Raw genomic sequence first — 55,448 nt, forward strand, 5'->3', positions numbered from 1 at the left:
CTCGCCAGTGGGGGATGCTCACCACCGCCCAGGCCGAGGCCGAGGGCATCACACGACTTCAGCTCGCCCGTCTCACCGAGGCGGGCGTGATCGTGCGCGTCGACCGGGGAATCTACGCGGTGCCATCAGCGGTAGACGAACGCACTGCCCTGCGCACGGCCTGGCTCTCTCTGGATCCTTCGGAGCTGGCGGAGAAGCGGCTTGCCGACCCTCTCGGATCGGGGGTGATCTCGCACACCTCAGCGGCGGCCCTCCACGGGATCGGGGATCTGCTGGACGACGAACCCGAGATCACGACCCCCGGCAGGAAGCAGAGCCGCCGAGGAATCCGCCTGCATCGCGGCACTCTCGATGCCGGTGAGGTGACGTTCGTGGAGGGACTCCCCGCGACGACGCCGGCACGCACCGTCGCGGATCTTCTCGCGGACGGGCGCGACCCCTCCCACGTCGCGGAGATCGCCGGCGACGTGCTCCGGCAGGGGCTCGCGTCACGGCAGGACATGGCGATCGCGCTCGAGCCGCTCGCCTCCAGGAACCAACAGCCGACGGGTACCGCGCTGCTGGAGCACCTTCTCGACCTGGTGGGGCTGAGCGGGGCGGCACTGGCGAAAGAGCTCGCTGCGAGCGACCTCGGGAAGGCTCTCGTCACCGCCGGTCAGCTCAGTGCGATCCGGAGCATCATCGAGGCCGTCTCAACTCTCGACGTCCCGAAGAACATCCTCGATTCCCTGAACCCTGCGGCACTCGCGGAGTTCACGAGAGACGCCGTGTTCCCTCGGCTTCCTGACGGCGTGCTCCCGAAGGTCGACGTAGCCGCGATCATCGCGGCCACGAAGCTCCCGATCCCCGTCGACACCGACGCATTCCGCACTGCGCTCAGCGAGAGCGTGCCCGCATGGCTCCCCGAAGTCATCCGTTACGTGCCGACCGACTCGCACCCTCCGTCAGCACAGCAGACGACCATCGGCGATGGGGAGCCATCCCCGTGACGGCCGACCTCCCCTATCGGGACGGCAACGCGCTCTGGGGGTCCGTCACTGCGCGCGCACGAGCAGAAGCCCAGGTATCAGGTGCTGCACCGGGAGCGATACTCAGGCGATTCGTTGTCGACCGCTTTCTCGCGCGAGTGTTCGCCCTCCCCGGCCAGGAGTGGGTCCTCAAGGGCGGCAATGCCGTACTGGCGCGCGTGCATGACGCGCGTGCGACGAAGGACGTCGATCTGCTCGCCGAGCTATCCGACCTCGACGCTGCAGTTGCGAACCTGCGCAAAGCCGTCGAGATCGATCTGCATGACCACTTCCGGTTTGTGGTCACCGGAACCCGCGCGGCTGGGGCTGGCACCGCGCAGCCCGCGGTGGACGGATCCAAGATCTCCATCGACGCGTACTGCGGCGTCCGACGCCGTGAGCATTTCAGCGTCGACCTGGTCACAGGCTCACTGATGACCGCAGAACCCGACATCCGGACCGGGCCTGGACTCGTTCCCGCCATTCCGCCGGCTCACGTGCGGCTGTACCCCGTGGTCGATCACATCGCCGACAAGCTCTGCGCCACCCAGAGCATGTATGGCGTGGCCGGCGACCGCCCCTCCAGCCGAGTGCGCGACCTCGTCGACCTCGTGGTGTTCGCTCGAACCCAGCACATCGACGGCGCCGCGCTCATCGAGGCCATCGCCGCGGAATGGGCGCACCGCGGCCTCCCCGGACAGCCGGTCTTCTCCCCACCCGCCGAGTGGGAACGCCTCTACCCGGCAGAGGCTCGCCGGGTCCCCGCGTGCGGCGACGTTCTCACGTTCAGCGGCGCCGTCGAACTGACGACTTCCCTCCTGGCCCCTGCGTGCGATCGGAGCGCGCTCAACCGCACGTGGTCGCCCGACGCCAGCGCCTGGACGGGGTCTGCACCGATCCGGTAGCCACGAAAGCCCGGCAGAGTCCCGAACCTGTCACACCCGCGGGCGGCATCCGGTCACAGCTGGGGAGCGCACCACCCGGTGCGCCGCAGAGAAAGGCTGGACATGGCAAAGATCGTCGTCATCGGCGGCACAGGACTCATCGGGTCCAAGGTCGTCTCGAAGCTCACCGCGCACGGCCACGAGGCGGTCGCCGCCTCGCCGGGCACCGGCGTCGACTCGATCACCGGCGAGGGGCTCGCCGAGGCGCTGGACGGCGCCGATGTGGTCGTCGACGTCACGAACTCCCCGTCGTTCGAGAAGGATGCGGTGCGGGAGTTCTTCACGACCTCGACGGCGAACCTCCTCGCCGCGGAGAAGACCGCGGAGGTCGGCCACCACGTCGCCCTGACCATCGTCGGCACCGACCGTCCGCAGGACATCGACTACTTCCACGCGAAGGCGGCGCAGGAGGCCCTCATCGCCGAATCGGGGGTCCCGTACTCGTTCGTGCACGCGACGCAGTTCTTCGAGTTCATCGGCAGCATCGCGGCCACCGTCGCGGCGGGTGCCGAGGTGCGGCTGCCCGGCGCGCTGATCCAGCCCATCGCGGCGGACGACGTCGCGACGGCCGTCGCCCGCACCGCCGTCGGAGCCCCGTTGAACGGCGGCATCGAGATCGCGGGTCCCGAGGTCTTCCCGATGGACGAGTTCATCCGTCGAGGGCTCGCGTTCCGCGGAGACGACCGCGTCGTCGTGCAGGATCCGGATGCGCAGTACTTCGGGGCGCACATCGAGGAGCGCACTCTGCTCCCCGTCGAAGGCGCGCAGATCTTCCCGACGACGCTCGCGGAGTGGCTGCCGGAGAACCCGCCGCGCTGATCGCGGCTCAGCGGTCGCCGAGCACCCGCTCGTCGACCGCTTCGTCGTAGCGGTCCTGCGCCGCGAGAACGTCGTCGACGTGCGACTCCGCCCACACCTGCAGCGCCTGCAGCGGCTCGTGGAGGGTCGCGCCCAGCCGGGTGAGCGCGTAGCGGACGTGGCCGTCGTCGTCGGTCGTCCGCTCGATCATCCCGTCGCGCTCCAGTGCCCGGAGCGTGTCGACGAGCACCTTCTTCGCGATGCCCTCGACCCGTCGATGAAGCTCGCCGAACCGCAGCGGCTGCTCGTGCAGGAGCACGACGATCATGGCCGTCCACTTGTTGGCGATGCGCGCGAGCGAGGTGCGAGAGGGGCATCGGGCCGAGAAGACGGTCCAGTCGGTGGGCATCCGCCGCTCCGTTCGGTGACGTTGAGGTGACCAGCCCTCGCTGGAGAAGCTGGATGCCCAGAGTAACGGGCCACAGGGAGGTTCATCATGTCGGCAATCGACGTCGTCGGACAGTACGGAGCGGCCATGTCCGCCGGAGACATGGAGGCGCTCGCGGCGACCTTCGGGGCGGATGCCGTGTGGCATCAGCCGGGGTCGAACCGGCTGTCGGGAGATCACGTCGGTCCCGCGGCCATCGTCGCCCACCTGGGCCGGTTCATGCAGCTCAGCGGCGGGACGTTCGCCCTGGAGCCGGAATCGGTGACGGAGAGCGGCGACCTCGTCTCCATGACCGTGCGGTTCCGCGCGCGACGCGACGGGCAGGACGACCTCGATCAGCACGGCGTCGACGTGTTCCGCGTCGCGGGCGACCGGATCGTCGAGGTGTGGTTGATCAGTGAGGACCAGGCGGCGGAGGACCGCTTCTGGGACGCAGCCTGACCGAGTCCGGGCGGCCGATCGGGCCGCCCGGACTCTCCCCCGCCACGGAACGACGCGAGAGGCTCTAGGCTCTCCTCATGTTCAGCGCCGAGACCCTCACGAGCTTCATCATCGCGGCGTTCATCATGGTCGTGATCCCGGGGCCCACGGTGCTGTTCACGATCGGACGCGCGATGGCGCTCGGCCGACTCGGCGGCTTCCTCAGCATCCTGGGCACCGCGCTCGGGTCGCTGCTCCTGGTCGGCGCCGTCGCTCTCGGAGTCGGGACGATCATCGCCCAGTCGGTCGTGCTGTTCACGATCGTCAAGGTGCTCGGCGCCGGCTACCTCGTGTTCCTCGGCATCCAGGCGATCAGGCATCGGAAGGATGCGGCGGGCGCCATCACCGGTGTGCAGCCGCGGAGGTCGGGGATCCGCGTGCTCGTCGAGGGCTTCGTGGTCGGCGTGAGCAACCCCAAGTCGATCGCGTTCTTCCTCGCGATCCTTCCGCAGTTCGTCGATCTGCACACGGGCTCGGTGCCTCTCCAGCTCTTCGTGCTCGGTGCGATCACCGTCGCGATCGGGGTCTCCTGCGATGCGATCTGGGTGCTGCTCGCGAGCGCGGCCCGCGACTGGTTCGGCCGCTCTCCGCGCCGACTCGAGGCGATGGGCGCCACGGGAGGCGGCCTCATGATCGCCCTCGGGGCCTTCCTCCTGGTGTGGAGCGAGAAGCCCGCGACCGCCTGAGCGCTCGCGTCCTCGTCGTCGCGGTCGGCGTGCGACGATTTATGACTGCGTCCATAAACTTCCTTATGTAGGATAGGCAATCCTAACTAAGGAGTCGATTCGTGCCTGAGCTGCTCACCTCATCCACCGCCGATGTCTACCGCTCGCTGATCGCCCGCACCACCTCGCGGGTCGCCGACAGATTCGCCGACACCGCGCAGCCCGCGTCCGGTGCATCCCGCGTCGAACTGCAACAGCTCGTGGATGCCGTCGACCTCGCCGGATCGGGCATCGGCACCCCCTCCGCGATCCGGGAGATCGACGAGCTGTTCCTCGCCCACGCGGTGTGGTTCCACCACCCGATGTACGCGGCCCACCTGAACTGCCCCGTCGCGCTCCCCGCCGTCGCGGCGGAGTCGGTCCTCGCGGCCGTGAACACCTCGGTCGACACCTACGACCAGTCCGCCGTCGGCACGCTGATGGAACGGCGCCTCATCGAGCTCGCGACCGGCTGGGCCGGGTTCTCCGCGGGCGACGGGGTCTTCACCTCCGGCGGCACCCAGTCGAACCTGCACGCCCTCTTCCTCGCGCGGGAGGCCGCGCTGGCCGTGCTCTCCTCCCCCCGCTCCGAGGCGATCCCGCGACTGGTCGTCCTCGCCACGGCATCCAGTCACTTCAGCGTCGGCAAGTCCGCACTGCTGCTCGGACTCGCGGAGGACGCGGTGATCGAGGTCGCCGACGACGGTGAGGGACGGATGCTGCCCTCGGCCCTCGACGCTGCCCTCACCGCGGCGAGCGCCGCCGGCCGCGTGCCGATGGCGGTCGTCGCGACGGCCGGGACCACCGACCGCGGCGTCATCGACCCGCTCGCGCTCCTCGCCGACGTCTGCGAGACCCACGGCGTGTGGATGCACGTGGATGCCGCGTACGGAGGCGGCCTGCTCGTCTCGCCGCGTCGCCGGCACCTGCTCGACGGCATCGAGCGGGCGCGGTCGGTGACCGTGGACTTCCACAAGAGCTTCTTCCAGCCGGTGTCGTCGAGCGCTATCCTCGTCCGCGAGCCGCGCGATCTCGCCGCCGGCGCATGGCACGCCGACTACCTGAACCCCGTCGAGAACGAGGAGCCCAACCAGGTCGACAAGTCCCTGCAGACGACGCGTCGCTTCGACGCGCTGAAGCTGTGGGTGACGCTCCGCGCGATGGGCGCCGATGGCGTCGGCGCCCTCTTCGACGAGGTGATCGACCTCGCGGCATCCGTCGGGGATCTCGTCGAGGCCGACCCCGACCTGGAGCTCGTCGGTCGCACGCAGCTGAGCACGGTGCTCTTCCGCGTCCGCCCGGACGGTGCCAGCCCGGCCGCGCAGGACGCGCTCGTCGCCGGTGTGCGCCGCGTGCTGTTCGAGTCCGGCCGCGCGCTCGTCGCGAAGACCGTGATCGACGGCCGCCCCTGCCTGAAGCTCACCCTGCTGAATCCCGAGACCACCCTCGACGACGTGCGGGCGATCCTCGGCATGGTGAAGGATGCCGCGGCGGCGCTCGCGGGGATGTCCGCCGATCTCGACGACGCCCTCGTCGGAGCGGAGGCATCGGCATGAGCGCGCACGTGCACGACATCGTCGGCGTCGGCATCGGCCCCTTCAATCTCGGCCTGGCGTGCCTGGCGGATCCGCTCGGGCTGGACGCCGTGTTCCTCGACCGCGCCGACGGCTTCCGGTGGCACCACGGCATGATGATCGAGGGCGCGACGATCCAGGTGCCGTTCCTCGCCGATCTCGTGACGATGGCCGACCCGACCTCGCCGTTCTCCTTCCTCAACTGGCTGAAGCAGTCGGGCAGGCTGTATCCCTTCTACATCCGCGAGAGCTTCTACGCACTGCGCGCCGAGTACGACGCCTACTGCCGCTGGGCTGCCGCACAGCTCCCACAGCTGCAGTGGAACAACGAGGTCGTCGCCGTCGAGCACGATGCGGCGGACGACGACTACGTCGTCCGTGCGATGCGCACCGACACGGGCGAGGAGCGCACGCTGCGCGCCAGGCACGTCGTCGTCGGCGTCGGCACCAGGCCCCGGGTGCCGCAGGCGCTGCGCGACGTCTCGGGTCATGCCGTGCACAGCTCGGAGTACCTGGAGAACCGCGACGCGCTCAGGGCCACCGACTCGATCACGGTCGTGGGCAGCGGCCAGTCCGCGGCCGAGATCTACCGCGACCTCCTGGAGGGTGCTCGCGACGGCGGATACCGGCTGGACTGGATCACCCGTTCGCCGCGGTTCTTCCCGATGGAGTACACGAAGCTCACGCTGGAGATGACCTCTCCCGAGTACACCGACCACTTCCACTCGCTCCCCATCGCCCTGCGTCAGCATCTGGGGCGCGAGCAGCGGAGCCTGTACAAGGGCATCTCCGCCGACCTCATCGACGACATCTACGACACCCTCTACCGGCTCAGCGCCGACGGGCCGGTGCCGACCACGCTGCTCACCGACACCGAGGTGACGGCGGCGTCGTGGGACGGCACCCGGCATCGCCTCACGCTGCAGCACGGACAGCTCGGCGAGGAGCACGAGCGGGAGACCGCGTCACTGGTGCTCGCGACCGGATACTCGGCCGAGACGCCGCCGTTCCTCTCCGGAATCGCCGACCGCCTCGACTGGGATGCACTGGGCAGGCTCGATGTCGCACGCGACTACAGCGTCGACGGCGGCCGCGGGCGCGTCTTCGTGCAGAACGGCGAGGAGCACACCCACGGCCTCACCGCGCCCGACCTCGGCTTCGGGGCATGGCGCAACTCGTCGATCCTCGCCTCGATCACGGGGCGCGAGGTCTACCCGATCGAGCGCCGCATCGCGTTCCAGGACTTCGGCATCCCCACGGATGCCGGACGCACGCCGGCGCTCCACGCGGGGGAGGTCGCACGATGAGCGTCGCGACGGACCTCGACATCGCCCTGATCCCCGCCGACCCGCGGCGCGACGCCGTCGTGCTGCAGAGCTGGCTGTCTGATCCGCACTCCGCGTTCTGGGGGATGACCGCTCTGGATGCCGCGCAGGTCGAGGAGTACCTCGCCTCCGTCACGACCGCGCCGGGACAGCGGGCCTGGCTGGGGCTGATCGACGGCGCCCCTGCCTTCTACGCCGAGACCTACGACCCCGCCCGCGTGCTGCTGACCGAGGTGCACGAGGCGGCGCCGGGAGACCTCGGCATGCACGTCCTCATCTCGCCGCCTGGAGCCGTCACACGGCACGGTCTGACCGACGCCGTGTTCGCCGCGGTCATGACGTGGTGCTTCGACGGGCTCGGCGCGACGCGGGTGGTGGTCGAGCCCGATGTCCGCAACGAGAGGATCCGCGCGAAGAACGTGCGGGCCGGCTTCCAGGAGCTCGGCGAGGTCGTCGTCGACGAGGGCGGTCACCTCAAGACCGCGATGCTGTCCACCTGCACGCGGGAGGCCTTCGCGGCATCCGCGCTCACCCGCCTCGACCGAGAGGAGCGCGCATGATCGCGCCCGCCGACCATCTGACCCCCGACGCCCTCGAGCGCGCGCAGCGCCACCTCGTCGCGAAGGCCATCGCGGAGTTCGCCCACGAGCGGCTCATCTCCCCGGAGCGCCGCGGCCACGGCGGCTGGCGCCTCACGGTTCCCCTGGGCGACGCCGAGTACCTGTTCGACGCCGTCCGCGCAGAGCTCGAGCACTGGATCGTGGATGAGGACAGCATCCGCCGTCTCGTCCGCGGGACGGCGACGGATCTCGACGCCCAGCAACTGATCCTGGAGCTGCAGCCGCAGCTGGGCCTCTCCGACGAGCTGCTGCCGCTCTACCTCGAGGAGATCGCCTCCACACTGGCCGGCTCGATGTTCAAGATCGCGCAGGGCGGGCCGACGGCGGATGCTCTGGCCGACGCCGACTTCCAGACCGTCGAGGCGGCGATGACCGAGGGCCACCCCGGATTCGTCGCCAACAACGGGCGCATCGGCTTCGGTGTCTCCGACCATGCGGCGTTCGCCCCGGAGGCAGGGCGCCCGTTCCGTCTCGTGTGGACGGCCGCGCGCCGCTCCTCCTCCCACCTCGCACTCGGCGCCGGGATCGACGAGGAGCAGCTGCTGTCCGGCGAGCTGAGCGCCGCGGAGCGCGACCGATTCGCAACGCGCCTGCGCGACCTCGGCGAGGACCCGGCGGACTTCCACCTGCTGCCGGTGCATCCGTGGCAGTGGGAGAACCGCGTCGCGATCACCTTCGCCCCCGACCTCGCCCGCCGCGATCTCGTGCTCATCGGAGAGAGCGACGACGAGTACCGCGCCCAGCAGTCCGTGCGGACGATGTTCAACACCTCCCACCCGCACCGTCACTACGTGAAGACCGCTCTCGCTGTGCAGAACATGGGCTTCCTCCGCGGCCTCTCCCCCGCCTACATGCGCGTCACTCCGGCGATCAACGACTGGGTCGCCGAGCTCGCAGCGGGCGACGACACCCTGCGGGACGCCGGCTTCCGGGTGCTGCGCGAGCGCGCGTCGATCGGATACACGGGCGACGTCTACCACCGCACGGCGGAGCCGTCGGCGCATCGGAAGATGCTCGCGGCCCTGTGGCGGGAGAGCCCCGTGCCCCTGGTCTCCGGTTCGCAGAGGCTGGCCACCCTTGCTTCGCTCCTGCACCGCGACGGAGAGGGCCGCTCGGTCGTCAGCGCACTCGTCCGCGCCTCCGGCATCCCCGCGGCGGAGTGGGTCCGCAGCGTGCTGCGCGCCTACCTGCGTCCGGTCGTGCACTGCCTGCTCGCGCACGACCTCGCCTTCATGCCCCACGGCGAGAACCTCATCCTGATCCTCGACGAACACGTGCCGACCGGGGTGTTCATGAAGGACATCGGCGAGGAGGTTGCGCTGCTCTCCGCGCGCACGCTGCCGGAGGACGTGCGGAGGATCGTCTCCCCCGTCGACGACGAGGAGAAGGCGCTCGCGATCTTCACCGATGTCTTCGACGGCGTGCTGCGCCATCTGGCCGGGATCCTCCACGTCGACGGGGTGCTCCCGGAGACCGAGTTCTGGCGGCTCGTCGCGGAGACGGTCGACGAGCACGCCGCCGACCATCCGCACCTGGACTCCTTGGTCGATCTGCGTGCGGACTCGTTCGCGCACTCCTGCCTGAACCGGCTGCAGCTGCGCAACACCCTGCGGATGGTGGACCTCGCCGACCAGTCCTCGTCGCTGATGTACGCGGGGCGGCTGGAGAACCCCATCGGCCGTGCGCGCATCCCGCAGCCCGCTGCACGGGAGACCGTGGGAGGCTGAGCGGATGGCAGAGGTGTTCCGGGACGACCTCGGCATCCCGCACATCCGGGCGACGGACGTGCGGGATCTCGCCGAGGCGCAGGGTGAGGTCACCGCGCGCGACCGCGGCTGGCAGATAGAGGTCGACCGTCTGCGAGCGGCGGGGCGTCTCTCCGAGCTCATCGGGGAGGCCGGCGTCGTGTGGGACGTGTTCGCCCGGCGAGCGCGGCTCGACGACACCGCGCGGCGCGCGTTCGACGCGCTCGGTGAGGAGGATCGCGCCTTCGTGAGCGCCTACGCCGGGGGCGTGCGCCGAGGGATGGATGCCGCAGGCTCCCGCGCGGCGGAGTTCCGCGTGCTCGACGAGACGTTCGGAGACACCCGGCCGCTCACCGCGTGGGACGACCATGATCCGCTCGGCGTGCTGCACGTCGCGCACGCGCTGTTCTCGACGTTCCCGCACGTGCTGTGGCGCGAGCGGGTCGCGCTGGCGCTCGGCGACGAGTGGGTCGACCTCTTCGCCGGAGACTCCGGTGAGGAGACGACCCCGACGGCGGGCAGCAACGCCTGGGCGCTGCACGGATCGCGCACCGCCAGCGGGATGCCCCTGCTCGCGGGCGACCCGCACCGGATCTTCGAGCTCCCCGGCGTGTATCAGCAGGTCAGGCTCGCGTGCGACGAGTTCGACGTGATCGGGCTCGCCTTCCCCGGCGTGCCCGGCGTGCCGCATTTCGGTCACACCGGCGACGCTGCCTGGGGCATCACGAACGCGATCGCGCACAGCGTGGACGTGTTCGAGGAGCGTCTGCGGACCGTGCAGGGCGGGTACGAGGCGCTCGGACCCCGCGGGTGGGAGCCCGTCGAGGTGCTCAGGTCGCTGATCGCGGTGCGCGGAGGCGACACGATCGAGGTCGAGTCGCTGGAGACGGCCCGCGGCTGCATCGTGACCGATCCGCATCCGCACGACGGCGGGCTGCGGGCCTGGAGCATCCGGCATCCCGCGCGGACGAACGCCGATCTCGGGGCCGGAGCGCTCCTGCCGCTGCTGCGGGCGCGCACGGCTCAGGACGTGATCTCGGCCTTCGGCCACTGGGTCGATCCCGTCAATCGCGTGCTCGCCGCCGACCGCGGAGGCGACGTGCTGTCGGCCACGGTCGGGACCGTTCCCCGTCGAGAAAGGGACGAACGCCGACGCGCGCACTCCGCCGCCTCCGTCGCTCCCGCCCCCGACCGCGACAGGGTCGGCGCCGTCGTCGTGCGCGATGTCGCCGTCGACGCGAACGAGCGCCCGTCCGCCGCGGCGATCGACCTCGGCTGGGCGTACCCGTCGTCTCATCGGGCGTCGCGCATCGCCCGTCTTCTCGCCGACCTCGCCCCGCGCACCCCCGCGGACTTCGAACCGGTCTGGGGCGACACCGCATCGGGGTCGACGGCGCCGCTGCGCGCCCTGCTCCCCTCTCCCGACGCGTCGCTCTCCCCCGCGGCCGTGCGAGTCCGCGACCTCATCACGGCATGGGACGGGCGGATGGATGCCGACTCCGAGGCGGCCGGCGCCTTCGGCGCCTGGCGCGACGCGCTGGTGCAGGAGACGGCCGCACATCCGGCCATGTCGCCGCTGCGGGAGCCGCACCCCTTCGGCGCGGTCTTCGACCCGTGGATGGGCGTCGAAGGACAGGTCGCCGCGGTGCTCCCCCGATTGCTCCAGCATCCGGCCCTGCGCGACGACGCCCCGGCTCTGGTGCGGCGGGCTCTGGAGAGGGCGGTGGACGCCGGCACCTGGGGATCGACGCATCGGATGCTGCCGACGCACGTCCTCGCGGATGTCCCCCGGGCCACGGCCCCGGTCGCGGGTCTCGACATCGAGCTGTCCGGAGACGGGGACGCCGTGCGCTGCACCGGATCGCCCCCCGGGCTCACCGACCGCGCCTGGCGGGGCTCCGTCGCCCGGTGGGCATGGGACCTCGCCGACCGCGAGCAGAGCCTGTGGAGCGTGCCGTTCGGCGCCGCGGGCGCCCCCGACTCCCCGCACTTCTCCGACCAGCTCCGCGACTGGGCCGCCGTCCACCCCACGAGGGTCGTCACCGACTGGGCGGCGCTGCACGCCGACACCCCGACAGGAGCATCATGACCGTCATCCGCACCTCCCGCCTGGCGAGCGGTCCGGCGGGCGCCGTCGTGCACACGACGGACTCGCCCGCTCTCGGGCGCCTGGAGTTCACGGTGCTCGATCCCGTGACCGAGCTCGACCTGCTGCACGACTGGGTCACCCGCCCCGCCTCCCACTTCTGGGGGCTCTCCGAACTTCCGCGAGAGGAGTTGCGCGACCTCTACCTCTTCGTCGACGGGCTGCCGAGCCACCACGCGTTCCTCGTGCGCCGCGACGGGCTTCCGATCGTGCTCCTCCAGACGTACGAGCCCGAGAACGATCCCCTCGGCGAGGTCTACGACGCCCTCCCCGGAGACGCCGGCCTCCACTTCCTGCTCGGCGACCGCGGCGCGCCCGTCGCGGGGTTCACCTCGCTCGTCGCCGAAGCGATGGCGGAGTTCCTGTTCGCCGGCCCCGACGTCGACCGCCTCGTGATCGAGCCCGACGTGCGCAACGCGCGCGCCGTCGCACGGGCGGTGAAGTCCGGCTTTGAGCTCGGCCCGCACGTGGACCTGCCGGCCAAGACCGGACAGCTCGCCTTCCTCACCCGCGAGCGCTGGGAGAGACTGCACGCGGAGCGCGCGGCGATCAGCTGACCGCCGTCACTCCGGTTCGACGGCCAGCCACAGCTCGCAGGTGGCGTGCGTCCCGGTGAACTCCAGGTAGCGGACGATCGAGGGACCGGGGCGCAGCCGCCACGGGTGGGACGGGAACCACTCGGTCGCCGTCGCCGCCCACAGGCGCTGCAGGGTCTCGGGGAACGGACCGGTCGCCGAGAAGACGGCCCAGCCTCCGCCCTGGACGCGCACGACGTCGAGACCGTCCGGCACCGCGGTGGTCGGCGCCAGGGACACTCCGTGCAGGTAGGTCAGCGTCGTCCCCTCGGGGGCGTCCGGCTCGATGTCGCCGGTCACCGCGAGGATGCCGGAGGGCTCGGCGTCGTTCAGCCCCTTGAGTCGCACGTGCTCCTCGGGTGCGATGGCGGCGATGTGCTGCTGGATGTGCGGGTTGACGCCCTCGTGGATGAGCGGCACGCGTGCGGCGTGGCCGACGAGCACGAGTTCGGGCAGGGTGATGACGGTGACGGCCATGGGGACGCTCCCTTCTACGCTCAGGCGGAACCGGAGCATGGGTTGTGTGCGGAGAGGACCCCCGTCTCGTCGCGCCTCCGCCGGGCCGATGCCGTGCACGGCACGGAACGCCCGGCCGAACGCCTCGACCGAGCCGTAGCCGTGTCGAACCGCGACGTCCAGCACGTTCGGCGCCCCGCCGACGAGTTCCGCGGCGGCGAGCGTCATGCGCCGGCGCCGGACGTACTCCGACAGGGGCATTCCGGCGAGAGCCGAGAACATCCGGCGCAGGTGGTACTCGGTGGTTCCCTGCGCGCGGGCGAACCCGGCGACGTCGACCTCGGCCGCGGCATCCCGCTCCACGAGATCGACCAGTGCGTTGAGCGCTCCGATCATGGGGTCCTCCTTTCCTGTCCAGCATCCCGTCCGGCAGCGGGCTCGCACCCGATCGTTCCGGTCCGATCCGATCATGCCCGCACCGGGCCCCGTGCGCGATGTGCTTTCCTGGTGAGGGAGGCGCCATGAAGATCCTTGTCCCGAACACCATCGAGCTGCAGCTGCGATCCGATGGGGAGGTCGTGGTCTACGACGTGTCCGCGGACATCCCCGCAGAGCACAGGGATGCCGAGGTGCTGGTCACCTGGCAGAACCCGGGGCGCCAGCTCGACCACGCCGTGCGGGATCTGCCGGAGCTGCGGCTCGTGCAGACGCTGGCCGCGGGGCCGGATGCCGTGCTCGCCGCCGGATTCGCGGCGGACGTGCGGATCTGCTCCGGGCGCTCCCTGCACGACGGCCCCGTCGCCGAGCACGCTCTCGCGCTGATCCTCGGGGCGGTGCGCCGACTCGACCTTCTCCACGACGCGCAGCGCCGACGGCGGTGGGACGCGGACTTCATCTCCGCCCAGAGCGCCGCGGAGACACGCTCCGCGTACACCCTCGCCGGATCCCGCGTGACGATCTGGGGCTTCGGCTCGATCGCCGCACGACTCGCCCCCATGCTCGGCCTGCTCGGCGCCGACGTGCGCGGCATCGCCCGCAGCTCCGGCATCCGGTCCGGGATCGAGGTGCGCGCGGAGGCGGACGCCGCCGAGGTGCTGGCCGAGACCGACGTCCTCGTCTCCCTCGTTCCCGCCTCTCCCGAGACCGCCGACCTCTTCGACGCCGCGGTGTTCGGGATGCTGCGGCCGGGGGCCGTGTTCGTGAACGTCGGCCGCGGCACCACCGTCGACGAGGGCGCCCTGATCGACGCTCTGGCGACGGGTCGGCTCCGCACCGCCGCGATCGACGTGATGAAGACCGAGCCCCTCGCCGCGGAGTCCCCGCTGTGGACGACGCCGAACCTCGTGATCACCCCGCACGTCGCAGGCAACAGGCCCGTCGGCGCGAGCGCGCTCATCGACGAGAACGTCGCACGGCTCATGGCGGGCGAGGAGCTGAGGAACCAGGTCCGCCCCTGACGGGCGCGTCCGCTACAGCTCGACGGGCGGGGCCTCCGGCTCGCTCTCCGCGACCTCGGGGTGGCGGGCGAGGTTCACGATCGCGGCGATGAGGCCGCCCCAGACCGTGACCATGGCGACGATCATCATGACGACGGCTGCGGCGCTCATGCGACCGCTCCCCTCTGCTCGGGCTGCGCGTGCACGGCGGTCTCCTGATCGGGGTCGTAGTGCTCGGCCGCGAGGAACTCGTCGTAGTCGGGGTCGTCCTTCGCGTGCGAGCGCCTGCCCCACGGCAGCAGTGCGAGACCGAAGGCGAGCACCACCAGGGCGATCACCATGCCCCACCCGAAGATGCCGAGGAACCACGCGGGGTACCCGCTGTAGGGGTTCGCGATCTTGTCGATCAGCCCCGTGACGAAGAGGTATCCGAGCACGACCGGTGCGAGCACGCCGACGAGCAGCATCCACACCCGTCCGACGGGGAAGCTCGACCGCCGGTTCAGGTGGTCCTTGAGCGCGGGGAGCCTGTGCAGCATCCACGCGACGACGATCACGGCGACGAGGGCCACCGCCATGATCCCGAAGGCGTTGACGAAGGCATCCGTCGTGTCCAGGACCGAGAGCGCGGTCGTCGTCGAGAAGAGGGCCATCGAGATGACCGCCAGCGGGATCGACACGGTGAGCGTCGTGCGGATGCGGCTCCACCCCAGCTTGTCCTGCAGGGCGGCGACGATCACCTCCAGGATCGAGATCAGCGACGTCACACCGGCGAAGACGAGGGCACCGAAGAACAGCACTCCGATGATCGATCCGCCGGCCGCCTGCGAGACGATCGTGGGGAACGCGATGAACGCCAGTCCGATGCCCGACGAGGCGACGCCGGACACATCGGTGCCCTGCGCCTGCGCCATGAAGCCGAGCGCCGCGAACACGCCGATGCCGGCGAGGATCTCGAAGCCCGAGTTCGCGAAGGCGACCACCAGCCCCGACCCGGTGAGGTCGGTCTTGCGCTTCAGGTACGACGCGTAGGTCACCATGATGCCGAACGCCACCGAGAGCGAGAAGAAGATATGGCCATACGCCGAGGCCCACACCGCGGGATCGGCGAGCGCCTCCCAGTCGGGTGTGAAGAACGCGTTCAGCCCGTCGAGGGCGCCGGGCAGGAAGAGCGATTGCACCACCAGCACCGCGAACATCACGGTCAGCAGCGGCATGAGGATCATGTTCGCGCGCCCGATGCCCTTCTTGACGCCGAGGCACATGATCACGATCACGGCCAGCCAGACCACGACGAGGGGAAGACCGACCTGCGGCACGAACTCGGTGGAGACGCCCGTCTTCGCGACGTCCGCCGACTGCAGGAACTCGGAGAAGAAGAAGTCGTTCTCGTTGCCCGGGCCCCAGGTGAGCTGTGCGGAGAACCACGTGTACATCGCCGACCACGCGATGATGACGGCGTAGTAGACGGAGATCACGACGCAGATCAGGACCTGCCACCAGCCGAGCGTCTCGGCGGAGCGGTGCAGGCGCCGGAAGGCGAGCGGCGCCGACCCGCGGAAGCGGTGGCCGATCGCGTAGTCGAAGAACAGCAGGGGAATGCCGGCGGTCAGCAGGGCGCACAGATAGGGGATGAGGAACGCGCCTCCGCCGCCCTCGTACGCGACGTAGGGGAAGCGCCAGATGTTGCCGAGGCCGACGGCCGATCCGATCGCGGAGAGGATGAAGACGTTCCGCGAGCCGAACGCCTCGCGCTTGTGGGTCTGCGTGGCTGCGGTGGGCATGCGGGCGAGACTACCCGAGATGAGGGACGGATGCCGGGGGCGAGCCGGGTCCTCGACGAACCGGTGCGGCGCGGGTTCAGGCGGCCAGCCGCGCGCGCAGCGAGTCGAGCAGCACCGAGACGCCGAGCTCGAAGGTGCGGTCGGAGCGGGCCTCACCGCGCTCTGCTCCGTCGAGGAGACGCCCGAGGGTGCGCGTCTCCCCCTCCGGCTGCCAGACGTCATCCGGAGAGGCGAGGTCGAGCCCGAAGCCGATCGCGAAGGCGTCGATGAGGGCGATGATCGCGAGGATCTCGTCCTCGGGGAATCCTCCGTCGACGAGCACCGTCGCGAGCTCGTCGTAGGCGGCGATCACCGAGGGGTGGGTGATGGTCTTGCCGATGAGCAGGGGCACGAGCTGCGGGTGGTCGGCGTACATGCGGCGCTGCGCGCGGAGCAGGTCGAGGAGGTAGTCGTCCCATCCGTCGCCCGACGGCTCGACCCGGTATCCGATGATGAGGCGACCGCGCATGAGCTCCACGATGCCGTCCATGCCGTCGACGTGGTTGTAGAGCGACGACGGCCGCACGCCGAGGCTCCGGGCGATGGCGTTGACGCCGAACGGCTCCCCCGCACGTGAGAGGGCGAGTCCGGCATCGCCGATGATCTCGGCCGACAGCAGCGGCGTGGTCGGTCTCGGCATGGTTCCTCACTCCCAGGAGATCGTCACGTGCTCGCAACACAGGGTCTTCCCTGCGACATCTCCTCTGTGCATAATAATGAACACCATTCGTTTACGAACACCATTCGTTTATGCGTGGCATGCCCCACCCGCGCATCCCGCCTCACCCGACACCCGCGCACACCGCCGTGCGCCCGCCCTTGGAGTCCTCCATGACCGTTCCCGATCTCCGCACTCGAGTCCCCCTCCGCCTGCCGACCGCCACAGCCACCTTCGCCATCGGCATCGCCGGCTACCTCGGCGTCAACCTCTCCCCGTACATGATCACCGCGGCGCAGACCGCCCTCGGCATCGACGTGCTCGCGGCCAGCTGGCTCGTGACGGCGACCCTGCTGCTCACCGCCGTCTCCGGGCTCTCTATCGCACCGCTGTGCGCCGGCGTCCACCGCCGCACGGTCGCGCGCACCGGCCTCGCCCTCGCCGTCCTCGGTTTCGGCGCGGCGGCGTTCCTGCCGGGCCTCGTGCTTCCGGGGCTCCTCGCCGGCGGCATCGGCGCCGGCGGTGCGGTCGCCGCATCCGGTGCGGCGCTGGCCGCGTTCCGCAACCCCGACCGCGTCGCCGGGTTCAACGGCCTCGCGAACCGCGGAGTCATCACCGTCGTGCTCGCCGTCATCCCGCTGATCGGTCTCGCCCCCATCGACGTGTTCGGCGCCCTGGCGCTGTTCAGCCTGATCGGCCTGCTCGTGTCGGTGTGGCTGCCCGCGGCGCCCGTCATCGCACCGCAGGCCGCGGCGGCCGTGGCGGAGGCCATGCCGATCGACATCCCCGAGACCGGCGCGGTCAGGGTGTCTCCTGCACGGTCGCGCCTCGTGACGATCGCGGGCTTCGGCCTGCTCGTGACGTTCGCGCTCTGGGCCGCCAGCGAGGACTCGCTGTGGGCCATGGCCGGGGTCATGGGTGCCGAGCAGACCGGCCTCACCCCCGAGGGGCTCGGCATCGCCCTCAGCGGCGCGACCGCCGGGGGACTCCTCGGCTCCCTGCTGCTCATGATCGTCGGCGACAAGCTCGGCCGGGCGGTGCCGCTCGTGATCCTGCTCGTCCTCGGCGGGGCGCTGAAGATCGTCGAGGGCTTCACCACCGATCCGACGGCGTTCATCGTCGTCTTCATCGCCTGGAACACCGTGTACGCGGTCGCGTTCATGTACTTCGTCTCGACGTCTGCCGCCCTCGACGCCGACGGCCGCTGGTCCGGACCGCTCCTCGCGGTCTATCTCGTCGGCTCCGCCCTGACCCCGGTGATCGGCGCCGCGCTGGTCAGCGTGCTCGGCTACGAGGGCTTCGCGATCGCGCTCGGCATCGCGAGCTTCGTCCTCGCCGTTCCCGCCGGGGCGATCGCCCTGTTGTCCACGCGCCTCGAGCGCACCGCCACCGCCGTCGTCCACGAGGAGATCCCCGCATGACCCGCACGCTGTACCGCAACGCCCGCTTCTTCACCGCCGCCGCCGCTGCCGACCCGCAATGGGCCGACGCCGTCGTCGTGGAGGACGGCACGTTCGTCTTCGTGGGCGCGGAGGCGGATGCTCCGGCATCCGATGCGGTCGTCGATCTCGACGGCCGGGCGGTGGTGCCCGGGTTCACCGACGCGCACACCCACCTGCTCATGATGGGCAGCGCGCTCGGACAGGTCGGCCTCACCGACGCGCGCACTCTCGAGGAGATCCAGGAGCGCCTGCGGGCCGCACGCGCGCAGGCTGAGGGCGAGTTGTACGGTCGCGGCTGGCTGTTCGACGCGATCGAGGGCGGCCAGCCGACCGCCGCGATGATCGACGCCGCCGTCTCCGACATCCCCGTCTTCCTCGACGCCAACGACTACCACTCGTGCTGGGTGAACAGCGCCGCGCTGGCGAGGCTCGGCATCACGCGTGACACCCCCGACCCCATCGGCGGGCGTATCGAGAGGGATGCCGCGGGCGACGCCACCGGGATGCTGTACGAGACCGCGGCCCAGCAGTTCGCCTGGACGCACCGCGACGCCACGACCACCGACGCGCAGCGCGACGCCGACGTCGAGCGGGTCGTCGCCGCCTACCTGGAGTCCGGCGTCACCGGAGCCGTCGACATGGCGTTCGACGAACTCGGTCTCGCCGCACTCGGCCGCGCGGCTGCGCGGGGGGCGCTTCCGCTGCGGATCGACGCGCACTGGTTCGTCGCCAACACGGGAGACGACGCCGCGAACCTCGCCCAGGTCGCCCGGGCGGCCGAGCTCGCCGCCGCGCCGCAGGCCGGGGTGCGGGTGCGGGGTATCAAGCTCGTGCTCGACGGCACGATCGACGCGTGCACGGCCGCCATGAAGAACCCGTACGCCGACGGGTCGAACGCCGACGCGATCTGGCCGGCCGAGCGGCTGCTCCCCGTCGTCGCGGCGGCGGATGCGGCCGGCCTGCAGATCGCGATGCACGCGATCGGCGACGCCGCGAGCACGCTCGCACTCGACGCGATCGAGCACGCCGTCGCGCAGAACGGAGACCGCCCCCGGCGTCATCGCATCGAGCACCTGGAGTATGCGGCCCCCGGCACGGCCGAACGCATGGCGAGGCTCGGAGTGACCGCGTCGATGCAGCCGGTGCACGCCGACCCCGCGATCTTCGCGAACTGGGCCGCCCAGCTCGGCGATGATCGCGTCGACCGCGCGTTCGCCTGGCCCGAGTACGAGGATGCCGGCGCGCTCCTCGCCTTCTCGACGGATGCGCCCACCGCGCCGCACGAGGCCCTCGCGAACATGTACGTCGCGGCGACCAGGGCGTCGGCGCTGGACCCGTCGGCGCCCGCGGTGCATCCGCAGTTCGCGCTGCCCCTGGAGCGGGCGATCGCGCATGCGACGCGGGATGCCGCGGCATCCGTGGGCGACGGCGCCTGGCGCGGAACGATCGCGGTCGGGCAGGCCGCCGACTTCGCGGTGATCGACGTCGATCCGTTCGCCGAGGGGGCGGCCTCGCTGCTCGAGGCTCACGTCGTGCTCACCGTGATCGCCGGCGTGGAGGCGTACTCCGCGCCGGAGTGATCGGCGATGCCCGTCGGCCGGCCTCTGGACAGGCCGCGCCGACGGGCGCATGCTGAACGCATGACCGCCTTCCAGACCACGCACGCGTTCAGCGGGTTCAGCGTCGACGACATCGACGCGGCCCGCTCCTTCTACGGCGAGACCCTGGGATTCGACGTGTCGACGAACGCCATGGGGTTCCTCGACATCCGTCTGCCCCAGGGCGGCTCGATCCTCGTGTACGCCAAGCCGAACCACACGCCCGCGAGCTTCACGATCCTCAACTTCCCGGTCGACGACGTCGAGGCCGCGGTCGACGAGCTCAACACCCGCGGTGTCGTGACGAAGATCTACGTCGACCCCGACTTCGGCACCGACGCGAAGGGCATCGCGCACGGCGGGCCCGGCCGCGGACCCGACATCGCGTGGTTCACCGACCCCGCAGGGAACGTGCTCTCGGTGCTCGCCGCGAGCTGAGCCCCGCGCCTACGCGTTCAGCCTCGCGAGCCGCAGCCAGGTCTCGACCACGGTGTCGGGGTTGAGCGACATCGACTCGATCCCCTCGCCGACGAGCCAGTCGGCGAGGTCGGGGTGGTCGCTCGGACCCTGCCCGCAGATGCCGACGTACTTGCCCGCCCTGCGACACGCCTCGATCGCCATCGACAGCATCTTCAGCACCGCAGGGTCGCGCTCGTCGAAGGTCGCGGCGACGAGTCCGGAGTCGCGGTCGAGGCCGAGCGTGAGCTGGGTCATGTCGTTCGAGCCGATCGAGAAGCCGTCGAAGAACTCGAGGAACTCGTCGGCGAGCACGGCGTTCGACGGCAGCTCGCACATCATGATGACGCGCAGTCCGTTCTCGCCTCGGCGCAGGCCGTTCTCGGCGAGCAGCTCGGTGACGGCCGCCGCCTCGCCCAGCGTGCGCACGAAGGGCACCATGATCTCGACGTTCGTGAGCCCCATCTCGTCGCGCACGAATCGCAGCGCCTCGCACTCCATGTCGAAGCACTCGCGGAAGTCCGCCGAGATGTAGCGGGATGCGCCGCGGTAGCCGATCATCGGGTTCTCCTCGTGCGGCTCGTAGATCTCGCCGCCGATGAGGTTCGCGTACTCGTTGGACTTGAAGTCGCTCAGTCGCACGATCACGGGTTCGGGCGCGAAGGCCGCGGCGAGCATCGAGACGCCCTCCGCGACGCGCTTCACGAAGTACTCCCGCGGCGAGTCGTAGGCCGCGATGCGCTCGGCGATGTCGGCCTTCAGCTCGGCGGGGAGCGTGTCGTGATCGAGCAGCGCCCGCGGGTGGATGCCGATCTGCCGGTTGATCACGAACTCGAGACGGGCCAGCCCCACGCCCTTGTTGGGCAGCTTCGAGAAGGCGAAGGCCTGGTCCGGGGTGCCGACGTTGAGCATGATCTTGACGGGGCTCGCGGGCATCTCGTCGAGGTGCGTGACGACCTCCTCGAAACCGAGGATGCCGGAGTAGACGAAGCCCTCGTCCCCCTCGGCGCAGGAGACGGTGACCTCCTGCCCGTCGCGCAGCGCGGCGGTGGCGTCCCCCGTGCCGACGACGGCGGGGATGCCGAGCTCGCGCGCGATGATCGCCGCGTGACAGGTGCGGCCGCCGCGGTTGGTGACGATCGCGGAGGCGCGCTTCATGATCGGCTCCCAGTCGGGATCGGTCATGTCGGCGACGAGGACGTCGCCGGGGCGGAACTCGTCCATCTGATCCAGCGAGGTCATCACCCGCACGGGACCCGCGCCGATCTTCTGCCCGATGGCGCGCCCCACCGTGATCGCGGTGCCGGGGGCGTCGAGCACGAAGCGCCGCGTCACGTTGCCGTCGGTGCGGCTCACGACCGTCTCCGGCCGTGCCTGCAGGATGTAGAGCTTTCCGTCGATGCCGTCCTTGCCCCACTCGATGTCCATCGGGCGGCCGTAGTGCTCCTCGATGACGAGCGCCTGGCGCCCGAGCTCCTCGACCTCGGCATCCGTGATGCTGAACCGCGCGCGCTCCGCGACCGGCACGTCGGTGAAGACGGTGCTCGCGCCCACCTGGGTCGCATCGGCGTAGACCATCTTCACGGCCTTCTCCCCCACCGATCGCTTCAGGATCGCCGGGCGCCCGTCGCGCAGGGCCGGCTTGTAGGCGTAGAACTCGTCCGGGTTCACCGCGCCCTGCACGACGGCCTCGCCGAGCCCGTACGAGCTGGTGATGAACACGGCACGGTCGAAGCCCGACTCGGTGTCGACGGTGAAGAGCACGCCGGATGCGCCCACGTCGCTTCGCACCATCCGCTGGATGCCGGCGGACAGCGCCACGTCGAGGTGGTCGAATCCGTGGTGCACCCGGTACGCGATCGCGCGGTCGTTGTAGAGGGAGGCGAAGACGCTGCGGATGGCGGCGAGGATGTTGTCGATGCCGCTGATGTTGAGGAACGTCTCCTGCTGACCGGCGAACGACGCGTCGGGCAGGTCCTCCGCGGTGGCGCTGGAGCGCACAGCCCAGGAGACGGAGTCGGGCTGCGGGTCGGACGCCACGAGGGTCGTGTACGCCTTGCGGATGTCGGACTCGAACGCCGCGGGGAGCGGCTGGCTCTCGATCCACTCGCGCACGTTCGCGCCGACGCGCGCGAGCTCGGCGACGTCGTCGACGTCGAGGGACTCGACCGTCGAGCGGATGCGGTCGTACAGCCCGTCCGCCGCGAGGAAGTCCCGGTAGGCATCGGCGGTGGTCGCGAAGCCGCCGGGGACGCTCACGCCCGCGCCCGACAGGTTCGAGACCATCTCGCCCAGCGAGGCGTTCTTGCCGCCGACCTGAGCGACGTCGTTCATGCCGATCTGCGTGAACCAGAGGATGGTGGTCATGGTGTTCTCCAGGGTCTAGTGCGTCGTGCGCGGTTCAGGAGGGCGATCAGCTGCGCAGCCGCATGGACTGCATGATCACGGCGGACATCTCCTCCACGGACTTCGTGGAGGAGTTCAGGAAGGGCACGCGGTTGCGGCGGTAGAGATCCTCGGCCCGGCGGATCTCGAGCGTGCACTGGGCGAGGCTCGAGTACGTGCTGTCGGGGCGGCGCTCATGCCGGACCTGGCTGAGCCGGAGGGGCGTCGTTGTGAGGCCGAAGCATTTCGACGCGTACTTCGCGACGGTGCGCGGAAGACCGTCTGCGGGGTAGTCGTCGTCCGTCAGCGGATAGTTCGCGACGAGGAGCCCGTACTGCAGTGCCAGGTACATCGTCGTGGGCGTCTTGCCGCAGCGCGACGGCGCGATGATGATGACGTCGGCGATGTCGAGGGCGCGCATGCTCTGTCCGTCGTCGTGCTCGATCGCGTACTCGACGGCGCGCATCCTGGCGAAGTAGCGCTCCATGTCGCCCACCCCGTGGAACTGGCCGAGCTGCTCGGATGCCGTGCTCCCGAGGCTCGTCTCCAGCTCGCGCAGGTGCCCGCCGAGGAGGTCGATCATCACTCCGCCCGCATCGGCGAGCGCGGCGAGGATCTGCGCGGACTTCACGGTGGTGAAGATGATCGGCTCCTCGCCGTCTCCGCGCTTCGCCCTGATGTCGGCGGCGACGTTGTCCGCGCCGTCGACGGAGTCGACGAACGGCACGGTGTGGCGCCGGAAGGTCACCGCGGGGAAGTTCGCCAGCAGCGCGTTTCCCAGCGTCTCCGCGGTGATGCCCGTGCTGTCCGAGACGAAGTACGCGTCGCGGGAAGAGGTGCCGTCGCCGTGCAGCGCAAGACCGGGCCGCGGAGTGGTCATCGGGCGCACCTCACTGTGATCGGATCGGGATGCCACAACCGTATGAAAGAAGTGCACCCCGCGATCACCGATCCGCGGGTTAAGAACAGCAGAAATTGCCGCCACGGCATGTGCCGCTCCGCCCGCGCCGCTCGCACGCTCCGCAGCCCGCCGCAGACGCCGGGCGCGCGGAAGTTCGCGCCGACGTCAGGTCCGAGGCTGAGAGGCGGGTGCGACAGCCGCATCATCCGCCCTCGAGGGCAGGAGGGATGCAGCGAACGTGACGATCACCGCCGCCCCGGCGATGACGAAGTGCGCGCTCGACGCCGGGTTCGCCGAAGCCTCGGTCAGGAAGCCGACGACCGTGACTCCCGTCGACGCGAACAGCTGCAGCATGATGAACAGCGCGGCTGTCCCCTGCGCGATCGACGCCTTCGGCAGCACACGGTACAGGCTCGCGAAGGTGGGCGAGGCGATCGCCCCGAAGCCGAGTCCGAGGAGTGCGACGAGCCCGAGGACGACGCCCAGGGGCCAGCGATCATGCCCGAACGCGATGAGCAGGGCCGTCACCGCGGTCACCGCGGCACCGGATCTGACGAGGATGCGCGGCCCGATGTCGTCGCTGAAGCGGCCAGCGAGCGTCATGGACACGAGCAGGCCTGAGCCGAGCACCGCGACCGGCAGCGCCTGCCAGATCGGCGCGAGAGCGAGACTGCGCTCCGCGAGGATCGGGAGGACGGCCAGTTGCGTGTACATCACGAGTCCGACGACGCTCATGATGCCGAGCGCCGCCGCGAACGACGGGATGCGCAACAGGCGGATGTCGACGAGCGGCTCCTCGACGCGCAGCGCGTGCCGCACATAGGCCACGAGCAGGGCGACGCCTGCGAGCACGAGGGCGCCGACGATCACCGGAGCCGCACCCGCGCCCCAGCGATTCACGCCGAGCAGGACGAGCACGAAACCAGGGGGCAGAAGCAGGAGCCCGAGCACGTCCACCGTCGCACCCGAATCGCCGCGCTGCTCGTCCGACGGCAGCAGACGCCACGCAGCGATGCCGACGAGGACGGCGAGCGGCACGTTCATCCAGAAGATCCACGCCCACGCGCCGACGCTCACCAGGAATCCGCCGAGCAGCGGCCCGACGACGGGCCCGAGGTTGATGACGAGCGAGACGAAGCCCATGACGCGGCCCATCAGCGACACCGGCGTGAGCACGCCGATGACGGCGAGCGCCGCGGGTTCGAGCATGCCGCCCGCGAGGCCCTGCAGCACGCGGAACACGAGCATGCTCGGCAGATCCCAGGCGAAGCCGCTCAGGAGCGAGCCCAGCGCGAAGCCGACGAGTGCGAGTTGCAGCACTCGCGCGCTGCCGATGCGCGCGGTCAACCAGCCGATCAGCGGCACCGAAGCCGAGGCCGCGACGAGATAGACGGTCGTGATCCAGACGACACCGGAGATCGTCGTGTCGAGCGCCGGCGCCATCGCCTCCAGCGATGCGGTCACCGTCGTGCCATTGAGCACCGCCATGAGCGCCGCCAGGGCCATCGCAGCAATGGCCCAGCGAGTGCTGTTCGTGAGCCGCTCACCCACCTTGTTTACTGTCATGGATCCAGACTTTACTGAGTAGTAAAGAAGATTGCAAGAGTGGGTGTAGTACCGGGTGTAATCTGGTGTCATGTCCACGACCACGTCTGCGAAGCCGACTCCGCGCACCGACAAACGGCGCGCCATCCTCGACGCCGCCGGGCCGGTGTTCGGCGACTCCGGCTACGAGCGGGCGAGTGTCGACGCGATCGCCGCGGCAGCCGGCATCTCGAAGCCGACCATCTACTCCTACTTCGACGGCAAGGAAGGCCTCTTCCGCGAGACCATGGCCGACATCGCTCGACAGGTCAACGAGGCGTCCTATGACATCGTGACCTCACTCGACCTCCGCCCGGAGCACTGGCGGGCGAGCCTGCACGAGCTCGCCATCGCTCTCACCGCATGTCAGCGGCAGGGCTGCGCGGCCGCGCTCTCGCGCCTCGTCCTCGCGGAGAGCCGCCGCGACCCCGGAGTCTTCGACGAGGTGCGCCGCGCCGGTATCGAACCGATCCGCGAAGCCCTCGCAGGCCGACTCGCGATGCTCGGCAACGCGGGCCTGCTCGACGTTCCCGATCCGGCCATAGCCGCCCAGCATTTCATCGTGCTCACCCAGGCGCACCTGCCCGAACTCACCGCCGGCGGAACCCGCGCGGGCGATCCTCAGCAGATCGAGGATGCGGTGCAGCAGGGAGTCGAGGCCTTCCTGCGCGCGTACGCCGTCGCGTAGTCCGACCTCGTCGCGAGAGCGGATGCCGGCGTCACGCCGCGAATCCGATGCAGGATGCCCGCGGCATCCGCCACCCGCGCCGTCCGCTCAGGGGACGAGCGGTTCCAGGGTCTTCGCGAGCTGGTGGTCGGCGTAGGGCGACAGGGAGAAGCGCTCGACGGTCTCGTACCCGAGTCGACGGTAGAGGCGATGCGCCTCGGCGAGGTCGTCGCGCACCGTCAGTCGCAGCGTGCGGATGCCGCGACGAGCGCTGATCGACTCGATCTCGGCGAGCAGCGCCTGTCCGACGCCGCGTACTCGTGCGGTGCCGTCGACGAACACCCGCGTGAGCTCCCCGACTCCCTGCTCGATCACCCTCATGCCACCGCAGCCGACCGTGCGGTCGCCGTCGCGGGCGACGAGCAGGAACCCCTCGTCGCCACAGAGGTCGTCGCTCGGTTCGTCGAGCATCGCCGCCGTCACCTCAGCGGCGGTCGCCGGCCGCCCCCAGTACCGGCCGACGATGTCGATGAAGAACCGCTCCAGAATCGCGCGCCCGTCCGGAGACCGGGGATCCACGAGAGCCAGGGTCAGCGGCGCATCCGAGTATCCAGAAGTCATGATGGTCCTCTCGGCGATCAACGCCTGCCCGGCCGTGCGCCGTGCACAGCCCTCGCTCGCTCCTGTCGCACACCCCGGAGCAGGCATCGACACACGGATCATCGGAGCGAGGAACGTCGACAACGTCTCGAAAGCCGGGGTCTGACCAGGGAATCTACTGCGGAGACGAGGGGATTTGAACCCCTGGTCCCCGTGAGGGGACTCCACCTTAGCAGGGTGGTGCACTCGGCCGGACTATGCGACGTCTCCAGGCATCCGAGCCGAAGACACGGATGCACCCTGCAATCATAACGGGTCGGACGTGCAGTCACGAATCGGGTCTCCGTGGCCGTGGAACGACCCGGATGCCGTCGCCGATGTATCACCGACGGTCCAGCGCGCTCCTTCCCTGGGAGAGATCTTTCGCCGACGAAGGAGAAGACGATGAACGTCGCACCGTGGAGCACGATCGGATCTGGCGCTGACTGGGCGCCGGTGCGGAGCATCCAGTACTTCCTGCGCGTCCACGGGCATGCCGTGGACGTGGACGGCGTCTACGGGCCGCAGACCGCGGCGGCCGTGTCCGCCCGGCAGGCCGCCGTCGGGCTGCCCTCCGACGGCGTGGTCGGGCCGCAGACCTGGCCCCACCTCTACGTCGCCAGCCAGCAGGGCGATCACGGAGACGCGGTGCGCGCCGTGCAGCAGTTCGGGCTCGTGCCCTCCCCCGGACTCGACCCGCTGGTGGTCGACGGCGACTTCGGGCCGCTCACCGCCGACCGCGTGCGCCAGTTCCAATGGGCGTGGGGGCTCGGGCAGGACGGCGCCGCCGGCTACGAGACCTGGTCGTTCCTGAGCGCGCTCGTCCCGGGTGCCGATCTCTGGCCGCTCGTGAAGGTGGGGGCGACGCAGGACTCGAACTGGCGGGTGCTGGCCGCCCAGCATCTGCTGCGGCATCGCGGAGCGACGATCGCCGCCGACGGCGCCTTCGGACCCCTCAGCGGTGCAGCGATCCAGGCGTTCCAGCAGACGCTGCGGGCCACCTTCATCAGCACGACGGTCGGCCTCCTCGACTGGCCGGCACTGATCGACACCGTCTCGCTCGGCGCGACCGGGGAGGCGGTGCGCGCCGTGCAGACTCTGCTCCCTGCGCCGCTCGCCGTCGACGGCTCGTTCGGTCCGCAGACGGACGCCGCGGTGCGCAGTTTCCAGACGATGTTCGCTCCACCAGCGGACGGCGTCGTGGGCCCGGAGACCTGGCAGGCGCTGACGCTGCCGAAGTTCGACTGACACGGGGTCGATGCCGGCATCCACCGTCCGCCCTCCGCACATGCCGGCGCCCCTCCTCTGCAGATGCACAGGAGGGGCGCCGGTGGGGCAGCGACGGTGGGCCGGTCAGCCCTGCGGCACTGCGCCCGCGTTCGCCGCGGCGAGCAGCTGCTCGACCTGCTCGTAGGTCACGTCGATGCCGGGGAAGCCGACCAGGCGACCGATCGGGAACGACGCCATCATCTTCTGCATCGCCTCGTCATTGGGCATCATCGACGCGGCCGAGGAGTCGGCGCCGGTCAGCTCGCCCATGAAGCCGCCCAGCGCGCCCATCACGATGGGACCTGCGACCGGGTGCGCCACGACGTCGCCGATCGACGAGTTCATCGTGAGAGGCAGCACGACGGCGTCGCCCTCCACCACCACGGCGACCGTGGAGCGGATGTCGCGGCTGGATGCCGCCACCTCGACCGTGTACTCGCCGCCCTCGACGACGAAGCGGTCGACGCGGATGTCCCAGTACGCGAGGTCCTCTCGGCGCACGACGACCTCGACGGTGCGGGTCTCACCCGCAGCGAGCTCGACGGAGGAGAACGCCTTGAGCTCGCGCGGCGCACGCTGCGCGATCGACCCCGCCAGCGACACGTACACCTGCGCGACCTCGCGGCCATCGCGGTCACCCGTGTTCGTCAGCGCGAACGACACGGCGATGTCGCCGCCCTCGGTGACGGATGCCGTCGCCTCTCCGTACGCGAACGTCGTGTACGACAGGCCGAAGCCGAACGGGAAGGTCACCTCGAGCCCCTTGGCGTCGTACCAGCGGTACCCGACGAGCAGCCCCTCGCCGTAGCGGACGTGGCCGAACTCGCCGGGGAAGTTGCCGTAGGAGGGGTTGTCCTCGAGACGCACGGGCACCGTCTCGGTGAGCTTGCCCGAGGGGTTCACGGTTCCGTAGAGGACATCGGCGACAGCGGTGCCTCCGGCCTGTCCGAGCAGCCAGCTCTCGACGATCGCGGGCACCCGGTCGGCGAAGGGCAGCGCCACGACACCGCCGTTGGAGAGCACGACGACCGTGTTCGCGTTCACCTCGAGCACGGCATCCAGCAGAGCGAGCTGCGCGGCCGGGAGATCGATGTGCTCACGGTCGAAGCCCTCCGACTCCTCCGCGGCGGGCAGCCCGAGGAAGACGACCGCGACCTCGGCCGACGACGCGGCGGACACGGCCTCGGCGCGCAGTGCCTCAGCCGAGCGCCCTGACGCCGCGATCGCACCGCCCTCGACCGCGAAACCGGGAGCGTACGACACGGCATCGCCGGCGACCGCGCAAAGAGCGTCGAGAGCGGCATCCACCCGAGTGGGGTTGATGAGCGAGGAGCCCGCGCCCTGGAAGCGGGGCTCGGCGGCGAACGCGCCGATGACGGCGACCTTCTGCGACGGGGCCAGCGGCAGCACGCCGTCGTCGTTCTTGAGCAGCACGATCGAGCGACCAGCGGCCTCACGGGCGAGCGCGTGGTGGGCGTCGACGTCCAGCGGACCAGCGACGACCGGGCGCCGCTCCGACTTGCGCACCAGATCGATCGCACGGGATGCCGCGGTGTCGAGCACGCTCTCCGCGAGCTCCCCCGCGCGCACGGCGGCGACGAGCTGGGCATCCGTGCGCCCGCCCGATGCGGGCATCTCCAGGTCGAGGCCGGCGGCGACACCGGCGACACGGTCGTTCACGGCGCCCCAGTCGGAGACGACGAGTCCGTCGAAGCCCCACTCGTCGCGGAGCACGCTGGTGAGGAGCCACGGGTCCTCAGAGGTCCACACGCCGTTGAGGCGGTTGTACGAGCACATCACGGTCCACGGCGCTGCGTCCTTGACCACGCGCTCGAAGCCGCGCAGGTAGATCTCGCGCAGGGGGCGGGGGTCGACGTCGGAGCTCGACCGCATCCGGTCGAACTCCTGGTTGTTGGCGGCGAAGTGCTTGAGCGACGTGCCGACGCCCTGCGACTGCACACCGCGCACCGAGGCCGCACCGAGCACGCCGGAGACGATCGGATCCTCGGAGAAGTACTCGAAGTTGCGTCCGCACAGCGGAGAGCGCTTGATGTTGATGCCGGGGCCGAGCACGACCGCGACGTCCTCGATCGCGGCCTCGACGCCGATCGCCGCACCGACGCGCTCGATGAGCTCAGGGTCCCACGACGAGCCGATGCCCACCGCTGGGGGGAAGCAGGTCGCGGGGACGCTGCTCGCGAGACCGAGGTGATCCGTGCCGCCCGCCTGCTTGCGGAGCCCGTGGGGGCCGTCCGTCATCATGATCGACGGGATGCCCGCGCGATCGATGGCCTTGGTTGTCCAGAAGTCCGCGCCGCTGGTGAGCGACGCCTTCTCCTCGAGGGTGAGGTCGGATGCCGGGTTATCGGTCATGAGGGTTCCTTTCACAGGCGACGGCGATGTCCTGCGAAAACCATACGACAGTCAGGATTCGATATCAAACGTTGTTCAGGTTTACCCTCGGATGCATGGCACGACGAGGTTCATACGCGAAGGGCGTGGCGCGCCGCGAGGAGATCCTGGAGAGCGCCCTCGAGGTGATCGGCCGCAGGGGGTATCAGAACGCCTCCCTCAAGCAGATCGCGGAGGTGGTCGGGGTGACCCCCGCCGCGCTCCTGCACTACTTCGGGTCGAAGGAGGAGCTCTTCACCGCCGTCCTCCGCAAACGCGACGAGCACGACGGCATGGATCCGCGCTTCGCCGACGACGCCGACCCCCGAGACGGACTCATCGACGTCATCCGCCACAACACCGAGGTGCCCGGCCTCGTCGAGCTCTTCTCACGGCTCGCGGTGGATGCCGTCGACCCCGAGCATCCCGCCCACGCGTACTTCCTCGACCGGAGCGAGCGGCTGCGGGAGGCGGTCGCCGCCGGGTTCCACCGCGACACCACGCGCGAGCCGGCCCTCGACCCCGACACCATGGCACGGGTGCTGCAGGCGGTCGCCGACGGCCTGCAGCTGCAGTGGATGATCGATCCGAGTGTCGACATGGCCGACATCGTCGAACGTCTCATCGACGCCCTCGCGCCGCAGCGCTGAGCGGCCCGTCGCAGATTCAGCTGCGCTTCGTCCTCATGAAGGAGACGCCTTCGGCCACCGCCCCGCGGAGGGACGATGGCCGATACGAGCACTACGAGCGGAGCTTCACCACAGCGTGTTCGAGATCTGGGACCCCGGCGAGCACGCCAGGTTGATGCTGTTCTTGAACTTCATCTTGCTGTAGGTCTGGGGACCGTAGATGCCGTCGGCGACGAGACCGAGCGAGCTCTGCACCTGTGCCAGTGCGGTCCGCGTCGCCGGACCGAAGTCACCGTCGACCGTGATGTTCTTGCCATGACAGGCCACCAGAGAATTCTGGAGTTCCCTCACCGCGGAGCTCACATTGCCTGCACGAAGCGTGCAGTTCTTTGAGGTGCCGATGGTGGGCACACGAGCGTGCTCCTGGCTGTTCGTGGTGAGCTTGAACACGGCTGTTCCGGTGCAATCGGCGGCCTTCACCACGACGGCGGGCCGGCTCTCGGCAGCAGACGCCGGGGCTGCGGCGAAGAGGCCGCCGACGATGACGCCGAGGGCCGCGAGCAGGCTCAGGGTGATCTTCTTCACAAGAGACAAGTGTCTTCCTAACGGTGGGTGAATCACCGAGCGTACTGAGCACGCCGCCCCGCGTCTGTAGGGCATCTGGGGGACAGCGGCGAAGCAACGACCCCGCACATGTCAGGCCAATCGCACCGTTCAGTCCGCGGGTGCCCGGCGGATGCGAGCCGTCAGCGAACCTTGCCGTTGGAGCACACCGTCTGAGCGGCCGACGTTCCCTTGATCGTGTCGGGGAGCGCGACGACGTTGTCCGGAGTCGCGCCGGGGTCCGGAGTCGCATTCGGGTCGACTGGAGCCTGAGTGGCCGCGCCGGGATCGGTGACGATCACACCGTCGTTCTTGGTGTTCTCGTGGGTCACCTGAAGCTGCGCGTTCGCGTTGATCGCGTCCCACATCTCCTGGGCCGCCGACTTGTTCGCGACGACCTTGTTCGCGTTGTCAGGATCCGTGACCGTCGGATACTGGAGGAAGACGATGTCCTCGTACTTGACCGACTTCAGCGCCAGGGCGATCTGGACGATCTTCATGGGATCGGCGAGCGACTCGCTCGGCTCGAGGTTGTCGATCGCGGTCGTCGCGAGCTTGAGCATCACGGGCACATTGCCCAGGGTTTCGCTGCTGATGAGCTTCTTCGCGAGGTTCGACATGTACTGCTGCTGATTGCCGATGCGGCCGAGGTCGCTGCCGTCGCCCACACCGTATCGCGTGCGGAGGAACTGCAGTGCGGTGATGCCCGAGATGGTGTGGTTGCCCGCAGGAAGATCCAGGCCGGTGTTCTTGTCGCGGATCGGCGTGGCGAGGCACACGTCCACGCCGCCGATCGCGTTGGTGATCTCGATGACGCCTCCGAACGTGACCGATGCGGCGAACTGCACGTCCTGGCCGGTGAGCTCGGAGATCGTCTTGACGACGCAGTTGAGTCCCGCGTCGGTGTAGGCGACGTTCAGGGGCTGCTTGCTCATGGCGGAGTGGTTCTTGCCGTCGACGTCCTCGCACTGCGGTATGCGCACCATCATGTCGCGCGGGAAGCTGACGACCGTGACTCGGCGCGGTGCGTCCGACACGTGCACGAGGAGGTTCACGTCGTTGAGCGTGCCCTCGGAGTCCTTTCCGGTGCAGCGGGCGCCGAAGTACTGCTTGTAGGCGTCCTCGCACGTGTCGACGCCCGTGAGCACCAGGTTGAAGCCGCCCTCGTAGGCGCCGATGTCCGGCGGAAGCTCCTTCTGCCCCTCCAGCTCGACGGCGTTCGCGCTGACCGTGCTCGTGAGGTCGTAGATCACGTAGCCCGCCACGGCGATGCCGCTGACGAGCACGACCGAGAGGCCGATCGCGATGAACGTCAGAAGCTGGCTGATCGGCCCTGGCGTGCGCAACTGCCCGTGGCGTGCGATGGTACGACGGCGTCGGGTGCTCTTACTCACTCGGGGCCTTTCGGTTCTGGGTGATGCTCGCCCTCCCCGGCGGCGCATCCCTCATGAAGCGGAGAGTAAGGGAACCGGTGGTCCGCCTGCGGCGGTCCTCCTCACGAATCCCACTCAGCCGATCGGTGGCTGAGCGGCCACCCTTCGGGCGACCTCACAGCCACCAGCGGAGGGTAAGGGATTCGAACCCTTGAGACATTTCTGCCCACTGGTTTTCAAGACCAGCTCCATCGGCCGCTCGGACAACCCTCCCGACAGACGAATCTGCCGACAAGCCGTGAGTCTAGCCGAGTTCTATTCTCCGGCGTTGACCTGGGCGGGGGCTGGAAGCGTGTTCAGGGCGCGCGCCAGGCCTCCGTCGATCACGTCCAGGGTCACCTCGCCCGCCGCATCCTTCACCTCTGCGGGCGCCTGCCCCATCGCCACCGCACGCCCGCCGACCGACTGCGACCAGGTGAACATGCCGATGTCGTTCCGGCCGTCACCCGCGACCAGGACCCGCTCGCCGTCGAAGCCGAGCTCGCCGCGCACCCGCTCGAGCGCCGTGCCCTTGTCGACGCCGTTCGGAGCGATGTCGAGCCAGGCGGTCCAGCCGATCGCGTAGGACACCTCGTTGAGGCCGGCGTCCGCCACCAGCCGGTGGAAGTCCTCTTCGTCATGCCCCGGCGAGACGACGACGATGCGCGACACCGGCTCGTCCGCGAGCTCCTCGAACGTGACCTGACGTCCGCCGTCGAGCGTCCAGTCGTCCAGCTGCTGCGTGTACAGGCGCTGTCCTGAACCGAGCTCCACCATGTAGCGCGCCTCGGGGAGGCGATCCTGGAGCAGCGCGAGGACGGGCGACGGATCAAAGGTCTCCACGTTCCATCTGATCCATTCGCCGTCGACCATGCGCATGGTGACCGCGCCGTTCGAGCACACCACGAACTCCGGGGTCAGCCCCAGTTCCTCGACGTAGCGCCGGGTCGCCATCCAGCTGCGACCCGTGGCGATCGTGACCTCATGGCCGGCGTCGCGCAGACGGGCGACGGCCTCGGGCACGCCGGGGCTCATCGTCTCGTCCTGCAGAAGGATGGTTCCATCGACGTCGAGGCCGATGAGCCAGGGAGCGGTCACGCCACGGGCTCCAGCACTTCGAGTCCGCCCAGGTAGGGCCTGAGCACTTCGGGCACCCGCACCGATCCGTCGGCCTGCTGGTGCGTCTCGAGGATCGCGACGATCCAGCGCGTCGTGGCGAGGGTGCCGTTCAGCGTGGCCACCGGAGTCGTCTTGCCACCGTCCTCCGGACGGTGGCGGACGTCGAGACGCCGCGCCTGGAAGGTCGTGCAGTTCGACGTCGAGGTGAGCTCGCGGAAGGCACCCTGCGTGGGCACCCATGCCTCGATGTCGTATTTGCGGGCCGCGCTCGACCCGAGGTCGCCCGCCGCCACGTCGATCACGCGGTAGGCGAGGCCGAGCGAGGTCAGCATCTCCTCCTGGAGCGCCACGAGGCGAAGGTGCTCGGCCTCGGCATCCTCGGGGGTCGTGTAGACGAACATCTCCAGCTTGTTGAACTGGTGCACGCGGATGATGCCGCGGGTGTCCTTCCCATATGAACCGGCCTCACGGCGGTAGCAGGTCGACCATCCCGCGTAGCGGAGGGCCCCCTTCGACAGATCGACGATCTCGTCCTTGTGGTAGCCGGCGAGAGCGACCTCGCTGGTGCCCACCAGATACAGGTCGTCCTCCTTGTCGAGGTGGTACACCTCATCGGCGTGAGCGCCGAGGAATCCGGTGCCCTGCATGATCTCCGGACGCACGAGCGTCGGAGTGATCAGCGGCACGAAGTCGTTCTGCAGCGCCTTGTCGAGTGCGAGGTTCATCAGCGCGATCTCCAGACGCGCTCCGACGCCGCGCAGGAAGTAGAAGCGCGAACCGGAGACCTTGACGCCGCGCTCCATGTCGATGGCCCCGAGGATCTCGCCGATCTCGAGGTGGTCGCGGGGTTCGAAGTCGAAGGCGGGCACCTCGCCGACTCGGCGCAGCTCGACGAAGTCGGCCTCGCCGCCGGCGGGCACGCCGTCGATCACGACGTTCTCGATGCGCGCGAGCGCGGCGGATGCCGCGTCAGCCGCCTCGTTGGCGACGACCTGCGCCTGCTTGACGCGGTCGGACAGGTCCTTCACCTGCGCCACGAGAGCGGCCTTCTCCTCCTTGGGCGCCTTCGCCACCTGCTTGCCGAACGCGTTCTGCTCCGCGCGCAGATCCTCGAACGCGGAGAGCGCCGCACGGCGCGATCGATCGGCCTCGAGAGCCGCATCCACGGTCGACTGGTCGTTTCCACGGGCAGCCTGTGAGCGGCGGACGATCTCGGGATTGTCACGAAGAAGAGCGAGGTCGATCATCCACCAATTCTACGGGTGCGATTCCGGGCGCCTCGCCTGTCACAACTCCGCCCGTTCGTCGTCTTCCCCCGTAGAGACCTGCACCCGGCCGGTCTCGCACGAAAGGACACCCCGTGACCACTTCCGTCACCGCCCTCGATCAGCTCAACCTCGCCTTCGCCGAGCGCTTCAACGCCCGTGACCTCGACGGCCTCATGGCCCTCAACGCTCCCGGCGTCGTCTTCGTGCCCGCGCCGGGCCAGCCGGTCACCGGCGACGCCGCCGTGCGCGGAGCCCTCGAGCAGTTCCTGGGGCTGAACCTGCCGATCACCATGACCGTCCGCCGCGCCTTCGAGGCCGGTGGCGTGGGTCTCGCCGTCGCCGACTGGACCATCACCGGCACCGGCCCCGACGGATCCGAGATCGCTCTCGCCGGCACGACGGCTGACGTCGCCGTGTACGACGAGGAGCACGGCTGGCGCTACGTCGTCGACAACCCCTTCGGCACCGTCTGAACGGATGCTGAGGGGCCGGCGTCACCGGCCCCTCAGTCTGCTTCCATGCCCGATCTCCGGCACGCGGTCAGAGCCTTGCGCGCGCGGGAGATGCGCTGGCGGGCTGTCGCCGGCGCGATGCCGAGACGCTCCGCGACCTGGGCCGTGGTGAGGCCGTCGACCGCTGTCAGCAGGAGCGGCTCCCTGAGCGTCTCCGGAAGCGCATGCAGCGCGGCGAGCGCGCCGTCGAGGAAGGTCCGGATCTCGACCGTCCCCGCCACGTCGGCGTCATCCGGGGTGTCCTCGTCGAGAGGCGTATCCGGCCGCCGGGCCCGCAGCCGCGCGAGGTCGATCGCGGCGTTGCGGGCGATGGTGTCCAGCCACGAGCACATCTGCCCGGGCTCCGGTCGCTCCAGGTGCTCGATTCCCCTCCAGGCACGGAGGAGGGTGAGCTGGGCGACGTCGTCGGCATCGTCGATGGGGACGCCAAGGGAGATGCTCCGCCGCCGCAGGCGCTCGGGCTCTCCCTCGATCATGCTGGTCAGCAGCGTGCGACGCGCATCGTCCATCCAGGTCCTCCGCCTCTCCGGTCGCGGCGAGGGCGGCCGATCGTCGGGATTAGAGTAGCGCCATGACGAAGCGCTCTTCCGCACGCCGCCAGGCCGCACTCGTCTACAACCCCATCAAGGTCGACGAGAAGCGCCTCCGCGCGACCGTCCGCGATCTCTCCAGGGACCTCGGGTGGGAGCATCCGGCCTTCTACCCCACGACCGTCGAGGATGCCGGCCAGGGGGCGACGGCCCAGGCGCTGGCGCGCGGCGTCGACGTCGTCCTCGTCGCAGGCGGCGACGGCACGGTGCGCGCGGTCGCCGAGGCGATCGCGAACACGGGCGTGCCGCTCGCGATCCTCCCGAGCGGCACGGGGAACCTCCTCGCCAGGAATCTGGGTCTGCCGCTCGCCGACCCGGCGGAGATGGTGCGCGCCGCCCTCGGGGAGAATCGGCACCCCATCGACATCGGCTGGGCGAGGGTCACGAGAGCCGACGGCGAGGAGACCGAGCATGCGTTCGTCGTGCTCGCGGGGATCGGGCTCGACGCCGACATGATCGCGAACACCCGTGCAGACCTGAAGAAGTCCGTCGGGTGGATCGCCTACGTCGACGGAGCCGCGCGCTCGCTCGCGACGGCGGAGCCGTTCCGAGCCGTGTTCCAGGTGGATGACGGACGGCTGCACACGACCAAGGTGCAGAGCATCCTGTTCGCCAACTGCGGCACACTCCCCGCCGGCATCGCGCTGATCCCCGATGCCTCGATCACCGACGGCACGCTCGACATCGCGGTCATCCAGCCCAGCGGCGCGTTCGGATGGCTCGGGGTCTGGCGCAAGATCTGGTGGGACAACTCCGTGCTCCGCCGGTTCCGCGCGGGCCGACGAGTGCTCGAGCGGCGGGGCAAGGACGCGTCCGTGCACTACTTCAGCGGGATCGCCGCCGAGGCCGCCGCCGCGACACCCATCCCGATCGAGCTGGACGGCGACGAGTTCGGCGAGGCGGCGCGGATCACCTGCCGCGTCGATCCCGGTGCGCTTCTTCTGGCGCTCCCTGCCGGACACCCGATCCACGCGCTCTGACGGGCGCGCTCACGCAGCGCCACGATAGGGATGCCGGTTCGCGCCGACCGTCGGTCAGCGCACCGACACGGTTCCGTCGAGCCCGCCGCCCGACAGGGTGAGCGTGAACGCGTCGTCGTCCACGGCGTCGTCGCCGAAGTCGAGGATCGTCGCGCGCGGCGCCATGTCCATGGTGCAGACCTGGGTGTCGTCCGTGACGAACGTGACGGTGCCGGCTGCACCGGACCCTTCGAGGGAGTCGACGACCGGCGGGCAGCTCGACGAGCCCCACGTGAGCAGGACGAGTGCGCCGTCATCGATCCATCCCGCAGAAGGGGTGTAGTCGGTCGAGGAACCGGGGATGCCGGTCAGCGCCGCGTCGCCGTCGAGGTCGACGTCGTCGGTCACCGCGCCGTACGTCACGTTCAGAGTGATGTCCTTGGTCGGGTCGACGCCCTCCGGGAACGCGCCGATGCTGGCCCGGGGGGCGAGGTCGGCCGTGCAGGCCTTCTCCGTGGCCCCGTCGGACTGGACGTCCACGAGGGTGACCGTGACGGTCTGCCCCTGAGCGGAGACCTGATCGACCTGCGGGACACAGGTCGAGGATCCCCTGGTCACGATGGCGAACATGCGCCCCTCGTCGAGCAGCGCGCCTTCGATGTCATCGAGATCGTCGCCCGGTGCGGTCGATCCGGCAGACGGCGCCGAGGAGCTCGTCGGCGTGCTCGCCCCGGGCGTCGAGGTGCACCCTGCGACGAGCAGTGCGGCGGCGAGGACGGACAGGGCGGTGATGACACGAGTGGGGGACGTCATGCTGACAGGTTACCCGTCGTGATATTTCCCCCGTACCCCCTAGTTCCAGGGGGGACTCTCGACGCCGCTACTGCAGGGCGGACGTGAGTCTGGCGAGGTTGTCGAGCACCGTCGAGCGGAGGGGCTGCTGCATCCACTCCTCCAGCGTGAGCTCGCGGCTCAGCGCGCGGTACTGGGCCTCGACCTCGCGCATCTCCGCGACGAATTCCTCGCCGCGCACGAGCATCGAGACCTCGAGGTTCAGACCGAAGGACCGCATGTCCATGTTGCTCGACCCGATGACGGCCACCTGGTCGTCGATCGTGAGGCTCTTGGTGTGCAGGATGTACGGCTTGCGGTACATCCAGATGCGCACCCCGGCCTTGAGGAGCACCTCGTAGTAGCTGCGCTGGGCGTGATAGACCATCGCCTGATCGCCCTCTTCGGAGACGAACAGCTCGACGTCGACGCCTCGATCGACCGCCGCCGTGACCGCGAGCAGCAGCGCCTCGTCCGGCACGAAGTACGGGCTGACGATCATGATCTTCTCTTTGGCCGCGTAGAGCAGGCCGAGGAACAGCCGGAGGTTGTTCTCCACCTCGAAACCGGGTCCCGAGGGCACGACCTGGCAGTCGAGATCGCCCGAACCCGTCTCGGCGTGCGTGATGTCGATCTCCTGCAGCACCGTGTCGGTCTCGCTGTACCAGTCGCTCAGGAAGATGGCGTTCACGCTCAGCACCACCGGGCCGTCGATGCGCACCATCAGGTCGACCCAGTGCAGGCCGCGCTTGATGTTCTTGGGCAGGTTGTACGTCGAGTCGGTGACGTTCTGCGATCCGAGGAACGCCACACGGCCGTCGACCACGAGGAGCTTACGGTGGTTGCGCAGATCGGGCCGCTGCATCTTGCCCTTGAGTGGCTGCACCGGCAGCATCAGGTGCCAGTCGGCGCCCATCTCGTTGAATCTCCGGATGGTGTGCCGGTACCGCGGCTTCCAGCGGTTCGCCCAGTGATCGAGCAGCACCCGCACCTGCACTCCGCGGGCCGCCACCTCCTCGAGCGCGCGGAAGAAGTTGTCGGTCGCCGCGTCGGACTGCAGGATGTAGAACTCGACGTGGACGTACTCCCGGGCGAGACGGATCTCGTCGGCCATCGCGTCGAGCGACTCCTGGTACTCCGAGATCAGGTGCGCGCCGTTGTCTCCGGAGATCGGCAGCGCCCCGAGAGCCTGGTTCATCTCGACGAGGGGCGGGAACCAGCTGGGCGCGTTCGGCCGGAGCGTGCCGAAGTGCAGCTGCTCGCTGGTCTCGTGGATGTACTCGTTGATCTGGTCCTGCTTGCGGCGGCGGGCACGAGGCAGCCGCGGGTTGCCGATGAGGAGGAAGAGGAACACGCCGATGAAGGGGATGAAGAACACCGCGAGCAGCCAGGCCATCGCCGCTGTGGGGCGCCGGTTGCGCGGGATGACGATGATCGCGGTGATGCGGATCGCCAGATCGAGCGCGACCAGGAAGGCGGCGACCCACCATCCCCATGCCTCGGCGCTCATGCACTGCCCTCTCGGCGAGTCGTCACTGCGGCGGACATCGCCTCAGTGGGCACCGCGGAGGGTGCTCGCTTCACAGTAGCCGATGCTGCGGACGTTGCTCAGGTGCGGGGCGGGAGTCCGCGGGCGGCGCGCTCTTCGGCCTCGATCTTCGCGTGCACCCGCCGCTCTGTGCGGTCGAACCGGAGGATGCCGCGGATCACGAAGTAGAAGACGGTGCACACGGCGATGGTCGGCAGAATCGACCAGGCAGCCGTGAGCCAGAAGTTCTCCATGCACCCATGGTACGCGAGCCACTCTTCGCTCACATTCGAGGGTCCTCAGCTTTCTCATCCACAACGGCCTCTCCCGACGCCACGGGATGCTGCGGCCGAGCACACTCTGGGGATGACCACGATCCTCCGTGCATCCGATTCCGCCGAGTTCCTCGGTATCGTCCCCGTCCTCGCCGGCTTCACGCCCACGCGGAGCATCGTCCTGCTCCCGTTCATCGGAGCCAGAGCGTACGGCGCGATGCGCCTCGACCTCCCCGACGACGAGTCGGATCCGGCGACGTACGCCGCCGCCGCCATCGGCCTGGTCACGAGGGTGGATGGTGTCGACGGGGTGGCCGTCGTCGTCTACCCGGACGACGGCCCTGCGCGAACCGGAGACGGGCTCGTGCTCCCGCTCGGTGTGCAGGTCGACGAGCTCATCGGATGCGCGGACGACGCCGGGCTGCGCATCGTGGACGCGCTGTGCGTCTGCGCGGGCGGGTGGGCGAGCTACCTCGACGACGATCCGGAGCTGGCGCCCACAGCTCCTTCCCCGACGGCGCCCCTGGTGGGAGACGTCTCCGGCGACCAGCTGGCGGGCGTCGATCTCCCCCGCGCAGACCTGGGCGAGAAGGAACGCGTGGGACGTGCTCTTCTCGACGTGGCCGAGATCCTCGACAGGGAGGAGCACGGGCCTCTGACCGGGCGGGAGAATCCGCAGGCGATCGCGGCGATCGCCATGCTCGAGGATCTCCCGGAGTTCTTCGAGCTCCTGCTGGACGCCCCGGAGTCTCAACCCTCGTTCGCCACGGCCGCGCTGCTGTGGTGTCTCGCTCGACCGGTCTTCCGTGACGTCGCTCTCACGCAGTGGGCGAGCGATCGGCGAGGGGGCGTGCGCACGCTGTCGGCGCAGCTGGCCTTCTCCGGCACCGGCCGGATGGTCCCCGACGACCTCGCCGGCATCTTCCTCGGCCGCGGGCCGACACCCGACCCCGACCGGCTGCGGCTCGCGCTCGCAGTGGTGCGACTGGCAGCCGCCAGAGCACCGCGAGAGCTGCGCCCCGGACCCCTCACGGCTGCGGCATGGCTATCGTGGGCGCTCGGGCGCTCCACTCACGCGGCGCACTACCTCGATCTGGTGCGCAGCATTGATCCGCAGCACGGGCTCGCCGAACTGCTGAGCGCGATCGTCTCCGACGGGCTCCTGCCTGAGTGGGCGTTCCGACGCGGAGCGGGGCGTTCTACTTGACCAGCGGGAACAGGATCGTCTCGCGGATGCCGAGACCGGTGATCGCCATGAGCAGGCGATCGATGCCCATGCCCATGCCACCCGACGGCGGCATGGCGTGCTCCAGGGCGCGCAGGAACTCCTCGTCGACCGGCATCGCCTCGACGTCACCGCGCGCAGCGAGCTTCGCCTGCTCGACGAAGCGCTCGCGCTGGATCACCGGGTCGACCAGCTCGGAGTATCCCGTGGCGAGTTCGAATCCGCGGATGTACAGATCCCACTTCTCCACGACGCCGTCGATCGCGCGGTGTTCACGCACGAGCGGCGAGGTGTCGACGGGGAAGTCCATCACGAACGTCGGGCGCACGAGGTCGCCCTTCACGAAGTGCTCCCACAGCTCCTCGACGAGCTTGCCGTGCGTGGCCTGCGGAGGCAGGTCGACACCGCTGGCCTCGGCGAAGGCGATCAGATCCTCGACGGAGTCCTGCGGAGTGACCGTGCGACCGGATGCCGCAGAGAGCGACTCGTACATCGAGATGCGGTCCCACTCTCCGCCCAGGTCGTACTCTGTGCCGTCGGCCCACGTCACCGTCGTCGATCCGGCGACCGCGACGGCTGCGTTCTGCACGAGTTCCTGGGTGAGGGCGGCCATCTGGTTGTAGTCGCCGTACGCCTGGTACGCCTCGAGCATCGCGAACTCGGGGCTGTGCGTGGAGTCGGCGCCCTCGTTGCGGAAATTGCGGTTGATCTCGTAGACCCGCTCGATGCCGCCGACGACGGCGCGCTTCAGGTAGAGCTCAGGGGCGATGCGCAGGTAGAGCTCGGTGTCGAAGGCGTTCGAGTGCGTGATGAACGGGCGGGCGGAGGCGCCGCCGTGCTGCACCTGCAGCATCGGGGTCTCGACCTCGAGGTAGTCGTGTGACGTGAACGTCGCACGCAGGCTCGCGTTCACGGCCGCACGGGCGCGCACGGTGGTGCGGGCCTGCTCGCGGACGATCAGGTCGAGGTAGCGGCTCCGGACACGACCCTCCTCGCTGAGCTCGGAGTAGGCGTTCGGCAGCGGCAGGATCGCCTTCGAGGCGATCAACCAGTCGTCCGCCATGATCGACAGCTCGCCGCGGCGGCTGGAGATGACCTCTCCGTGCACGAACACGTGGTCACCCAGGTCGACGTACTCCTTCCAGTCCGCGAGAGACTCCTCGCCGACGTTCGCGAGGGAGACCATCGCCTGGATGCGCGTGCCGTCGCCGGCCTGCAGCGTCGCGAAGCAGAGCTTGCCGGTGTTGCGGCTGAACACGACACGTCCGGCGACGCCGACGACGACGCCGGTCTCGGCGCCGGCCTCCAGCTCGCCGTACTCGGCACGCAGCGCGGGGATCGAGTGCGTCACGGGGACCCCGACCGGGAAGGCTCCACCGCCGGCATCCGCGCGCTTCGCGATCAGGCGCTCGCGCTTGGCGAGGCGCACCGCCTTCTGCTCATGGATGTCTTCGTCGGTGGTCGCAGGGTTCTGCTCGGGCGCGGCGGACGCGTCAGTCATGTGCGGGGCTCCTTGAAAGTCCCCTCCAGTTTACCGGCGCGCGGTCACCCACCCGCAGCTTCAGTCGATAGCCTCGGAGCATGGCCGCACCCCGCCTCGCCCACGCCGCCGCTGTGATCGCCCTGGCGTTGGCAGGACTGCTCTGGTCGATGCCCGCATCGGCCTCGGCTTCCCCCTCCGCCGAGCGCGCCCCGGATGCAGCCGCCATGGCGATCCCGCAGTCGCTCTCCGCTGCGAGAGACGATGTCGACGACTTCTCCTACGCCTCCTGGGACTCCCGGATGGAGCTCGGCATCGACGACGAGGGGCGCGCACGGCTGCATGCGACGGAGACCCTCACCGCACGATTCCCCGAGACCGACCAGAACCGGGGCATCGTCCGCGGCATCCCGATGACCTACGAGAACGCCGGGCTCGATCTCCGCATACTCTCCGTGACCGACGGCACGGGCGCAGACGTACCCTTCGAGACCGACGAGGACGACGGCGTGCTCTTCGTCCTCACCGGAGACGACTCCTACGTGCACGGCCTGACCACCTACGTCATCGAGTACGAGATGCGCGATGTGATCCTGCACCGCGCCGACGGCCGCGCCGACGAGTTCTACTGGGACCTGCTGCCGCTCGACAGCACGCAGCCGATCGAGTCGTTCCACGCGGAGATCGACCTCGATGAGGCGTTGACCTCGCAGCTCACGGGCAGTTCACGCTGCTACCTCGGCCGTTCGGGGTCGACCGATGAGTGCACGCTCGGCCGCGACGGCAGGCGGTTCACGGTCGAGACCCGAGCACTCGCAGCGGGCGAGGGCGTCACCGTGGCGATCGGCTTCGAACCGGGCGCCATCGCACAGCCTTCGGCCAGGACCCCGAACCACACCACCGACACCCTCCCGGGCTTCGCGGCACTCGGAGCCGCGGGCCTCTCGGTCGGCAGTTGGTTCGCCGTGTCAGCCTTCACGCGATCGCGGCGCCGTGCGACCGGCATCGTCGTCGCCCAGTACGACGTCCCCGACTCGCTGCCCCCGCTTCTCGCTGCGGCCATCGTCCCCGGCGCCAAGGACGCCATCCCGGCAGAGATCGTGCATCTCGCCGTGCGCGGCACCCTGCGGATCGAGGAGGGCGCGCCCGACCCGGTGCTGCGGAGACTGCCCGGCACGCGAATCCCGGATCCGCTCGACGTCGACGCCCTCGACGCCCTGTTCACCGATGCGGATGATGCCGGGGTGGTGGCGCTGCCGACGAGCAGCGAGACGTTCGCGGCGAGGATGACGGCGCTGACGACATCGGGAACGGAGGCCGCCAGCGCGCGGGGCCTCACCACCAAGGCGCGCAGCCGCGGCGCCGTGGTCCTGCAGTGGTGTGCGAACGGGGTGGCCGCCGTCGGCTTCGCGCTCGCGCTCTGGGGAGTGGTCAGCGGCCGGATCACGGCCGTGCCCGCCCTCGTGGCGATGTGCTTCGCCCTCTTCGTCGTGCTCGTGTCGAGCATCTACTCGTTCACACGGCACACGGTGCTGACCCCCGAAGGCGCCGAGAGGCACGAGTATCTGTTGGGCGTGCGCGAGTTCATCCGCGTCGCCGAAGCCGACCGCCTCCGGATGCTGCAGTCCTACTCCGGCGCCGAGCGGCGGCAGGACGGCAGCGCGAACGTGATCGTCATCTACGAGCGGCTCCTCCCCTACGCGATGCTGTTCGGCATGGAGCGCGAATGGGGCCAGGTGCTCGAGTCCGTGTACGCCTACGAGCGGCACGGCGCCTCCTGGATCGGGGATCCCACCGCGCCGTTCGTGTACTCGCAGCTCTCCGCGTTCGCAGCGACGTCGCAGGCGGCCGCCTCGTACTCCGCACCGAGCGCGAGCGGATCCTCGAGTTCGGGAGGCTCCTTCGGCGGAGGCTTCTCGGGCGGAGGAGGCGGAGGAGGCTTCTCCGGAGGCCGCTGATCGGCGGCATCGGCCCTTCGGCGCGGCATCCGCCGCTCAGCACGGCACACGTTCCTCGGCGTGACGCACGTTCTCCGCGCGTCATCCCCCGACGGTCAGCGCGGTGTCCGTCAGCCCGCTGCGCGTACCGGGCTCACCGCAGAGGACTCAGATCAGCGGGGACGGATCGGATGCCTCGCGCAGCGCCCGCTCCACGGTGGACTGCACCAGGGCCGAGAGGTATCCCCCGGGGTTCTCGATGCCGATCTCCCGGAGCCGTCCGGTCGACTGGCCGATGAGCGACCGCGAGAACTCCGTCACGGCGACGATCGCATCCGCGTACGCCTCACGGTCGGACTCACCGACCACGACCGGCTCGCACCCCATCTCGACGGCGAGCGCCTGCGCGATCGGGAGGACAGGAGCGGGCGCGGTCACGGCGGCATACCCCGCCTGCAGCTGCCGGAGGTCGATCGACGTCCCGGTGAACGTGATGGCCGGATGCACGGCGAGCGGGATCGCGCCGCGCTCGGCTGCGGGACGCAGCACCTCGATGCCGCAGGCCGGGTCGGTGTGCAGGACCAGCTGACCGATCTGCCAGCCGCCGAGCTCGGCGATCCCCGCGACGAGGGCGGGGAGCTGATCGTGCGGCACTGCGATCACCACGAGCTCGCTGCGGCGGACCACGTCGAGCGCATCGAGCATCGGGACGCCGGGGAGCACCGCCGACGCGCGTTCGTCATCGGAGCCATTCGTCATCCCGGTCACCGCGTGACCGGCACCGGCGAGCGCCGCGCCGATCACCGGTCCGACTCGCCCGGCGCCGATGATCCCGACGCCGAGGCGTCCGTCCCGGCGCAGGGGGTCACTCATCGGTCGATGCGGGCGGGGCCGGCGGCGCGACGGACGGAGCCGGCGAAGCGACGTCCTCCGGCGCGACCGGAGCCGCGGGCGGAGCGACGTGCGTCGGCGGAACCGGAGCGGCCGGCGAAGCGACAGAAGGTGCCGCGTGCGTCGGCGGAGCAACCGGCGGGTTCGACGGAGCGACGTATGCCGGCGGAACCGGAGCGGCCGGCGAAGCGGCAGGCGGCGCCGCGTACGTCGGCGGAGCAACCGGCGGAACCGGCGGAACCGGCGGAACCGGCGGCGCCGCGTACGTCGGCGGCACCGGGGCCGTTGCGGTCGCGGGCGGAGGCACCGGGGCGCCCGACGTGGTCGACGGGGTGCCGGGGTACACGTACGGCGGCGGAACCGGAGCCGTACCGGGCGGAACCGGCGGCGCCGGGGTCGTCGAAGACGCCACGGGAGCGCCGGGGATGTACGGCGGCGGTGTCGGCGGCATCCCGGAACCCGCCGGTGCGTACGCGGGCGGGGCGGCAACAGCATCCGGAGCGTGCTCTCCCCAGCGGTGGCTGTGATCGCGGGAGGCGGCGAGCACGGCCGCCCGGCTCACGCCGTTGATGAGGTCGAGCGCATCGGCCCTCTCGAGACCCGACAGCAGGCCGGTGATCGGCCCCTGCACGGAGTGCACCTGGGCGCCGGAGACACGCTGCGCGCGGTCGATCGGCCCCTGCGACAGCGAGACGCCCTGCAGTCGGGCCAACGGGAAGATCGCGAGCTTGCGCCAGACCGTTCCTCTGCGCAGCAGCAGACCGAAGTCCGTGACCGCGTACCCGTGCCGCTTCCACGACACCGGTCGACGCCACCAGGCGCGGGCGGGCATGGTGCGGTACGGGTCACCGGCCACCGGGCCGAGGATGCCGTGCTCCCAGACCAGCGGGATGTCGGCGACGGGGGCGTCGGGGAGGATCAGCCCGAGCACCCGCTCGACGTCGGCCCGCTTGCCCACGGGGAGCACGATGTTGAACTGCTGCGCGCTGCCCGACTGCTGCTGCGCCGCACTCTTGCCGCCCATGCGGTTGATCTTGATCGTCCACCAGCCGAACGGGCGCCACAGCAGCGACTGCGACACCTCGACCGCGAAGATGCGGCCGGGCGGCAGCGTCTCGGTGACCGTGGTGAGCAGGCCGTAGGTGATGCGCACGCCGTCGGGCGTGGGGGCGATCGAATAGCGCAGCGACTTGGAGATCTGCGCCCAGGTGATGCCGACCACGGCGATCACCATGGGGATGCCGATGCCCAATCCCACGCCGAGCCCGATGACCGAGGTGATCGGCTGCCCGTCGATGAGGCCGCCGATGAAGATGCCGCCGGTCGCGACGAGCAGGATGATGACGAAGAACGCCACCCACAGCAGGCTCGAGATGAGCTGCGAGCCGACGAGACGACCGGTCGGGATCTTCACGACGCTCTCGGGAGCGACGTCGGCGAGGTCGACACCGGCGATGAGTCCGGTGACGCCGTGGTTCACCGATCCGACGAACTGGGCGCGAGCCGACGACGGCGCCGCCGCGGCATCCGCCACAGGCCTTCCGGACGCGGCGTCCACGGCAGCCTGCCTCGCCGCGCGTGCACCGGAGGCGAGACGCAGGATGTCGCTGCGCACCGACTCCGCACGGGTGGTCGCAAGGTACTCGAGGTCGACGTTCGCATCGGTGCCGGCGCCGACGACCTCGAGCTTCGCGAGGCCGATGATGCGGGCGGGGAACGGACGGGTCAGGTTCACGCCCTGCACGCGGTCGAGCGGCGCCCGGCGGTGCGAGCGGAAGATGATGCCCTTGCGCACCTCGACGTGGTCGCCGGTGATGCGGAACTGCTGGAATCGCCAGATCACCCAGAAGATCGCCATGAGCACGACCACCAGGGCGAGGACGGACAGCAGCGCGATGATCGCCAGGTTGTTCGACAACACCCAGTCGACGGGGTCGCCGCCGTTGTACTGGTCGTAGTGGGCGTCGGGCTCGAAGATGTCGATCACCCAGGTGATGAGCCTGTCGCGCAGGTTCGCGATCAGGAAGCCGCCGATGATGAGCAGCGCCAGCCCGCCCTTGAAGAGCGGGGTGAACGGGTGCATCCGATGCCACTCGCCGTCGGCGAGGGAGTCGTTCGCTGCGGGGCCCTTGGTCTGCGCCTGGGCGGGGAACTGCTCGCTCACAGGCCGGTCCGGCGAGTCTCGGCCACCTCGATGAGCGTGTCGCGGAGTGCCTCCGCCGCCGCCTGCGTGAGGCCGGGGATCTGCACGCCGGTGGTCGCCGCCGCGGTGACCATCTTCAGCTGCGAGATCCCGAAGGCGCGGTCGAGCGGTCCCTGCGTGATGTCGACGAGCTGCATGCGCCCGTAGGGCACCGCGATCATCCGCTGCCACAGGATGCCCTTGCGGAACACGATGTCGTCGTCGCGCAGCATGTAGCCGATCGCCCGCGCCTGCCTCGGCAGGATGATGAGCGTGATGAGCGTGATGACGACGATCACCGCTCCGGGGATGAGCGCCCAGAGCTGTCCGAGGACGAACGCCAGCACGAGAGCGGCGATCACCACGATGGCGATGAAGATCAGGTTCTGCACGATCTGCGACACGACGTAGCGCGGGGAGATCTGGTGCCACACGCCGTCGAGCTCCAGCCGTGACTCGCTGCGTGTCGTGCGAAGCGCCGTGTAGGTGCCCTGGTCGAGGGCGCCGCCGTCAGTGACTGCCGCCGAACTCAGGGGAGCCGGGATCAGGGGAGGGTTCTCGGGGTTCTGAGTCATCAGGATCCTTCGGAAGAGTGCAGAACTGTTCGGCGATGAGCGAGGCGATCACGAGCACGACCGCGCTCACGATCAGGGCGATCATCGCCACAGTCGACCCTACCTGTGGATCTATCGGACGGGACAGGAGGAACACCAGCAGTCCGGCGCCGAATCCGGCCATGATCGCGCCGAGCAGGCTCGATGCACGGGCCAGGGTCACGGCGCGCGTCGCGCGGAACGGATCGATGCGGACGCCCGTGCGCACGCTCCGGCGCACCGGCCAGGCCAGCGCGAGCGCCGCGGCGCCGACGATCAGGAGGAGGACGGGCAGCAGCAGAGACGGGGTGAAGGTCACCCTCCCCATCGCGGTGAGCACCTGGTCGACGAGGAACCCCGCCCCCGCGCCGACGAGCGCGAGCACGACGAGGACGCCGGCGGAGGTGCGCCTCATGCGCTCCCCTGCCTGCGCAGCGTGGCGGCGAGGTCGGCGATGCGTCCGTGACCGGAGAGCACGGCGTCTGGGTCGAGATCGAGCCAGGGGTCGAGCACGAACAGCCGCTCAGCGGCGCGAGGATGCGGCAGCTGGAGGTTCGGCTCATCGGAGGACTCGTCGCCGTAGGCGATCAGGTCGAGGTCGAGCGTGCGGTCGCCCCAGCGCACCTGGCGCTCGCGCCCGTTCTCGTCCTCGATCGCGTGCAGCATGCCGAGCAGGATGCTCGGTGCGAGACGGGTCGTGACCAGCGCCACGGCGTTGACGTAGCCCGGCGCGTCGGGGTCGGGGCCGTCCAGGGTCAGGGCGACCGTCTCGTGCAGAGGGGACAGGCGCACGTCGCTCACCAGAGGCAGTCGCGCGATCCGCTCCGCCGCCTTCCTGATGGTGCCCTCGCGGTCGCCCAGGTTCGCGCCGAAGGCGACGACGGCGACGGCATCCGCCCTCCCCTCGCGGGGGACGGTGATGTCGGGCGGGATGGTGAGGTTGCGGCTCATGATGCGGAGAACTCCACGGCGGATTCGGGGCGGGCCCGGCGGACGGTCACCGAGACGTCGGAGAACGTGAGCGGGATGGGAGCGTGCGGCTTGTGGACGGTGACGGTCGCGAACAGGACCCGCGGATCCTCGAGCGCGACATCGGCGATGCGAGCGGCGAGGGTCTCGATGAGGTTCACGGGCTCGCCGGCGACGACAGCGGCGATCTTCTCGGCGAGCTCCCCGTAGTGCACGGTGTCGGCGACGTCGTCGGATGCCGCGGCCTGCCCCAGCGGCAGGTTCAGCCGCACGTCGATCGTGAACTCCTGTCCGTCCCGGCGCTCGTGCTCGTAGACGCCGTGTCGGCCGAACACCGTGAGCCCGGTGAGGGCGATCTCGTCGATGGGGAACATGGGGGTCTATCCTTCCCAGGCGTGCGCGATCGCGAGCGCATCCCGCGTCGCGGCCACGTCGTGGACGCGCACCGCCCAGACGCCCGCGCGGGCCGCGAGGGCGCTTGTGACGGCGGTCGCGAGGTCTCGCCGCGTCTCCGTGATCGGCTCGCCCTGGTCGAGGGTCTCGGCGAGGAACCTCTTGCGCGAGGTTCCGATGAGCACGCGGGGTCCGAGTGCGATGATCTCGTCGAGGCCGCGGAGCACGTCCCAGTTCTGCTGGCCGGCCTTCGCGAAGCCGACGCCGGGGTCGATGATGAGGCGCGACGGCGCGATGCCGGATGCCGCGGCCTCCCCCATGCGCTCCTTGAGTTCTCCCGCCACCTCGCGCGCGACGCGGCGGTACTCGGCGTTGGCGTACATGTCCGCGGAGAACCCGCGCCAGTGTCCGATCGCGTAGTCGGCGCCGGACTCGGCGACGGCCGCGCGCATCTCCGGGTCGGCGAGCCCTCCGGAGACGTCGTTGACGATCCGCGCTCCCGCCCGCACCGCCGCGGCGGCGGTCGACGCATTGAGCGTGTCGATGCTCACCGGCGCACCCGCGGTGGTGAGCTGCTCGATGACAGGGATCACGCGCGCCTGCTCGACCTCCGGGATCACGCGGTCGGCGCCCGGTCGCGTCGATTCGCCGCCGACGTCGAGCACGGTCGCCCCCTCGGCGCGCAGACGCAGACCGTGCGCGACCGCCCGCTCGACGTCGAGGTAGCGTCCGCCGTCGCTGAACGAATCGGGAGTGACGTTGACGATCCCCCAGATGCCGGTCATTCCGCGCCCCGGCCGATCAGGGCGATGAGCTCCGTGCGGGCCACGGCATCCGTGTACTCCCCGCGGGCCGCGATCGTGAGGGTCGTCGCCTCCGGCTGACGTCCGCCGCGCATCGTGACGCAGCCGTGGCTGGCGTCGAGGACGACGAGAACGCCACGGGTGTCGAGATGCTCGGCGATGGTGTCGGCGATCTGCTCGCCCAGCCGCTCCTGCACCTGGGGGCGGGCGGCGAGGATCTCGACCACCCGCACGAGGGCGCCGAGCCCGACGACCTGCTCTCCGGGGAGGTAGGCGATGTGCGCGTGCCCTGCGAACGGCAGCAGGTGGTGCTCGCAGACGGAGCGGAATCGGATGTCGCGCAGCAGCACGGCGCCAGAGGGCAGGGTGTCGGGCGCCGGTCCCCTCGTCACGCTGATCGTGCGCGCGAGGGGCTCGGCGGGGTCTTCTCCCACGCCGGCGAAGAACTCCGAGTACAGCTCCGCCATCCGCGACGGGGTCTGCTTGAGGCCCGGTCGGTCAGGATCCTCGCCGATCGCCTCGAGAAGCTCATGAGTGAGGCGTGCGACGCGTTCCCGGTCGACGGCCACGGTCACGCCGTCGCAGGTCGTGCGTGACCGGCACCTGCCGATCCCGGCTGCGTGCGAGGCGCAGCGGACGGCGCCTCGACGGATGCCGCGAGCGAGACGTCCTTCTTGGGCACCTCGATCGGCGGACGCTCCGACACGGGGCGATCGTCGCTCGACAGCCACAGCGGACGCTCGGGGAGCTTCTGCACCTCGGTGAAGATCTCCGCGATGCGGTTGTGATCGAGGGTCTCCTCCTCGAGCAGCGCGAGGGCGAGCTTGTCGAGGATGTCGCGGTTCGCGCTGATCACCTGGTAGGCCTCGTTGTGCGCCTGCTCGATGAGGGCGCGCACCTCGGCGTCGACCCGCTGGGCGATCGTCTCGGAGTACTCGCGGCCACGACCCATGTCGCGGCCGGCGAAGGGCTCGCCGCCCTCGGTGCCGAGCTTGACCGGGCCGAGCTCGGTCGTCATGCCGTACTCGAGCACCATCTTGCGGGCGATCGAGGTCGCCTTCTCGATGTCGTTCGAGGCGCCGGTGGTCGGGTCGTGGAACACGATCTCCTCGGCGACGCGACCGCCCATGGCGTAGGTCAGCTGATCCTGCAGTTCGTTTCGGGTGACCGAGTACTTGTCGTCCAGCGGCAGCACCATCGTGTAGCCGAGGGCCTTGCCGCGGGGCAGGATCGTGATCTTGGTGACGGGGTCGGTGTAGTTCATGGCCGCGGCTGCGAGGGCGTGGCCGCCCTCGTGGTACGCGGTGATGAGCTTCTCCTTGTCCTTCATCACGCGGGTGCGCCGCTGCGGGCCGGCGATCACGCGGTCGATGGCCTCGTCGAGGGCGCGGTTGTCGACCAGCTGCGCGTTCGAGCGGGCGGTCAGCAGAGCCGCCTCGTTCAGGACGTTGGCGAGGTCGGCTCCGGTGAACCCGGGGGTCTTGCGGGCGACGACCTCGAGATCGACGCTCTGCGCGAGCGGCTTGCCCTTGGCGTGCACCTCGAGGATGCGCTGACGGCCCTTGAGGTCGGGGGCGTCGACGCCGATCTGGCGGTCGAAACGGCCGGGACGCAGGAGCGCGGGGTCGAGAATGTCGGGGCGGTTCGTCGCCGCGATCACGATGACGTTCGCGTTCGGGTCGAAGCCGTCCATCTCGACGAGCATCTGGTTGAGCGTCTGCTCGCGCTCGTCGTTTCCGCCGCCGAGTCCGGCGCCGCGGTGGCGTCCGACGGCGTCGATCTCGTCGATGAAGATGATGGCCGGGGAGTTCTCCTTGGCCACGTTGAACAGGTCGCGGACGCGGGATGCTCCGACGCCGACGAACATCTCGACGAAGTCCGAACCGGAGATCGAGTAGAAGGGGGCGCCTGCCTCGCCGGCGACGGCGCGGGCGAGCAGCGTCTTTCCGGTTCCTGGAGGGCCGTACAGCAGCACGCCCTTCGGGATGCGGGCGCCGATGGCCTGGAACTTGGCCGGGTCCTGCAGGAACTCCTTGATCTCGTGGAGCTCCTCGATCGCCTCGTCGGCGCCGGCGACGTCGGCGAAGGTGACCGTCGGGGTCTCCTTGTTGACGAGTTTGGCCTTGGACTTGCCGAACTGCATGACCTTGCCGCCGCCGCCCTGCATCGAGGAGAGCAGCCACCAGAACAGCAGGCCGAGCAGGAGCATCGGGATCAGGAGCGAGAGGAAGCCGTCGAACCAGCTGGCGCGCGGAACGGCGTCGTCGAAGCCCTTCTTCGGGTCGGCCTTGTCGATCGCGGCGACCACGTCTGCCGCGCGGGCGTCGACGTAGTAGAACTGCACCGACTCCGAGCCCTCGAACGGCTTCGAGAGCGTCATGTCGACGCGCTGATCGCCGTCGGTGTTGACCACCTCGGTGACGGTCTCGCCGGCGAGCAGCTTGAGCCCCTCCTGCGTGGTGATCTGCTTCGGGGCGCCGAGGTTCGAGATCAGCAGGAAGCCGCCGAAGAGCAGCAGACCGATCAGGGCTACGTAGATCAGCGGATTCCGGGTGAGCTTCTTCACATCCATGATCGGATCAGCGTATCGCGCGAGCGCTTGGTGCCTGCTGTGCGTTCACCCACGGCGTACCGGCCTCCGCGGAGCACGGCTCGGCGGGGCCGTCGGCGCCATCGCGCCACGACGCCGGGTCAGCTGTAGACGTGGGGCGCGAGCACCGCGACGTCGCGCAGGTTGCGGTAGCGCTCGTCGTAGTCGAGGCCGTATCCGACGACGAAGTCGGTGGGGATGTCGAAGCCCACGTACTTGCAGTCGATGACGACCTTCGCCGCCTCCGGCTTGCGCAGCAGGGCGAGCACCTCGATCGACTCGGCTCCGCGCGATCCGAAGTTCTCCAGCAGCCAGCTCAGGGTCAGTCCGGAGTCGATGATGTCCTCGACGATCAGGACGTGCTTGCCGTTCAGGTCGCTGTCGAGGTCCTTGCGGATCTGCACGACGCCGCTCGACTTCGTGCTGGCTCCGTAGCTCGACACCGCCATCCAGTCCATCGGCGCGTGGAACGGCAGCGCCCTGGCGAAGTCGGCCATGACCATCACCGCGCCCTTGAGCACGCCGACGAGGAGCAGATCCTTGCCCTCGTAGTCCACGGCGACCTTCGCGGCGAGCTCGTCGAGCTTGGCGATGATCTGCTCCTCAGTGACGAGGATCTGGGCAAGGTCGTCCTGGATGTCCGCGGCGCGCATGGATCGATTTTAGGTGAAGGGATCGGGTGCCGCGTCCAGTGGCATCCGATCCCTCGCCGCCCGGCCCCGCGTCGACCGGGATCGGCCGCGGATTCCGGTCGTGATGTATCGGGTCGCGTATACCCACACCCCGTTCTTCCGCACTACTGTGAGCCTTGAGACGGGCGGACGCCCACAGACGGAAGGATTCACCATGGCCCTCGACGACATCCTCGCGCAGGTCCCGATCGACGACATCGCGGAGAAGCTCGGGGTCTCCCCCGACGTCGCCAAGGCCGCCGTGGAGCAGGGCGGCGCCGTGCTGCTGAGCGGACTGGCGAAGAACGCCTCCACGGAGGAGGGCTCCTCCGCCATCGAGAACGCGCTGAAGCGTCACGAGGGCTCCGCCGGCGCGACCAAGGTCGACGACATCGACCAGGCGGACGGCGGCAAGATCGTGTCGCACATCCTCGGCGCCAAGCAGCAGGAGGTCACCGAGAAGCTCACGACCTCGAAGGAGACCGCCGGCATCGACTTCGGCAAGCTCCTGCCGATCCTCGCGCCGATCATCATGGGCCTGATCGCCAACGCCAACAAGGGCAAGGCGGAGACGTCGGATGCCGGCGCACAGCAGTCCGGCGGACTGGGCGACATCATCGGCGGTCTCCTCGGCGGTGGCGGCAACGGTGCGAGCACCGGCGGCATCGGCGACATCATCGGCGGTCTGCTGGGCGGCGGCAGCGGTTCGTCCGGCGGCGGCATCGGCGACCTGCTCGGCGGCCTCTTCGGCGGCAAGAAGTAGGACTCCCCTCCCTCGCGACCCCGGTCGCCGAGCGACCCCGGTCGCCGAGCGGCGGAACGCAACGACAGAGACGAAACGCCTCACCCGACGTCGAACGTCAGGTGAGGCGTTTCGTCTGCGTCCGCTCAGCGACCGGACGCCGTGAACACGATGCGCCCGCCGACACGGGTGGCGGAGCATCCGGGCAGGTCGATGGGCCCCTGCCCTGACCAGTCCGTCGCGAGACGGGCGACCTCGACGGTCTGCGTGCGGGTGAGGCTCGCGCCGAACTCGCTGTCGACGACGAGGCGGATGATGCGGTTCCGCAGCGCGGCGGGGTTGGCCGCGAGCGCCGCGACGCTCACCGAGATGCCGGCCTCTGCGTGCTCGACGATGTCCTCGATCGTCTCGTGGATCATCTCGTCGAAGGCCTCGGCGTCCTCCCGCATCTGCTCCGCGGTGCGTGCGAGGGCCTCGGCGATGCCCGGTCCGAGCTCGGACTCGAGAACCGGGAGCACGCGTTCCCGCACGCGGACCCGGGCGAAGCGGCTCTCGGAGTTGTGCGGATCGTCCCAGAACTCGATGTCGGATGCCGCGCAGAACGCGCGCGTCGTCTCACGGCGCACACCGAGCAGCGGCCGGATCCAGCGCAGACCGTCGTCGTCCTCGCGCACAGGGGCCATGCCCTGCAGGCTGGTCGCTCCCGACCCTCTCGCGAGGCCGAGCAGCACGGTCTCCGCCTGATCGTCGAGGGTGTGGCCGAGGAGCACAGCGGCAGCGGCGACGTCGGACGCGGCATCCCGCAGCACCCGATGACGCGCATCACGAGCCGCCGCCTCCGGGCCGCCCTCCTCGCCCACTTCGACCCTCACGACGAGCGGATCGAGACCGAGCACCGCTGCGGTCTTCGCTGCGCGGAGGGCGACGGCATCCGACCCCTCCTGCAGTCCGTGGTCGACGGTGAGGGATGCGGCGCGCAGACCGAGCTTCGGCGCTTCGAAGCCGACGGCCGCGGCGAGCGCGAGCGAGTCGGCGCCGCCGGAGAGGGCGACGATGAACGTCGCTCCTTCAGGCAGCTCTGCGAGCGCGGTGCGCACGGCGAGGCGGATCTCGGCGACAGCGGGTGGGAGCGACGGCACTCCTCCACGCTAGGGCACGCGCCCGGCATCCGCGCG

54 protein-coding genes and 2 tRNA genes (1 of these 56 only partly in view) are annotated in these 55,448 nt (G+C 69.9%); 24 read left to right on the plus strand and 32 right to left on the minus strand.

From position 1 onward, the window contains the following. The 3 genes from ACFVRO_RS00985 to ACFVRO_RS00995 form a co-directional block, all read left to right on the plus strand. Nucleotides 1-989 carry the 3' portion of a type IV toxin-antitoxin system AbiEi family antitoxin domain-containing protein gene (locus ACFVRO_RS00985; RefSeq protein ID WP_386948279.1) on the plus strand. Its footprint begins 43 nt before the window's first position, so only the last 989 of its 1,032 coding nucleotides appear in the window; its start codon lies off the left edge, out of view; its stop codon occupies nt 987-989. Beyond that, the gene (locus ACFVRO_RS00990; RefSeq protein WP_386948282.1) at nt 986-1,912 is read left to right on the plus strand and encodes a nucleotidyl transferase AbiEii/AbiGii toxin family protein; all 927 of its coding nucleotides are present in this window, start codon (nt 986-988) and stop codon (nt 1,910-1,912) included. Before ACFVRO_RS00985 ends, ACFVRO_RS00990 begins: the two co-directional genes overlap by 4 nt. A gap of 102 nt (nt 1,913-2,014) precedes the next feature. Beyond that, nucleotides 2,015-2,770 (plus strand): SDR family oxidoreductase, encoded by a 756-nt coding sequence (locus ACFVRO_RS00995; RefSeq protein WP_386948285.1) that lies wholly within the window; start codon nt 2,015-2,017, stop codon nt 2,768-2,770. Nucleotides 2,771-2,777: 7 nt separating this feature from the next. Here ACFVRO_RS00995 and ACFVRO_RS01000 read toward each other — a convergent pair whose 3' ends face one another. Continuing rightward, a complete protein-coding gene (locus ACFVRO_RS01000; protein WP_386948288.1) occupies nt 2,778-3,158 on the minus strand; it encodes a winged helix-turn-helix transcriptional regulator in 381 nt (126 codons plus the stop codon). Between the two features lie 87 nt (nt 3,159-3,245). Between ACFVRO_RS01000 and ACFVRO_RS01005 the strand changes: the two genes are divergently transcribed. The 8 genes from ACFVRO_RS01005 (at nt 3,246) to ACFVRO_RS01040 (ending at nt 12,348) form a co-directional block, all read left to right on the plus strand. After that, nucleotides 3,246-3,638: a nuclear transport factor 2 family protein gene (locus tag ACFVRO_RS01005; RefSeq protein ID WP_386948291.1), complete on the plus strand. Its 393-nt coding sequence runs from the start codon at nt 3,246-3,248 to the stop codon at nt 3,636-3,638. Between the two features lie 77 nt (nt 3,639-3,715). Further along, on the plus strand, nt 3,716-4,363 hold the full coding sequence (locus ACFVRO_RS01010; protein ID WP_341940249.1) for a LysE family translocator: 648 nt from the start codon (nt 3,716-3,718) through the stop codon (nt 4,361-4,363). A gap of 101 nt (nt 4,364-4,464) precedes the next feature. After that, on the plus strand, nt 4,465-5,937 hold the full coding sequence (locus ACFVRO_RS01015; RefSeq protein WP_386948293.1) for a pyridoxal phosphate-dependent decarboxylase family protein: 1,473 nt from the start codon (nt 4,465-4,467) through the stop codon (nt 5,935-5,937). After that, complete coding sequence (locus tag ACFVRO_RS01020) at nt 5,934-7,262, plus strand: lysine N(6)-hydroxylase/L-ornithine N(5)-oxygenase family protein (protein WP_386948295.1); 1,329 nt, start codon at nt 5,934-5,936, stop codon at nt 7,260-7,262. Before ACFVRO_RS01015 ends, ACFVRO_RS01020 begins: the two co-directional genes overlap by 4 nt. Next, nucleotides 7,259-7,840, plus strand: coding sequence for a GNAT family N-acetyltransferase (locus ACFVRO_RS01025; RefSeq protein WP_386948297.1), 582 nt, complete (start codon nt 7,259-7,261; stop codon nt 7,838-7,840). The genes ACFVRO_RS01020 and ACFVRO_RS01025 overlap by 4 nt, the downstream gene beginning before the upstream one ends. Next, entirely contained in the window at nt 7,837-9,627 is a 1,791-nt protein-coding gene (locus ACFVRO_RS01030; protein WP_386948299.1) for an IucA/IucC family protein, read from the plus strand. Before ACFVRO_RS01025 ends, ACFVRO_RS01030 begins: the two co-directional genes overlap by 4 nt. Nucleotides 9,628-9,631: 4 nt before the next feature. Beyond that, a complete protein-coding gene (locus ACFVRO_RS01035) occupies nt 9,632-11,734 on the plus strand; it encodes a penicillin acylase family protein (protein WP_386948302.1) in 2,103 nt (700 codons plus the stop codon). Next, nucleotides 11,731-12,348 (plus strand): GNAT family N-acetyltransferase, encoded by a 618-nt coding sequence (locus ACFVRO_RS01040; RefSeq protein WP_386948304.1) that lies wholly within the window; start codon nt 11,731-11,733, stop codon nt 12,346-12,348. Before ACFVRO_RS01035 ends, ACFVRO_RS01040 begins: the two co-directional genes overlap by 4 nt. A gap of 6 nt (nt 12,349-12,354) precedes the next feature. On the opposite strand, the gene ACFVRO_RS01045 is transcribed toward ACFVRO_RS01040, so the two are convergent. Then, nucleotides 12,355-13,218: a GyrI-like domain-containing protein gene (locus ACFVRO_RS01045; RefSeq protein ID WP_386948307.1), complete on the minus strand. Its 864-nt coding sequence runs from the start codon at nt 13,216-13,218 to the stop codon at nt 12,355-12,357. A 125-nt stretch (nt 13,219-13,343) separates the two neighbouring features. On the opposite strand from ACFVRO_RS01045, the gene ACFVRO_RS01050 reads away from it, so the two are divergent. Further along, on the plus strand, nt 13,344-14,279 hold the full coding sequence (locus tag ACFVRO_RS01050) for an NAD(P)-dependent oxidoreductase (RefSeq protein ID WP_386948309.1): 936 nt from the start codon (nt 13,344-13,346) through the stop codon (nt 14,277-14,279). Between the two features lie 12 nt (nt 14,280-14,291). Here the strand turns inward: ACFVRO_RS01050 and ACFVRO_RS01055 are convergent, their stop codons facing one another. The 3 genes from ACFVRO_RS01055 to ACFVRO_RS01065 form a co-directional block, all read right to left on the minus strand. Next, nucleotides 14,292-14,429 (minus strand): methionine/alanine import family NSS transporter small subunit, encoded by a 138-nt coding sequence (locus tag ACFVRO_RS01055; RefSeq protein ID WP_386948312.1) that lies wholly within the window; start codon nt 14,427-14,429, stop codon nt 14,292-14,294. Beyond that, a complete protein-coding gene (locus ACFVRO_RS01060; protein ID WP_386948315.1) occupies nt 14,426-16,042 on the minus strand; it encodes a sodium-dependent transporter in 1,617 nt (538 codons plus the stop codon). Before ACFVRO_RS01060 ends, ACFVRO_RS01055 begins: the two co-directional genes overlap by 4 nt. Nucleotides 16,043-16,118: 76 nt before the next feature. Next, on the minus strand, nt 16,119-16,721 hold the full coding sequence (locus ACFVRO_RS01065; RefSeq protein ID WP_386948317.1) for a TetR/AcrR family transcriptional regulator C-terminal domain-containing protein: 603 nt from the start codon (nt 16,719-16,721) through the stop codon (nt 16,119-16,121). 191 nt (nt 16,722-16,912) lie between these two features. Between ACFVRO_RS01065 and ACFVRO_RS01070 the strand changes: the two genes are divergently transcribed. Genes ACFVRO_RS01070 through ACFVRO_RS01080 form a run of 3 tightly spaced genes read left to right on the plus strand, consistent with a single transcriptional unit; the run spans nt 16,913 to nt 20,217 of the window. Further along, on the plus strand, nt 16,913-18,160 hold the full coding sequence (locus ACFVRO_RS01070) for an MFS transporter (RefSeq protein ID WP_386948320.1): 1,248 nt from the start codon (nt 16,913-16,915) through the stop codon (nt 18,158-18,160). Continuing rightward, nucleotides 18,157-19,761 carry an amidohydrolase gene (locus ACFVRO_RS01075; RefSeq protein WP_386948323.1) on the plus strand — a complete coding sequence of 535 codons (1,605 nt, stop codon included), beginning with the start codon at nt 18,157-18,159 and terminating at the stop codon, nt 19,759-19,761. Before ACFVRO_RS01070 ends, ACFVRO_RS01075 begins: the two co-directional genes overlap by 4 nt. Before the next feature lie 60 nt (nt 19,762-19,821). Then, nucleotides 19,822-20,217 carry a VOC family protein gene (locus ACFVRO_RS01080; protein WP_386948325.1) on the plus strand — a complete coding sequence of 132 codons (396 nt, stop codon included), beginning with the start codon at nt 19,822-19,824 and terminating at the stop codon, nt 20,215-20,217. 9 nt (nt 20,218-20,226) lie between these two features. On the opposite strand, the gene ppsA is transcribed toward ACFVRO_RS01080, so the two are convergent. The 3 genes from ppsA to ACFVRO_RS01095 all read right to left on the minus strand — a co-directional run bounded on the left by ppsA (nt 20,227) and on the right by ACFVRO_RS01095 (nt 25,087). Next, entirely contained in the window at nt 20,227-22,602 is a 2,376-nt protein-coding gene (gene ppsA, locus ACFVRO_RS01085; RefSeq protein WP_386948328.1) for a phosphoenolpyruvate synthase, read from the minus strand. Between the two features lie 46 nt (nt 22,603-22,648). Then, the gene (locus tag ACFVRO_RS01090) at nt 22,649-23,500 is read right to left on the minus strand and encodes a pyruvate, water dikinase regulatory protein (protein ID WP_386948331.1); all 852 of its coding nucleotides are present in this window, start codon (nt 23,498-23,500) and stop codon (nt 22,649-22,651) included. Nucleotides 23,501-23,686: 186 nt separating this feature from the next. Then, a complete protein-coding gene (locus ACFVRO_RS01095) occupies nt 23,687-25,087 on the minus strand; it encodes an MFS transporter (RefSeq protein WP_386948333.1) in 1,401 nt (466 codons plus the stop codon). Nucleotides 25,088-25,157: 70 nt separating this feature from the next. Here ACFVRO_RS01095 and ACFVRO_RS01100 point away from each other — a divergent pair, with 70 nt between their 5' ends. Continuing rightward, the gene (locus tag ACFVRO_RS01100; protein ID WP_386948335.1) at nt 25,158-25,793 is read left to right on the plus strand and encodes a TetR/AcrR family transcriptional regulator; all 636 of its coding nucleotides are present in this window, start codon (nt 25,158-25,160) and stop codon (nt 25,791-25,793) included. Nucleotides 25,794-25,880: 87 nt separating this feature from the next. On the opposite strand, the gene ACFVRO_RS01105 is transcribed toward ACFVRO_RS01100, so the two are convergent. Beyond that, nucleotides 25,881-26,393: a GNAT family N-acetyltransferase gene (locus ACFVRO_RS01105; protein WP_386948337.1), complete on the minus strand. Its 513-nt coding sequence runs from the start codon at nt 26,391-26,393 to the stop codon at nt 25,881-25,883. Here ACFVRO_RS01105 and ACFVRO_RS01110 point away from each other — a divergent pair. Next, nucleotides 26,392-26,538, plus strand: a complete 147-nt coding sequence (locus ACFVRO_RS01110; RefSeq protein WP_386948340.1) for a hypothetical protein — start codon at nt 26,392-26,394, stop codon at nt 26,536-26,538. The genes ACFVRO_RS01105 and ACFVRO_RS01110 overlap by 2 nt on opposite strands. A 15-nt stretch (nt 26,539-26,553) precedes the next feature. Here the strand turns inward: ACFVRO_RS01110 and ACFVRO_RS01115 are convergent. Next, nucleotides 26,554-26,642 (minus strand) — tRNA-Ser (locus ACFVRO_RS01115). A 174-nt stretch (nt 26,643-26,816) separates the two neighbouring features. Here ACFVRO_RS01115 and ACFVRO_RS01120 point away from each other — a divergent pair. After that, nucleotides 26,817-27,659: a peptidoglycan-binding protein gene (locus tag ACFVRO_RS01120; RefSeq protein ID WP_386948342.1), complete on the plus strand. Its 843-nt coding sequence runs from the start codon at nt 26,817-26,819 to the stop codon at nt 27,657-27,659. Nucleotides 27,660-27,764: 105 nt separating this feature from the next. Here ACFVRO_RS01120 and ACFVRO_RS01125 read toward each other — a convergent pair whose 3' ends face one another. Beyond that, a complete protein-coding gene (locus tag ACFVRO_RS01125; RefSeq protein WP_386948344.1) occupies nt 27,765-30,053 on the minus strand; it encodes a glycoside hydrolase family 3 C-terminal domain-containing protein in 2,289 nt (762 codons plus the stop codon). Nucleotides 30,054-30,148: 95 nt separating this feature from the next. Here ACFVRO_RS01125 and ACFVRO_RS01130 point away from each other — a divergent pair, with 95 nt between their 5' ends. Beyond that, complete coding sequence (locus tag ACFVRO_RS01130) at nt 30,149-30,721, plus strand: TetR/AcrR family transcriptional regulator (protein WP_386948347.1); 573 nt, start codon at nt 30,149-30,151, stop codon at nt 30,719-30,721. 105 nt (nt 30,722-30,826) lie between these two features. On the opposite strand, the gene ACFVRO_RS01135 is transcribed toward ACFVRO_RS01130, so the two are convergent. From ACFVRO_RS01135 to serS, 5 genes are all read right to left on the minus strand, one after another. Further along, nucleotides 30,827-31,285 carry a peptidoglycan-binding protein gene (locus tag ACFVRO_RS01135; RefSeq protein ID WP_386948349.1) on the minus strand — a complete coding sequence of 153 codons (459 nt, stop codon included), beginning with the start codon at nt 31,283-31,285 and terminating at the stop codon, nt 30,827-30,829. A 161-nt stretch (nt 31,286-31,446) separates the two neighbouring features. After that, nucleotides 31,447-32,697 carry an LCP family protein gene (locus ACFVRO_RS01140; protein WP_386948351.1) on the minus strand — a complete coding sequence of 417 codons (1,251 nt, stop codon included), beginning with the start codon at nt 32,695-32,697 and terminating at the stop codon, nt 31,447-31,449. 167 nt (nt 32,698-32,864) lie between these two features. Further along, nucleotides 32,865-32,949 (minus strand) — tRNA-Ser (locus ACFVRO_RS01145). Between the two features lie 42 nt (nt 32,950-32,991). Further along, on the minus strand, nt 32,992-33,813 hold the full coding sequence (locus tag ACFVRO_RS01150) for an HAD family hydrolase (RefSeq protein WP_105674845.1): 822 nt from the start codon (nt 33,811-33,813) through the stop codon (nt 32,992-32,994). Further along, a complete protein-coding gene (gene serS / locus ACFVRO_RS01155; RefSeq protein WP_386948354.1) occupies nt 33,810-35,081 on the minus strand; it encodes a serine--tRNA ligase in 1,272 nt (423 codons plus the stop codon). The genes ACFVRO_RS01150 and serS overlap by 4 nt, the downstream gene beginning before the upstream one ends. 113 nt (nt 35,082-35,194) lie before the next feature. On the opposite strand from serS, the gene ACFVRO_RS01160 reads away from it, so the two are divergent. Further along, nucleotides 35,195-35,575 (plus strand): nuclear transport factor 2 family protein, encoded by a 381-nt coding sequence (locus ACFVRO_RS01160; RefSeq protein WP_223587145.1) that lies wholly within the window; start codon nt 35,195-35,197, stop codon nt 35,573-35,575. Between the two features lie 32 nt (nt 35,576-35,607). Here ACFVRO_RS01160 and ACFVRO_RS01165 read toward each other — a convergent pair whose 3' ends face one another. Next, a complete protein-coding gene (locus ACFVRO_RS01165) occupies nt 35,608-36,123 on the minus strand; it encodes an RNA polymerase sigma factor (RefSeq protein ID WP_386948356.1) in 516 nt (171 codons plus the stop codon). A gap of 62 nt (nt 36,124-36,185) precedes the next feature. Between ACFVRO_RS01165 and ACFVRO_RS01170 the strand changes: the two genes are divergently transcribed. Further along, the gene (locus ACFVRO_RS01170; RefSeq protein ID WP_105674853.1) at nt 36,186-37,184 is read left to right on the plus strand and encodes a diacylglycerol kinase family protein; all 999 of its coding nucleotides are present in this window, start codon (nt 36,186-36,188) and stop codon (nt 37,182-37,184) included. A 54-nt stretch (nt 37,185-37,238) separates the two neighbouring features. Here ACFVRO_RS01170 and ACFVRO_RS01175 read toward each other — a convergent pair whose 3' ends face one another. The 3 genes from ACFVRO_RS01175 to ACFVRO_RS01185 all read right to left on the minus strand — a co-directional run bounded on the left by ACFVRO_RS01175 (nt 37,239) and on the right by ACFVRO_RS01185 (nt 39,776). Beyond that, nucleotides 37,239-37,976, minus strand: coding sequence for a hypothetical protein (locus ACFVRO_RS01175; protein ID WP_386948358.1), 738 nt, complete (start codon nt 37,974-37,976; stop codon nt 37,239-37,241). Between the two features lie 67 nt (nt 37,977-38,043). Then, nucleotides 38,044-39,504 (minus strand): cardiolipin synthase, encoded by a 1,461-nt coding sequence (cls, locus tag ACFVRO_RS01180; protein ID WP_386948361.1) that lies wholly within the window; start codon nt 39,502-39,504, stop codon nt 38,044-38,046. 98 nt (nt 39,505-39,602) lie between these two features. After that, a complete protein-coding gene (locus tag ACFVRO_RS01185; protein ID WP_181155902.1) occupies nt 39,603-39,776 on the minus strand; it encodes a hypothetical protein in 174 nt (57 codons plus the stop codon). A 112-nt stretch (nt 39,777-39,888) separates the two neighbouring features. Between ACFVRO_RS01185 and ACFVRO_RS01190 the strand changes: the two genes are divergently transcribed. Beyond that, a complete protein-coding gene (locus tag ACFVRO_RS01190; protein ID WP_386948364.1) occupies nt 39,889-41,004 on the plus strand; it encodes a DUF4192 family protein in 1,116 nt (371 codons plus the stop codon). Here the strand turns inward: ACFVRO_RS01190 and lysS are convergent. Then, the gene (gene lysS / locus ACFVRO_RS01195) at nt 40,997-42,523 is read right to left on the minus strand and encodes a lysine--tRNA ligase (protein ID WP_386948367.1); all 1,527 of its coding nucleotides are present in this window, start codon (nt 42,521-42,523) and stop codon (nt 40,997-40,999) included. The two genes, ACFVRO_RS01190 and lysS, sit on opposite strands and share 8 nt — an antisense overlap. 80 nt (nt 42,524-42,603) lie before the next feature. On the opposite strand from lysS, the gene ACFVRO_RS01200 reads away from it, so the two are divergent. After that, nucleotides 42,604-44,460, plus strand: coding sequence for a DUF2207 domain-containing protein (locus ACFVRO_RS01200; RefSeq protein WP_386948370.1), 1,857 nt, complete (start codon nt 42,604-42,606; stop codon nt 44,458-44,460). Between the two features lie 147 nt (nt 44,461-44,607). Here ACFVRO_RS01200 and ACFVRO_RS01205 read toward each other — a convergent pair whose 3' ends face one another. The 10 genes from ACFVRO_RS01205 to hpt all read right to left on the minus strand — a co-directional run bounded on the left by ACFVRO_RS01205 (nt 44,608) and on the right by hpt (nt 53,513). Beyond that, complete coding sequence (locus ACFVRO_RS01205; protein ID WP_386948372.1) at nt 44,608-45,312, minus strand: DUF2520 domain-containing protein; 705 nt, start codon at nt 45,310-45,312, stop codon at nt 44,608-44,610. Beyond that, nucleotides 45,305-47,494: a PH domain-containing protein gene (locus ACFVRO_RS01210; protein WP_386948375.1), complete on the minus strand. Its 2,190-nt coding sequence runs from the start codon at nt 47,492-47,494 to the stop codon at nt 45,305-45,307. Before ACFVRO_RS01210 ends, ACFVRO_RS01205 begins: the two co-directional genes overlap by 8 nt. Then, nucleotides 47,491-48,087, minus strand: a complete 597-nt coding sequence (locus ACFVRO_RS01215) for a PH domain-containing protein (protein ID WP_105674867.1) — start codon at nt 48,085-48,087, stop codon at nt 47,491-47,493. Before ACFVRO_RS01215 ends, ACFVRO_RS01210 begins: the two co-directional genes overlap by 4 nt. After that, entirely contained in the window at nt 48,023-48,520 is a 498-nt protein-coding gene (locus ACFVRO_RS01220; RefSeq protein ID WP_386948377.1) for a DUF3180 domain-containing protein, read from the minus strand. Before ACFVRO_RS01220 ends, ACFVRO_RS01215 begins: the two co-directional genes overlap by 65 nt. Further along, entirely contained in the window at nt 48,517-49,056 is a 540-nt protein-coding gene (gene folK, locus ACFVRO_RS01225) for a 2-amino-4-hydroxy-6-hydroxymethyldihydropteridine diphosphokinase (RefSeq protein ID WP_386948380.1), read from the minus strand. Before folK ends, ACFVRO_RS01220 begins: the two co-directional genes overlap by 4 nt. After that, nucleotides 49,053-49,448 carry a dihydroneopterin aldolase gene (folB, locus tag ACFVRO_RS01230; RefSeq protein WP_386948383.1) on the minus strand — a complete coding sequence of 132 codons (396 nt, stop codon included), beginning with the start codon at nt 49,446-49,448 and terminating at the stop codon, nt 49,053-49,055. The genes folK and folB overlap by 4 nt, the downstream gene beginning before the upstream one ends. A gap of 6 nt (nt 49,449-49,454) precedes the next feature. Next, entirely contained in the window at nt 49,455-50,252 is a 798-nt protein-coding gene (gene folP, locus ACFVRO_RS01235) for a dihydropteroate synthase (protein WP_386948386.1), read from the minus strand. Next, nucleotides 50,249-50,839 carry a GTP cyclohydrolase I gene (gene folE / locus ACFVRO_RS01240; protein WP_105674901.1) on the minus strand — a complete coding sequence of 197 codons (591 nt, stop codon included), beginning with the start codon at nt 50,837-50,839 and terminating at the stop codon, nt 50,249-50,251. The genes folP and folE overlap by 4 nt, the downstream gene beginning before the upstream one ends. A 2-nt stretch (nt 50,840-50,841) precedes the next feature. Then, nucleotides 50,842-52,842, minus strand: a complete 2,001-nt coding sequence (ftsH, locus tag ACFVRO_RS01245; protein ID WP_105674877.1) for an ATP-dependent zinc metalloprotease FtsH — start codon at nt 52,840-52,842, stop codon at nt 50,842-50,844. A gap of 119 nt (nt 52,843-52,961) precedes the next feature. Then, nucleotides 52,962-53,513 carry a hypoxanthine phosphoribosyltransferase gene (gene hpt / locus ACFVRO_RS01250; protein WP_105674879.1) on the minus strand — a complete coding sequence of 184 codons (552 nt, stop codon included), beginning with the start codon at nt 53,511-53,513 and terminating at the stop codon, nt 52,962-52,964. Between the two features lie 193 nt (nt 53,514-53,706). Here hpt and ACFVRO_RS01255 point away from each other — a divergent pair, with 193 nt between their 5' ends. Next, nucleotides 53,707-54,294, plus strand: coding sequence for a DUF937 domain-containing protein (locus ACFVRO_RS01255; RefSeq protein ID WP_105674881.1), 588 nt, complete (start codon nt 53,707-53,709; stop codon nt 54,292-54,294). A gap of 125 nt (nt 54,295-54,419) precedes the next feature. Here ACFVRO_RS01255 and tilS read toward each other — a convergent pair whose 3' ends face one another. Further along, nucleotides 54,420-55,412, minus strand: a complete 993-nt coding sequence (gene tilS / locus ACFVRO_RS01260) for a tRNA lysidine(34) synthetase TilS (protein ID WP_386948388.1) — start codon at nt 55,410-55,412, stop codon at nt 54,420-54,422. Nucleotides 55,413-55,448: the final 36 nt, after the last annotated feature.

Origin of the sequence: Microbacterium sp. NPDC057944 (assembly GCF_042887445.1) — a bacterium.
In the GTDB taxonomy this organism is placed as follows: domain Bacteria; phylum Actinomycetota; class Actinomycetes; order Actinomycetales; family Microbacteriaceae; genus Microbacterium; species Microbacterium natoriense.

Coding starts and splice junctions, on each gene's coding strand:
- ACFVRO_RS01090 (WP_386948331.1), bottom strand. CDS start 23,500: ATGACCACTCCGCGGCCCGGTCTTGCGCTGCACGGCGACGGCACCTCT.
- cls (WP_386948361.1), bottom strand. CDS start 39,504: ATGAGCGCCGAGGCATGGGGATGGTGGGTCGCCGCCTTCCTGGTCGCG.
- ACFVRO_RS01055 (WP_386948312.1), bottom strand. CDS start 14,429: ATGAGCGCCGCAGCCGTCGTCATGATGATCGTCGCCATGGTCACGGTC.
- ACFVRO_RS01070 (WP_386948320.1), top strand. CDS start 16,913: ATGACCGTTCCCGATCTCCGCACTCGAGTCCCCCTCCGCCTGCCGACC.
- ACFVRO_RS01080 (WP_386948325.1), top strand. CDS start 19,822: ATGACCGCCTTCCAGACCACGCACGCGTTCAGCGGGTTCAGCGTCGAC.
- ACFVRO_RS01065 (WP_386948317.1), bottom strand. CDS start 16,721: ATGCCGAGACCGACCACGCCGCTGCTGTCGGCCGAGATCATCGGCGAT.
- folB (WP_386948383.1), bottom strand. CDS start 49,448: ATGTTCCCCATCGACGAGATCGCCCTCACCGGGCTCACGGTGTTCGGC.
- ppsA (WP_386948328.1), bottom strand. CDS start 22,602: ATGACCACCATCCTCTGGTTCACGCAGATCGGCATGAACGACGTCGCT.
- ACFVRO_RS01165 (WP_386948356.1), bottom strand. CDS start 36,123: ATGGACGATGCGCGTCGCACGCTGCTGACCAGCATGATCGAGGGAGAG.
- ACFVRO_RS01030 (WP_386948299.1), top strand. CDS start 7,837: ATGATCGCGCCCGCCGACCATCTGACCCCCGACGCCCTCGAGCGCGCG.
- ACFVRO_RS01205 (WP_386948372.1), bottom strand. CDS start 45,312: ATGAGTGACCCCCTGCGCCGGGACGGACGCCTCGGCGTCGGGATCATC.
- ACFVRO_RS01020 (WP_386948295.1), top strand. CDS start 5,934: ATGAGCGCGCACGTGCACGACATCGTCGGCGTCGGCATCGGCCCCTTC.
- ACFVRO_RS01050 (WP_386948309.1), top strand. CDS start 13,344: ATGAAGATCCTTGTCCCGAACACCATCGAGCTGCAGCTGCGATCCGAT.
- ACFVRO_RS01075 (WP_386948323.1), top strand. CDS start 18,157: ATGACCCGCACGCTGTACCGCAACGCCCGCTTCTTCACCGCCGCCGCC.
- ACFVRO_RS01035 (WP_386948302.1), top strand. CDS start 9,632: ATGGCAGAGGTGTTCCGGGACGACCTCGGCATCCCGCACATCCGGGCG.
- ACFVRO_RS01040 (WP_386948304.1), top strand. CDS start 11,731: ATGACCGTCATCCGCACCTCCCGCCTGGCGAGCGGTCCGGCGGGCGCC.
- ACFVRO_RS01095 (WP_386948333.1), bottom strand. CDS start 25,087: ATGACAGTAAACAAGGTGGGTGAGCGGCTCACGAACAGCACTCGCTGG.
- ftsH (WP_105674877.1), bottom strand. CDS start 52,842: ATGGATGTGAAGAAGCTCACCCGGAATCCGCTGATCTACGTAGCCCTG.
- ACFVRO_RS01025 (WP_386948297.1), top strand. CDS start 7,259: ATGAGCGTCGCGACGGACCTCGACATCGCCCTGATCCCCGCCGACCCG.
- ACFVRO_RS01200 (WP_386948370.1), top strand. CDS start 42,604: ATGGCCGCACCCCGCCTCGCCCACGCCGCCGCTGTGATCGCCCTGGCG.
- ACFVRO_RS01170 (WP_105674853.1), top strand. CDS start 36,186: ATGACGAAGCGCTCTTCCGCACGCCGCCAGGCCGCACTCGTCTACAAC.
- ACFVRO_RS01120 (WP_386948342.1), top strand. CDS start 26,817: ATGAACGTCGCACCGTGGAGCACGATCGGATCTGGCGCTGACTGGGCG.
- ACFVRO_RS01185 (WP_181155902.1), bottom strand. CDS start 39,776: ATGGAGAACTTCTGGCTCACGGCTGCCTGGTCGATTCTGCCGACCATC.
- ACFVRO_RS01130 (WP_386948347.1), top strand. CDS start 30,149: ATGGCACGACGAGGTTCATACGCGAAGGGCGTGGCGCGCCGCGAGGAG.
- ACFVRO_RS01060 (WP_386948315.1), bottom strand. CDS start 16,042: ATGCCCACCGCAGCCACGCAGACCCACAAGCGCGAGGCGTTCGGCTCG.
- folP (WP_386948386.1), bottom strand. CDS start 50,252: ATGACCGGCATCTGGGGGATCGTCAACGTCACTCCCGATTCGTTCAGC.
- serS (WP_386948354.1), bottom strand. CDS start 35,081: ATGATCGACCTCGCTCTTCTTCGTGACAATCCCGAGATCGTCCGCCGC.
- ACFVRO_RS01105 (WP_386948337.1), bottom strand. CDS start 26,393: ATGACTTCTGGATACTCGGATGCGCCGCTGACCCTGGCTCTCGTGGAT.
- ACFVRO_RS01010 (WP_341940249.1), top strand. CDS start 3,716: ATGTTCAGCGCCGAGACCCTCACGAGCTTCATCATCGCGGCGTTCATC.
- ACFVRO_RS01110 (WP_386948340.1), top strand. CDS start 26,392: ATGATGGTCCTCTCGGCGATCAACGCCTGCCCGGCCGTGCGCCGTGCA.
- ACFVRO_RS01190 (WP_386948364.1), top strand. CDS start 39,889: ATGACCACGATCCTCCGTGCATCCGATTCCGCCGAGTTCCTCGGTATC.
- ACFVRO_RS01100 (WP_386948335.1), top strand. CDS start 25,158: ATGTCCACGACCACGTCTGCGAAGCCGACTCCGCGCACCGACAAACGG.
- ACFVRO_RS01000 (WP_386948288.1), bottom strand. CDS start 3,158: ATGCCCACCGACTGGACCGTCTTCTCGGCCCGATGCCCCTCTCGCACC.
- hpt (WP_105674879.1), bottom strand. CDS start 53,513: ATGCGCGCCGCGGACATCCAGGACGACCTTGCCCAGATCCTCGTCACT.
- ACFVRO_RS01215 (WP_105674867.1), bottom strand. CDS start 48,087: ATGACTCAGAACCCCGAGAACCCTCCCCTGATCCCGGCTCCCCTGAGT.
- lysS (WP_386948367.1), bottom strand. CDS start 42,523: ATGACTGACGCGTCCGCCGCGCCCGAGCAGAACCCTGCGACCACCGAC.
- ACFVRO_RS01175 (WP_386948358.1), bottom strand. CDS start 37,976: ATGACGTCCCCCACTCGTGTCATCACCGCCCTGTCCGTCCTCGCCGCC.
- ACFVRO_RS01255 (WP_105674881.1), top strand. CDS start 53,707: ATGGCCCTCGACGACATCCTCGCGCAGGTCCCGATCGACGACATCGCG.
- folK (WP_386948380.1), bottom strand. CDS start 49,056: ATGAGCCGCAACCTCACCATCCCGCCCGACATCACCGTCCCCCGCGAG.
- ACFVRO_RS01125 (WP_386948344.1), bottom strand. CDS start 30,053: ATGACCGATAACCCGGCATCCGACCTCACCCTCGAGGAGAAGGCGTCG.
- ACFVRO_RS01045 (WP_386948307.1), bottom strand. CDS start 13,218: ATGATCGGAGCGCTCAACGCACTGGTCGATCTCGTGGAGCGGGATGCC.
- ACFVRO_RS00995 (WP_386948285.1), top strand. CDS start 2,015: ATGGCAAAGATCGTCGTCATCGGCGGCACAGGACTCATCGGGTCCAAG.
- ACFVRO_RS01220 (WP_386948377.1), bottom strand. CDS start 48,520: ATGAGGCGCACCTCCGCCGGCGTCCTCGTCGTGCTCGCGCTCGTCGGC.
- ACFVRO_RS01005 (WP_386948291.1), top strand. CDS start 3,246: ATGTCGGCAATCGACGTCGTCGGACAGTACGGAGCGGCCATGTCCGCC.